This window comes from Pseudomonas sp. T1.Ur, assembly GCF_023516725.1.
Lineage (GTDB): Bacteria > Pseudomonadota > Gammaproteobacteria > Pseudomonadales > Pseudomonadaceae > Aquipseudomonas > Aquipseudomonas alvandae.
The window spans coordinates 1,428,617-1,478,855 of the sequence record NZ_JAMGSN010000001.1 but is presented as its reverse complement, the minus strand read 5'-3'; the positions used below and the strand labels follow the sequence as shown (position 1 = coordinate 1,478,855).

The following is a 50,239-nucleotide window of genomic DNA, read 5'->3' as shown; positions in this document are numbered from 1 at the left end:
TCGATGGCCGCAATCTCCAGCCTCACAGATCGTCGAGGAATGTGTCGATTTCGGCTGGATCACTCATAACCTCTGGGGTGTGAGCGATCTCTTTATCCGCATTACTCTCCAGGATGCTCCAGCGGAGATCCTCGGTCAGCGCATTCAGCGAAGTCAGTTCTTTAAGCAAATTCGCATACGCATCCACAACACCGTCTTCATCACTGAGACGTGTATCGTTGATCGCGCACTGCATTTTTGCCTTGGATTCCGCGTAGGATTTAACCAGGCTGTCTTGCAGCTTTTCCAGAACAGGAACCACGTTCTCTTCTGGAATCAGCTTTGAGGCCTCTCCAGAAGCAATGGATTCTTTGACTCCAAGAAAAGCAGTAGCGGCTGCATTGAGAAGCCGGCAGTGATGGGAGATGGCTTCAATTGTGCCGTCGATATCTCTTAACAGGTCAAGAGTACGAACAGCGCCAACACCCATCAGCTCTGCTGCAAAAAGCGCATCCGCTAAATGGTGATGGTTTGCCGAATTCATCATAAATTCCTTTATTGAAACCCTGGCGAAGGGTTCGCCGGGGCGCGATTATCTCTTCGTTGATGTCCATGTCAACAGAAATCCGCGACACAAAACCATTACTAACGATTTCGTGTCGCTCGTACGGTGACTATAGATCAGACGGCCGCACAAACAACTGGTTCATGAAGCGTATCGGCTATCAATACGATAGGTTGAATTGATTTCAGTCAAATGACTGGGCATTCGGTCGTCCGCCTGCGGCCTACTGCGCCTGTTTGTGCCTGAGAACAAGTCGCGTTCGATCCAGCCATGGCCCGCCGAACACAATGATTTCCGACGGGCGGCCATATAGGTGGTGAAGCAGGAACGGCCCTGGCCCGAAGGTCTCGGCATCCTCGCCGGGCAGTGCCGGGTTGGCGCCAAGGAATATCCCGGCGTGGTTAGGATGAACCGTCCGGCCAACCTCCATCACGACCATGTCGCCGCGCTGTGGCTGGTCGACCCGGTAGAACCCGGCAGCCTCGTAGTTCTCCTCGTACAGGCTGGTGTTGTTCTTGTTCTCCCACCAGCCGTCGGCGCGCTTGAAGGCTTCGAACTCCAGCCCCCACTCGCGCTTGTACCAGTCTGCGCAAACCTGCCAGCAGTCCCAGGCACCGTGGACGAATGGGCGCTTGAGCAGCGGCGTCTCGCCAGTGGGCACCACCGTCCGCAGGTCGCCCTCGGGCCAGCTCAGGATGTGCCAGGGCAACCCGGTCACTTCGCACATCGCCAGATCACGCGGCGAAGGTCGGCTGGTGGCGTCCGGGTGCGAGTGAACGATGCCGATCACCTCGCCCAGGTCTTCAGTCGCTGCGTATTCCTCCGGATCGATACGGAACTCTTCGTTCGGCTCGGTCGCGGTGTTCGTACAGGGGAAGTACTGCTGCTTCCGGCCCAGGGCCAGCAGCAGCCCGCAGCACTCTTTCGGGTACTCGGCCGCCGCGTGCGCCTGGATCGCGCTCAAGATGTGTTTGCGCATGGTCAGCTCCGGGCGATCAGGGAGACAGCGGGAAAGCCACCAAAGGGCAGCGTGTTACCTTCGCCAAAGCGCGGAATGCAGCCCCGGCCCAACGTGGCATCGCATTCGTCGAGCTCTGGGTTATCGGTGACCACCCCATCCTTTGTCACGTAGGGACCGGTGTAGCCGCAGTTGGGCCCCCGATACCCGCCAGTGAGGCACCAATGGCACAGGGTTGTGGCCTGGCGCCCAATGGACTCCCCGCCCACGTCGCCCGGGCTGGCAAGCTCCCAGGTGACCGTCTCCCCGTCCTCGTTCGTCTTCTGGTCGATGTACCAGACCTCGATCGTCTCCTGGGTGGGGTCTGCCGTTGGGTTGCCGCCGGGGAAGTTCACCGCGTCGAGGTAGGTGCCCAGCGTGTGCCGCATGGTCAACTTGAACTCGAGCAAGTCATCGAAGGCCAGGCACAGCGCCGTGATGCGTCCATTGACGTTACCCACCGACAGCGTTGGGCGGACCGCCGTACCGTCGCCGTTGGACTCAATGCCGTCGATCTGCATCGGCCAGGCGCTGTACTCGTTGCCCTGCCAGTAGATCGGCTTGGCTGGCAGTTCATCGGCAGCGGCGCCGGCGGCGATCAGCTCGGCCTCGGTGTGCGGTATCGCGTGCCCGTGGAAGCGCAGGATGTCGGCACCGTAGTCGGAGCCGTCCAATTCAAAGAGCAGCACTTCGCTGCCAGGCTCAAGAACCTGGATGTCACTGATCAGCGGCATGGTTGCCCCTTATGGTTGGAATGCACGTTCGAACGTGGCTGTGAGCTTGAAGACCCCGCCACCTGCCGGGGTTGGAACGGGGTTGACGCAGGTGAACAGGCCAAGCTGACCCAGCGGTGTCGTCCAAAGAAAGGCTTTCGCGCCAGCGTGCCGGTCGAAGAAGTCCATGATCAGCTTCACGCTGGCCTGTTGGCCCGTGTAGCTGATCGGATAGGAGTCTTCCTTGTTGTTCGGCCCGTCGCCGGCGGTTTGCTTGTACCCTTCTCCGAACCTTGAGGTGCGCACCCGATACGTTATCTCGGGCGCGTCCCCATGCTGAGTGGGCCAGGTGAATGTCTCGATAGCCATCAGGCCCTCCCGTTGACGTTGCGAAAGCTGGTACCGCCTGCGCGCCAGGAATCAGCGACAGCCTTTTCCGCCACCGACAGCATTTGCGACTGAAGACTCTTCGATAGGGCTTGCTGGTCGATCTGCATGCCCTCAGAGCTGCGATCCTCAGTAACGACGGTCACAGGTGCGTTGATGCTGATTGATGTACCGGAGCCCCCGGCAGAGAGCGCACGAACGCCAAGCTGACCACCTGCAGTCCGGGTCAGCGGCATGATTGCCTCCTCCCCAGCCTCGCCCATCACGCCAATCCCGCCGCCAGCCATGCCGAATGCTGTCGGCTTGCTGACGACGGAGTTGGTGAAGGCGCCACCATTAGCGAACATCTGCACGCCGCCCGACCAGGCGCCGCCCTTGGCCTGGACGCTGCCCGGGGTGAAGCCTGATAGATCGCCGGAGTACCCTGCCTGGGTAGAGCCAGCAGATGTTGCACCGCCACCGAAATACGAGCCGACAGCAGAGGACGCAAGGCCGAACAGAGCCTCCATCGCGGAGGACGCCGCAGCCCTTGTCGCAATTCGCGCCATATCGGCCAAGATGGACTTGGTGAAATCCCCGAAAGACCCCTTCCCAGTTATTGCGAAGTTGACGATCGAGTCCTCCATGGAGCTGAACGCGTTTGTGAACAGATCCCGCGTCTGGCCGGCAACGTTGCGTGCGCTTTCCAGGTAATTGCTGAAGGCCGAGGTCGCACCCTTGCGCCAGTCGCTTTGCGCTTCCGACATCTGCTCGTAATTGCTGAGCACTGTTTCGCTCAGGTCCTTCTCGCTTTTGTTGATTGCGTCCAGCTTGGCCTGGTACTCCTCGGCGCTCATGTTGCGCGATGCGTCTGCCTTGTCGCGGGCCAGGTCCAGGCGTTGCTGGTTGGCTCGGTCGGCAATGCCGTTCAATTCGCCGTTGATGGCGTTCTCACGGTCACCCCGGCCAACACCATCCGCTGCACGGCTGCCAGCGCGCCGCAGGGCGACGTTCTGCTGGTCCAGGGCATCGGTGTAGCTCTTGATGGCCTGGGCCTGCTTGGCGAGCCTGCCCTGCTCGTTGGTGGCGATGACTTCGAGTTCGCTATCGGCCTCCTTCTGCGCCTTGACCATGTTGGCCTTGGCATCGGCGATCTTCTGGTCCAGCTGAATGCGCTGGGCCGCCGAGGTGCCGGCCTTGCCCTTGGATGCTTCGAGGGCTGCGATCTCCGCCTGGTAGGCAGCCGTGACCTCATCCCGCTCGTTGCCGATCAACGCCTGGCGCTTGAGCAGATAGTCTTCTTGGCTGACCAGTCCGGCCTTCTGCGCCGCCTCCAGCTCCTTCTGCGCGTTTTTGTACTCGTCGAGGATCAGCGAAAGCTGGTTCTTCGAGTCGTTGAACTCAGTCAGGTTTAATGCGCCTGCTGGGCCAGCGGCCTTTTTCTGCGCATCAGTGATCTGCTTATTGACGCCAGCAACAGCGCTCTCGTACTGCTTTTGAAGGTCGGGTGAGTAGGTGTTGTTTGCGATGTTCTTCTGGCGGGCCTTGTCCAGGTCAGCAAGCTTTTTCTCAAGCTTCTGGACCTGTGTTTGCGCAGAATCAGCCTCGCGAGCGATGAGTTGCATGCCGCTGACGGCAGCCTCCTGGCGCTGCTGGTCCTGCTGTTTGGCCTGAGCACGGTTGCGGCGCTCTTGCTCCTCCAGCATCAGCGAGGATATATCGGCATCGATCTGCGTCTTTCCGCGCGCACCGCTACCGCGAGATCCAGAGCCGAGACGCGCGGCGTTTTGCGCTTGCAGCTCCAAGTCAGACAGCTTTTCTTCGTAGGTTTTCTCTCGACCAACATCAAGCGCCGAGTCCCACGCCCACTTGGCAGCTTTGGCGACCTTGTTCCAGGCGCCTTCGATCAGGCCCAAGCGCTGAGTGATTTGATCTCCGCGGGATTGGATGGCGTCGGCGAACGCATCGGTCGCCAGCCTTACGGCGGCTGCCTGCTCGCCCTGCTTCTCCAGGGCGACGATCTGCTCGTAGACCGAAGCCGTGAGGTAGTGATACTGCTCATTGAGTTTGATCGACGCGGCGACAGGCTCCTTGGCGATCGAGGCGAACTGGGCAACCGTCTCCTGCACGGCCTTGCCTGTCGCCTCCTCCATGGTCAGGGCGGCCTTGGTGATCTCCTCGAAGCTATAGGCTGCGATGTTGCCACTGCCCGCCAGTTGAGCGAGAACCGCCGCCGCTGCGCCTGTCGTGCCCACAGTCGAGCTGACTTGTTTTGCCAAAGAGGCAAGGCCGCCAGCCGTGGTCCCGGCGTAATTGCCGGTCAGGATCAGCGATTTGTTGAATTCGTCGGCTTCCTGGCTGCCTTTGAAGTAGGCCAGGCCAAGAGCCGCTGCCGCTGCTGCCGCAAGGGTGAACGGATTGACCAAGCCGAGGATGTAGCCGCCCATGGCTCGCGCCGCCGGCCCAACGCCGCCGAACATGTCCTTGAGCTGGCCGCCCTGCTGGAGTAGAACAGTCAGCGGGTTCTGGCCGCCTTGCAGCGACACAGCGATGTCCGTGAACTGCGCGGGCACGCCGCGCAGCGCAGCGGCTGTCTGTTTGGCGGTGTTCCCGGTGCGAGTCAGCGAGTCGTCAAAGCGGCCAAGGTTAGACCGGGACTGTTCGATCTTGGCCTGGTACTCGCTGAAGGTCGATGCATCGAGCGCGCCGATTTTCTTCTGCTTCGCCAACTTGTTTTCGAGCTCGTCCAGCCGGCCCAGGGCCTTGACGGTCGGGTCGATCTCGCCGAGCAGGTCGCCCAGTTCGTCCTTCTGCTTCTTGATCGAAGCCGTGGCCTTGTCAGCGCCACGGGCAACACCTTCGGCAGCCTTTTCCGCCCGGCCACCCGCCGCGGCGAGTTTGTCGAGGTCGGAGCTCGCCTGCGCAGCATCGGTCGAATCGACCTTGATGCCGAGTTCAGCAATAGAAGTCATGCGGGCTCCGTTATTTCGATTCGCTCATCACGAGCATGGCTTCTGCTTCCATGACGCGGACGTCGTGAAAGGCTTCTGAGAGTTCGCGCCGCTTGATGCCCAGCATGCTGGCGACCGGCGGGAGGGCGCTGTAGTCCAAGCCTGAGGCCCCGCCCATGCCTGTGCGCCACTGCGTCGACATCGCTTCGAAGAGGCGGAAGGCTGACCAGTTGTCCGGCCAGACCTCGCAATCCACGCCGTAGTCCTCAGCCGAAAAGCCAAACGCATCGAATCCTTCGAAGGTTGGCTGATACAGAGCGCGAGCGGCGCTTACGAGTTTCCCAGGCGGGCCGGCTGATAGGCAGTCTGGTAGGCAGCCAAAACCGCTTGCGGGGCGCCTACGCAGGTCGTGCACAGGGCAGTCAGCGATTCATCTGAAAGCTTTTCGTCGAATTCCCACCCATGGACGATGTCCTTGAGCTGGCCGACCTGGATGGCAATCTCTGCCGCCGTGGACTCCTGCCAAGTCAGGCCGTCCTCCTGAACCTGCTTGATGTGCTGCTCACTGGCGCCATTCCACTTGTCGAAGTACTGCGCCAAGGCCAGCCGGTCCAAGTACTTGAACTCGAACTCGACGCTAACCGGGTCGGCGCCAACGCGAGGGATCGCGACCTTCGCCTTGAAGGTCGGGTTCTGGGAAATCTTGATCTTCGCCATGATTCCCCCTTACGCGGCGTAGCGGATGAATTTGGCGACCACTGCGAACACCGCAGTAACGGCCATGACGTTGTTCTTGGTCAGCGACGGCACGTTGTCGAAAGACGCGAACGCGTTGTAGGCGATAACGCCCCCCGACGCGAGGTTGATACGAATTGCGCGCGCAGCCTTGTCGTCGTCAGCCTCCAGCAGCACGGCGTTGTGCGGCAGGCTCGGGTCATCGGCCATGGTCAGCGTGAAGGACAGAGGCGACTTGGAGGTCGGGATCTGGTGCTCGTCGTCTTCTTCGAGAAACGAGTAGGTGACGTTTTGCTGCTCGCCGCCGGACTTGTTGGAGTCAGTGATTTGGGTGATAGGCGTCCAGGTGAGGATCTTGCGAACGGAGCCAATGCCAGCGCCCGGGATGAATCGTGCGACGTTGGTGGTGTTGACCAACTCCAGGACAAACGAATCAGTCAGCACGCTCTTCACGCGAACCACGCGGTTGTTCAGGCGAGCCCAGCCAGAGGTCACCTCGACGTAGTCGCCAGCCAGCAGATCGTGGGCGACGGACGAGACGACGGCTTCTGTGGCATTGGTGATCGCGGTGAAGACGACAGGCGTGTCGTACGAATCAGCGATGCTGACGGTCGAGCCGTTGGGTAGAAAAACGCTCATTGGGTTTTTTCCTCTGTGCAGAAATGACAAAACCCGCTCAATGGCGGGTTCAGGGGTTGCCCAACGGGCGAATTAGGTTGTGGTATCAGCTCGGTACTGGAATGACACGGGCAATGCAAAGGCGGTGTCTTCGGCCAACTCGGGACCAGGCTCAACTGGCGTCATGATCAGGGCTGTGAGGCTGTTGCGAACCAGCCGGTCGTTGAGCGGGTACAGAATCGCAAGCTCATCAGCGATTGTTTCAGCGCCTGACGGACCATCGCCTGTCGGTGTCACGATGGTGATTTGAAACACCCCGGTATAGAGCCGGTGCGCACCGGCCAGGTCGTTACTGTCGGTTCCGGCTGGTATGAGGAACGCTCGCAGGTAGGTCTCGCCGTTGTTCGGGGTGAACGCCACGTTCTGGTAGGCGACGGGCAATGCAGGCGTTCGAGAACCGGCCCAGGCCTTGAGGCGCGCTTCCAGCAGGGAGCGAATGATCTTGTGGCTCATACCTGGTTGTTCCTGATGGCTTCGAGGACTATCTGCAGGAAGCGCGCCTGGGTGATGCGCACCATTCCGCCGGGCGCCTGGTCGGAATGTCCATATTCGAGAGCGATGGCATAGGGAAGGTTGTTCACGATGAAAGCCGTGGTCCCGGCGCGAAACTCAATCGAATCACCCACAAGGCGCGCCGTGGCTTCTGCCCCAGTCGGGTCAACGGTGTCCAGCGTTCCGCCGGCGGGAGCAGCTATACTGAATTGCCAATTACCACGGAACCGCCCCGTATCCACTGGCGACATGCGGATCAGCGAACCGCCAAGCTCGATGATTATTTCCCGCAGACTGGCATCGACAGCGTCTTTTGCTTGCGCAGCGAACTCGGCCAGTTGCAGCTCGAAGCTGCCACTCCTGCCGCCGTAACGCTCCGTCATGTGCGACCCGCGAGCCATGGCTACTTCCTCAGTTGAACGGTCCAAGTGGCGCCGGCCGGGTCCTGGCGGACATTCATCGCGCGCTTGCTGCCGATGAGGTCGCCGATTTCCGGGATAGCCAGGGTTTCGGTTGGCTGGCCCAGCAGCGTGATGAACAGCTCGTTCTGCAAGATGGTGAGCTTTTCGTCGGTGGTCTGGATCAGCGATCCATCAATCTCTTTTGCGAGGTATCGGCCAAGCACCCCGCGACCGGCGTAATTCGTGATGGTCTCGGGCGTCGTGCCTGAGTCCGGGTCGTACTCACCCTGAACCTTGCGCACACCCACGACCGGGCTCACAGCATCGGCCAGGTCAGTATCGAAGGCTTCGGCCAGATCCCTCTGTAGATCGTCGCGCAGTCCCATATCAGCCCCTCACGACTTTGACCTGGCCTGAGCCAAGGTAATGGGACAGCAGCGCCAGGGCGAAAGACTCGCCGGCGGTGATGGTCCGGGATGATTCGGAGACCGACTTGCTACTCGACACGCCGTCAGCGCTCACGGATTTCTCCGTGACGCCCGTTTCCTTCGAACCGTAGATCCTGCCGGCGGCTGCCTCCGTGGCAACGTCGGCGCCGGCCTGGATCACATCATCCGGGATCGGGTCGAACTCTGGCAGGCCGAGATTGGTAAGCCAGGTGTTCGCCATCAGCACCGCGCGCGGCTTCTTGTCTTCGGTGGTCCATGTCGGCCCAAGCAGGGCGTCCACGTCCGCCACGGTGATGTAGGTCGTCACGGGGCTTTACTCCTGCGGCTTGTCGAGCAGTTCGGCGAGGGCTGGGCGCTCGGCGTTATCGTCGAACAGGATGCCTTTCTCGGTCAGCTTCGCCTTGATCTCTTCGATCCGCAGGCCCTTGGATGGCTTGTCACCGCCCGAAGAGCCCTTCTTCATCGGCTCCGGGTGCTTGTAGTCATCCGGCGCGAACTTGGCATCGATGATCTTGTAGCCCTTCTGGCGCAGCTCAGATTTACGCTCAGCGGTGACCGGGTGTTTCTCGTAAATGACTTTCTCGTCCATGGTGGACTCCTGGTAGGTGGATCAGGCGACCCGAAGGCCGCCGTCTCGATTACTGAGCGGCGTCGCCGATGGTGAGCACGCCAGCCGAGGCCTTGATGCTGTTCGCAACCAGGTCCCAGTTGGTGCCGGTTGCCAGCTCGGCGCTGGTTGGCGACTTGCCGCCGTTGGCGGTGTCCCAGGTGTAGCCCTTGAGGCCCAGGCCGAAGGTGTAGTCGGCTTGCATGGTGGTTTCGATGCGCTCCTTGCCGTTGGAGGTCTCGATGTTGGTGATCAGGTCGGAACCGTCCATCACCACCGCAGCACCGTCGGCAAGGCTCAGCACCTTCTGCTTGTTCGGCGTGCCGGCCTCGTACAGAGCCGCGGCGTCGGTGATGATCACCGCCTTGCCGAGGATGTCGACCACCTGCACACCGCTGAAGGTGAACAGCTTTTCGGCGTTCGCCAAGTTCTGGCCCAGCAGCTTGTGGTACATGGCGCCGGTCATGACCTGGGCAACCAGGCGTTGCGAGGCATCACCGAACAGCGCGTGGGCGTTGTTGATGGCGATGTAGCTCACGCCAGCAGTGGCCGAAACATCGTTGGTTGCGGTCGGCTGGTTACCGATCGCAGCCGCCAGGGCAGCGATGGCGGTATTCAGCTGGTCCGACATGATGGCTTCGGACAGGTTGCGGCTGATGACCTCCAGCGCTTCCTCCGGGTTTTTCTGGATCCAGGAGAGCTGGGAAGGCTCCCACAAGATCGGACCGAAACCGCCCGCGATCTTCACGGAGTCGTACTGCTTCTGGGCCAGAGGGGTTGCTGCCTGGTTGCCGTTGGCGGCGTAACGGTCAACACGGCGCTGGGCGCTGTGCAGGCCAGCCCAGAACGACTCTTGCAGGAAGTCGCCGTCAATGCCCTGAGTGGTCAGGCGGATGGCACCTGCCGAAGCAGCGTTGAATTTCTCAACGTCCTGCGCCAGGGTCTCGATGGTGACGCGTTTGAGGTATTCGTTGAATACCTTCATGTTCGAAAGGGCCATTGGGCCTCCTTATTCGCTAGCGGTCAGGCCTTTGATAGCAGCGACTCGATCTTCCTTGCTGCCACCAAAATTGCCCTTGGATTGGTTGTTCGATCCACCGCCATTGGGAGCGCCGCCGCCATTGGCGCCGGAACTCTTCAGGATGTGGTCACGATGGGGGTACTGCGAAACGAGGGTTTCCAGCGCTTCGTTGAAGTCAGCCAGCTCACCCGGGCGCGCACGACTGAAGACTTTCTGGCCTTGGCCGTCATAGGCCACAACCTTGCCGTCCTCGATCTTAAAGTTGCTACCGAATGCGGCTTGAACCATGTCCGCGGGAATCGCCATCTTCTCGGCGATGAACTGCGAGCGTGCGAAGCTGCCACCGATCTTCTCGGAGTACAGTTGCTGCTCGAGGGTCTGCGCCTTGCCGTTGGCTTCATCCAGTTGAGCCTGGAAGGCCTTGCTGATCTCTCCCTTCACCTTCTCGATCTCGCCGGCATCCACCAGCTTCTTGGCGTCGAGGTTGGCGACGGTTTCCAGGGCTTTCTTGGCTGCGGCGGCATCATCGATGCCCTCGAAGGCCTTGGCGACCTTCTCAAATCCATCAGCGCGCTCACGATGAGATTTAGCCTCAGCGTTCAGGCGGGTGATGGTGCTGCGAGTGCCCACCGCATCAAAAGCGACTTCTTTGCCGTCGTCTTCGACATACACGGGCTTGCCATCCTGGATCTCAGCGTATTGCTTGCCATCCACTTCAACAGTCTTCAGTTTCATCTCGTCTCTCTGGGCCATCCGGCCAGTTGGTGAGCCATCCGGCCCTGTCGCGCCCCGTCCATCCGAACCGCAGGCAGAAAAAAGCCCCGGCTGTGGCCAGGGCTGTTAGTTGAGAACTCATTGGTTAGGGTAGGATCCGCAGCTTGGAATCACAGAACCCTTGGAGCATCAGATGGATCTAGGCTCATCCACAACCGCCCGGTGGACAATTGCGATTGGCGTGCTAGGCATATTTGCCAGTATCTGCGCGGCGGGATTGACGTACTACGCCAGCTATCTTTCCACCCGCCAAGTAGCCATTGAGACCTGCATGCAGCGGGTCGATAAGCAGGAAGCAATCATTCGAGAAAAGTCTGAGGCCGTGCTCAGCGCAATTGCATCATTCGGCAGCAAGATCCAGGCGCCGAACAGCGCCGCAGACAACGAGGCTCTATTTCAAAGTCTCGGCCAGGTAGTGGTGGAGACATCCATGCGCCTCGTTGCATATGCTCCGGCAGAGCTGGTAATCCCGACACTCAAGTTGGCAGCTACGGTTCAAATAGGACTCATGGCTGAGACAACCGAAGAGAAGCTTGCATCGATATCCATGGCTCCCACAGCAATGACCGATTGGCCCAAACAGTATTTTGGTCTGATGGATAAATTTGAAAGCCGGAGGAACGATTGCTTCAAGTAGAAGTGCGCCACGAAGTCGAAGCTCTCTGTTTCGTAGCGCGTGATTACTCGAGCCGCTCTCGCAGCTCCTCCAGAGTCAGGAACTTGCCCTTGTCGTTGTAAAAGTCATCGAGCTTGAGCTTGTCCTGCCGCAATAACTTTCCGCGCTCTGGCCCCAGGATCTCGTCCTGGCGTGCCGCTGATTGCCGGCCGAGCCATTCGGCGTATGTCGTTGACTGGGGCACCTGGCCGTCCATGGAGGCGCGCGTGGCGCCATTACTGAAGCCAAGCTTCGATGCGCTCTTGAGGATCGGCAGTTTCGTCGAGCGACAACACCAGTGGATTCGCCCGGGCCCGGCCAGCCAAGGGATCTTGTGCCCGATTGGCAGGTAGGTCCCAAGCGTGTACGGCAGCCGGTCCCTGATGCGGCAGGTGGTCGAGGTGCGCGTATCGAGCGTGCTTATCCACTCAACGTGGCGGATGATGTCGCTGTTCGCCTCGTAGGCTTTGTCGCTGGCGGCCTCAGCCGTGCTTGAGACAGCAGACCGGACAACGGCCTCGATCTCTCGGCGCGACTTCTGAAGAATGCCGTCGGCATATTTCTCCGCCCGGGTGCCCATGATGCTGCGGACGATCTCGGCAGTGGTTCGCCCCTCGACCACGCCAGCACGCACAGCATCGCGAACCGAGGCAGCGCGTGACGCCTCGATGCCGTCCATCCACTCCCTGAGCAAACGGCCCTGGAATGGCCGAGCCTGGGCAATCGCCTTGACCTGGCTGAACCTAGCGGCCGCAATCGGGAAGGCTTCCTGAACAACGGCAGGAATCACCGCCTGGAGCGCGCCTTGCTGGAAGGCGATCTCATAGCCGATCAAGCCGTCGTTTGCCTGGTCCAACGCCTGGCGGATATCCACGAAGGTTGACTGATTCAGGCGCAGGACGACAGACAGGGACGCGTCTACCGAAGCCGCCGACAGATTAGCGCCGAGGTTGTCGAGCGCTGCAACCAGCGCAGCACGCAGCTCGACGTCCTTGCTGTTGAGGATCTTGATGATCGCCACGACCTGGGCATTGCTCAGGTGTTGCAGGTCAACCTCGTGCCCGATCAGCTTGTCGAGTAGCTTCTCGTTGGCGGTTTTCATCACAGGGTTCCGAGTGCGGGGCCTTGGGCATCAATTTTCGCTAGTTCCGTGCCCCATTCGTATTCATCACTGATGACGCCGCGTCGCTGCATCTCTGCGAACAGCGTCTCCTTGGACAGCATCCCGGCATTCGCCATCGCTACGAGCGTCGGCAGCGACACCTCCGGCATGTAGTCCACGTCGAAGTTGCCGCGCATCTCGACCGTGCCGCCATCGGCCAGGCCACGGTAATCGGCCATGAGCTGGAGAAGCTGGGCCAGGCAATCTGCAAAGTGGTTCGCCATCCGCGCCAACGGCGATAGCTCCTGCGCTGCCTCCTCGTCCGCCTGAGTGGCGGTCTTGGTGGGGCTCTTCTCTGGCGTAAGCAGCTTGGCACCGGCCATGCGCATCTCATCGAGCAAGTCTTGCAACGCTTCCCTGCCCGCCTTTACCGCCGCCCCGGTGTGCTCGACGTACTTGAGGTCGCCATTCATGGGCAGGTCGGTCAGTGAGCCAGTCCCAACCTTGAATTCTGGCGGGACTGGCTTGCCCTGGTTGTCGAATGTAGCCTGCACACCGATGCGTACCAGGATCGGCACGCGGATGACGTGAAGGATGTTGTCTTGGTCGCTCTGGCTTTGCCAGTGCTTGACGTTGAGGTGGGCCAGCTCCAGGAGTGGCGGCTTGGCCGTCATGAAGCCGGTCCGTCCGGTGTAAAAGGTCACCAAAGGGATGTATGCCAGGCTGTTGGCTCCCTCGTCATGCAAACCCCATCCGCCTTTTTCCGCCTTGCGGTACGTCCGCCAGGCTCCAGGCTCAAGAACACGGATCTGCTCGACGCACTTCGCGCCAAACTCACCATCCTCCTCCTCGACGATCTCGATATAGCGGAACATCGTGAGCTGTCCGCCCTTGGCCCTCCAGCCCAGCACCTGCTCAGGCTTCACCAGAACGGCATAGGGCCTCACTCCGGCGGCAATCTCTTCCGCCTGGGTGCGCACTCCCTCAGTGCGAGAGTGGTCAATGAGCGCATGACACAGGCCGTGGCTCAACCCTTCGCGGAAGAATTCAACAGCCCATGAGTTGAGGTCGTTGCCGGAGTGGTCGATGTCAGCGGTCATCTCTACGAGTTGCCCTGGCACATCATCGCCGACCTGCAAAGGCTCGGCGAACACCCTGGAGGTCATGTTGCCGACTGTCTCCGAGTAGGCAGGCAGCAACGTAGAGAGGCGCAGGCGCTCCTTGTACGACTCGTCGTCTTCAGCAGGATACTGCGGGAGCAAGCTTTTGCCTGCCGCCCTCATCGCCATAGTTCCGCCCATGAGCGGAGTGATCACGTTCCAGTACTTGCGCATGGCGTCAACGGCCGGCAGCGTGTCACTCGGGTTATTGCTCATGGTTACATTCTCAGAGGCTGGCTGGTGGTCATTTCCACGTTGATTGGATAGCGCTTGGCGATGAAGTAGCCGGCGGCGTCGTTCATGTGGTCGTGACCCTTTTTTGGGTCCTTGTCAGGATCGCCGTGCTTGTCATAGGTTTGCCGCTCCAGGCATAGCGTCAGCTGCGGGCATTGGTCTGTGTTGACCTTCAGTCGTCGCTCGCCGTATGTATTCAGCAACATGGCATTGACGGCGTTCACGCGGTCTTTTACGCCCGGGTTCTGACTGTCCACGATTACCGTGAACCCAGCCTTACGCAGCAGGGATAGGTCGGATTCGCTGGCGTTCTTGCTGCTGGTGTTCTGGCCGCTGGCGTCGGGATAGACCGCAATGCCGTGCCCTGGGAAGCGCGCCTGGATCTTCTCGATCATCTCTGGCGTGTCACGCACCGAATGGAACTCATCCAGAGCAAGCGGCAGTCCTTCACGCACCACGTAGACAACCGCGGCCATCTTCATGACGTTGAAGTCCATGCCGATATGCAGCGCCTCTCCGGGCTTGATGCGCTCGCTTGTCCTGCTCTCGCTGCGACTGAAGGTGTAGTAGACGACGCCAGCGTAGTTCTCAAAGCTGGCCTCGTATTCCTGCCGGAACGTGCGCGGGTCCATCTTGCGGCGCGCCGCGTCAAGCTCTTCAGCCGGGACATTGCCGCCCTGCAGCGAGGTGTAGAGCCAACTCTTGTGATCCGGCTCGCCGCCTGGCTGCCCATCGCGATATGTGTCGAAGCAGTGGTTAAAGCCCTTTGGGGTGCCAATGCGCAAGGCATGGCCTCCCTTGCACTTTCCCACGCCGGGGACGATGTATTCGCAGGTGGAAAGCATCGGGCGAAGGACTTCTTCCCAGGCCGCCCACTTGCAGTCTGCCCATTCGTCCACCAGGACAAAGAACAGGCCGGAGCCGCGCAGGTCGTCGTAATTCTCCAGGCCGACGCAGCGGATCAGGTGCCCGCTCTTCAACGTGATCAGCATGTCCGACTCGTTCGGCTTGCATTCCCGCCACTCACGGGGGATGGCCTGCTTCAAGCGGCGCCAGAAGACCCGACGGGCTTGCTTCTGCGTCGGAGCGGCGTACCAGATCTCATCCTCGACGCTCACGCCCCACTCAGCAGCCAGCCGGGCAGCACGGCGCATCTCTGCCTTGCCGAGGAAGGTCTTGCCGAACCGGCGACCACACACCGCGTCACGGAAGCGTGCATTACGCTGGTAACCCCAGACGTAGATGTTCGCCTGCTTCGGCGTCAGCCTGACCGGAGCTTCATAGGTACGGGGTAACGGGGACATTCTCGTCAGGCTCCAGGGTGTACTCAGCAACGGCGTGCTGCTGGTCCGCTTGTGAGCCCAGAGGTTTTTCAGGTTCGAGGCGACGGCTCACGTAAACGTCGCCCACTTCTTTGGCTGCCTGCTCCAACAACTGGGCAGTTAGTGCCATGTTCTTCATGTTCTCGGCCTTCTCGGCCATGCGCCCCAAGGTGCGAAGCCGGAAGGCGCGGTTGGCGATCGGGATGTCCGTGGTCTCTTCACGGAAACGCTTGCGGGCGGCATGGAACAACTCAGCCCACTTCGCTCCCAGCGCGCGACCCGCGAACTTTGTCGGGTCGTGGGATTCACACTGCTGGCGGGTGATTTCAATCCCGAATTCTGTCTTGACCGATGCAACCACCTGAGATGGCGTATCGAAGCAGGCCAGGGCCTGGACGATGAAGGCTTTGACCTCACTTCGTAGTACTGCCATATGGTTGTCATCCGTCAAAACCTGTCATTGAGTCAGGCCGACTTGAGTAGACAGGTTCCGCAGGCCCTCGCAATGTTCAATTTCCCCACCTCAGCAGGACTGTTTGCAGCGTCCACCAGCGTTTGAACGTCAAGGCTCGCACCGTAGCGGCGGACCACACCGACGAACTCTTCAACGTCGTGTCCGCGCATCTCAAGCTTGGGCAGGCCTTCCTGGGTGAACTTGGGTGCGCCGTACTGATCGGTCGCTTGAGCGATGTGGTACAGCTCATGCTCCACCAGTGCGCAGAAGTCAGCGTCACTGCACTGAGCGCAGTAGTCGGCTGCCAGGGTGATGATGAATGCCGGCACACCGCCGAACCAATCACGCATCTGTTGCTCCATCCGGGCCTTCTGCCAACCCCCTGCACGGAACGCCACCTGCTCGGCCTGGCCCAGGACTGTGCGGCCCTGCTTATTGAAACTCGAGGACGCCCACATGACCCGGATGTCTGCGTCCAGTAGATGGGCATGGTCTTCGTTGTAAATGCTGCCGGTGTCGGCAAGGATCTCGGCTTGGAGCCATTCCCATGCTCCAGGTGCAGGGGTCAGGCGGATACCGAAGTCGGAGAGCTCGGCCAGTGCAACCAGTGACGATGGAGGGTATGGCCTTTCCATGAATCACCTTGAGCTTGAAATAATGGCTGATTGCCGGTATTGGTGAGAATCAACTCAACGCAAGGAAAGCAACATGTCTGATACTGGCCCGAACGAAATCCTGAACGTACCTGCGTACTTCAAATCTGACGCTTCAGGAAAGCGACACTTTGCAGTTGCATCCGCCCTCGACTTGATCGCTAAAAAGGTCACCGCCAATTCGAATACCGTCCTTGAGTTTGAATTGGACAGATTGTCCAGCTACGCGGACAAAATCCAGGCGGCGATTGCAAAGCAGTAGTAGCTCGGAACCCGTCCCACACTCACCTGCGGAACACTCTCAATTTCGCGACACAATTTGCTTATGCGCGAAACGTGTCGCTTGTCGCGCTTTACTGGCTTACCCGGTCGACGGCCTCGATAGCCTTGTCCGCTGCCTGGGTGGCGGTCGTCGCTGCTTTGGTTGCCTTTTCGGCTGCCGTGCTGGTCTTGCGGGTCAGCTCGTCTAAGCGCTTGTCGCGCTCTGCCATAGCTGTGGCGTAGGCGCTGCGGATGTCTTCGACCTGTTTGGACTGGCTCTCAGCGAGCGACCAGTAGCAGGCCTGATACCCGAGCACCGCACCACCACCGACCAGGACAATCGCAATTGCCCAGACCTCAGCCCGGCGCCACCAGCGGCGAGCGATGAATTCCATTGCGCATCTGTCCATCAGACGACTCCTCCCAGCTTTGTGCGCAGGCGGTTGATCTCATCGCTCTGCAATGTCACCCGCTCCGTAAGCTGGGCAACTTGGCTGGTCAGCGCTTCGATCTTCCCTTCCATGCGGCCAACAGCCGCTGCTAGGTCGTTCCGCTCTTTCGCGAACTGATCGGCGCGGGCTTCAGCTTCCTTTCGGGCGGTACGCTCAGAGTCGAGCAGTTCATTTAGGCGGCGGACGGTGCCAATGTCGGCGTTATCCATGGCTCGGTCAGCGGCATCCTTGGACAGGAACTTGCGCAGCCACAGAAGGCCGCCCAGCACGACGGTGGCACTACCGCCAAGCCAGGTAGCCGTGCCTGGGCCGAGGTCGGTAGGGTCCATCGCTACTCCAGAAGAAAATGGCCTGCGTAGGCCTGGGCATTGCCCGAGAATAAATAACACACAAGTGTTGTATTAACACAAAAGTGTTGTAGAATGGACACATCCAAACAACGAGGCGAGGTGATGAAGTTCAGCGAATTCAGGCGATGGTTGAAGGCCCAAGGGGTGACCTTCGAAGCCGGCAAAGGAAGCCACTTCAAAGTCACCGCCCCAAACGGCAACAGGACAACCTTCGCGGACCACGGATCCAAGGAAATGCCGGAACCGACCCGCAAGGCGATCATTAAACAACTGGGGCTCTGATGAGCCCCTTCACCACATCTGAATGCTGAGCGATCACCTCCAAGGAGTGACCATGTACGACTATGCAATCCGCTTCGAACAGGACGGTAGCGCTCCAGGCGTTGCCGTGTTCTGCCGTGACCTGCCAGAGCTCAACAGCTATGGGGATGACAGGGAGCACGCTATCCGTGAGGCCCTGGACGGGATTGAAAGCGCCCTCTCCATCTACGTGGACGAGCGTCGAGCTATTCCGCCAGCTTCTTCCCCACAGGAAGGCGAGCACGTCGTTCATCTACCAGCGGTGACCGTGGCGAAGATCGCGCTGTGGAACTCTATGATGGAGCGGGATATGCGCAAGGCTGATCTGTGCCGCCTGCTCGGTGTGCACCAGGCCCAGGGCGATCGCCTTGTGGATTTCCTGCACACATCGAAGATGGAGCAACTGGAAGCTGCTCTATATGCGCTGAACGTCAAGCTTCGATTGACTCAAGAGACGATCGTTGACCCGCTCGATATCTGGATAAACCTCCCAGAATCGCGAATTTCTGCCCGGTTTGCAGTACGACAGCTTGTCGAAGCCTTTGGCGAAGATCGTGAATTGGTGGTCGGTAAATCCAATGCCAACAAAGATGAAATCAAGGATTACAGCGTCGACTTCATCTTGCGTGATTTTGCACACCCTGCCAGTCGCAACACTCGACAAGCTACCGTTCCGGTCATAGATGCCCTTGTAGCAACTGGTGTATTTCGTCGATCCCGAATGGTCGACCCAGCAACAGCGCGAGAGGTCGATAGCCTAGCGCTCATCTAAGCGCGTGCCGATTGTCTGTGTCTGCACCAGCCCATGCAATTGAATCGGCTCCAACAGAACTCCCAGCTCGGGGCAATGGGTTTGGTGGAGCCGAAAAAGAAAAGGCCCCGATCATGTCGAGGCCCTGAATAGGTGCGCAGTGTTTCCCGCTGTCTGCCGAAGGCCTTTGCAACGTCGACGCCCCAGTGCATCGATCTCGCCGCTCAAGTCTCGCGCCACCCTGGAAGTCAGGTGTGAACAGGGTGCGCGGGCTGCCGGTGTTATTTCCGTACGCCGTACTGTCCGGCTAATCGGCGTCCAAGTCGTCCCGAGGGCTGTCCTGGCTGCAGGTAAATCGCGGCCAATAAAAAACCCGGCGCAGTGGCCGGGCTTCTTTGGATCACTCCTCGATACGCGCAGGAATGACAGGATGGGTGAATAATGCGACATGGCGACATGCCATTGCAAGCCCTTTTGAGGGACTATTTCATGCCGCCTCGTTTTCCAGCACTCCGGCTACCTCAAGCATGCGCTGCGCATCCATCAATGCCTCGTCCACCAAGCCCTCTAAAGCATCCTTGATTGCCTTGTTCCAGCGCTGGTATGTCCGCTCCGTGAGACCCTGGCTGTCCCAGTTGGTCATGTCATAGTTTGACGCGGCAAGGACGATCATTTCCCCAGGGCGAGCCTCGGCGACAGACCTTGCATGACGGTTGGCGCGCTCGACTGCTTCCTCGGCTGCCCTGTTGCGCCAATCCCACTTCCCACTCGAGTCCTGGATATTCTCCGGCGCAGCGGCTTGGCGTGCCTGGCGCTGGATACCCTTCACCTGTTGCGGAACTGCCCAGACTAGGACAGCTTGCTGGGTGAACCGCTGGGGCGCAGGGCTCTTGATCGCACTGACGAGCCTACCGATCGAGTCCACTTTCCGCCCCTTATGGGTGCTGTACTTGGCGACCAGGGCGTTCCACTGCCGCGGGGTCAGTTGAGCATGGAGCAACTTGTGGACGATGCAGTCGGCCAGCAGGGTGGCGTCCTTGCCGGATATCTCGCCCTTGAGCTTGCTGGTCTGTACCTTCGGCTCGAAGTCGCAGCCGCCGGCGGAGTTGATAGTCTCAGCGGCCAGGGCCCGGACCACTGCGGAAATCACGTTGCGATAGATCATGCTGCAGCCCTCTTCAGTTCGCGGGTCTTGGCCCGGTATTCGGCGGTCATCGCCTTCAGTTGCTCGATGGTGTACTTCTTGGCCTCATGAGGGCCTTCCAGCCACTCGACAGCCTCGGCGCCGATGCGCTTCACCAGCTCAATGCGGTAGTTCACGATGTCGCCGGACTTGTGGTTGTTGCACGGGGCGCACTGGCGCCAGACGTTGAGCGGTTCGAACCTGAGTTCTGGGTTGCCGCCGACGGTCCGGTAGTGCCCTGCGTGCCATTGGCCGTTGTGATGCCTTCCGCAGCTCACACACGGCAGGCCGATATCCCTCTCTCGGATCCAGGCATTGAATGCGGTCTGGGCGTCCTTCAGGTGCTGGGCGCGTGACTTGATCTTCTCCTTGCGCAGCTTGATCTCCCGGCGCCCTACCTCATCCAGCGCCTTTCTGGCCTTCTCCTGATTCGCCTCGCTCCTCGTGGCGTCGGAAATCGCGCAGGTCAAGCTGCAAACAGCCTGACCCAGCCGCTGTGGGACGAATGGGGCCCCGCACTCTGCGACTCTGCACTTCTTGGCGCGGCGTTGTTTAGCGGCGAGCATCAGTAGCGACCTCCCCACTTGTCCTGCTCCGTCCAGCGAATGCCATGCTCGGCGCCGAAGGCGTGCATCAGCTCGAACAGATCGCTGAACCACTTCTGGGATTGCTTGCGGGTAGATACGCCCAGGACGACATAGCCGCCGTCGATGCCGGGCACCACATCCTGCTTCTGGAGGGCAGAGCTGAAGACGTGCTTCCAGTCCTCATCGCTGAGCTTCTTGCCGTACCACTCGACCTGGCTGGAGACGTCCTTGAGCATTGCCCACATTTTGCGATTGCAAATGTCCGGACGCTTCTCGTCGCGGATGATCACCACCTTGGGTTTGGTTAGGTCGATTGCGTGCAGGACGCCGGCCAGGCGGTTCACGTCGCGCTGGTCGCGGATGGTGTATTCGGGATTCATGAGAGCACCGCACTGCTTAACGGGCTCTTCGCCCGCGCAACAAGAGCCCGCCATTGCTCCGCATCTCCGCGCAGCGCCTCGATCTCGGCCAGCAGCTCCAACGCCACTTCCTCAAGCGTCTTCTCGCCCAGGAACTCTTGCAGCGCCTCGGTGTTGCGCTTCCAGCCTGCACAGTCGGCATGGAAGGACGCGGCTTCCGCCCACAGCAGCTTCTGGAGTTTGCGTTTGTCGATGGTCATGGCATCAGCTCTTTTGGAACGCTCACGACCATGCCGAGCTTGTCGGCGACGATGGCGCGGCAGATCGCAACCAGCGGCTCGTCAGCGGTGAGCCAGTCGGTAGGCGCGTTCGGGCGATGCGGGTGAGCTACCCAACCGCCGAGAGCCGGGCCGAAACCGATTTTGATTTTCGTGATCAGCGGGCCGCACTGGCTCCAGTCCGTAGATGGGCAGAATTTTCCGGTTGTTGCCTTGCAGGGAAAGCCGCCTGGGAAGATCCAAGCCTGATCAAGCGGGCCATTTTCAGAGAATCGATATTCACCACGGTAGGCGCCGATGGCTTGGGAGACAGCCCAGTCCAACGCATCACCAGACAGCTCCCACGTACCAACTTCAACAAATTCATTCATGGTCAGAAACCCTCCTTGCCGCGCTGAGATTCCCAGTCGAACGGGACCACGATCATTCCGCCCTCGCGCAGGCGGTCGACGCAGCGGTCACCCATGGTGGTCGGCAACTGGCTGGCTTCGAGGTTGGAGATCACCACCGTCGGGCGCTCCTGCTCGTACCGGCCATTGATGATTGCGAACAGGGTCGTCAGCTCGAAGTCGCTCGGCTGCTCCTTGCTCACGCCTACCTCGTCCAGCACCAGCAGATCGGGATCGATCAGGCTGGACAGAATCTCGGCCTCGCTTCGTTCGCTGTGCTTGTCATACGTGGAGCGGATCGCCTGAAGGATTGCGCCGACAGTGCGGTACACGGCCGTGCGCGACGTGTTGTGCAGCAGCTCGTTGGCCATGCCAGCGCCGAGGTGCGTTTTCCCGGTACCGGGCTTCCCGATCAGCACCATGCAGCGACCGGTCTTCAGGATCTCGTCAAAGATCTGCACGTAGTGCTGGCAGAACCGGAGAGCTTTGCGCTGGCCGTCGTTCTCGGCCTGGTAATTGCCCAAGGTGCGAGTAGCGAATCGTTTCGGGATCAACGCATCGCCCAGCTTTCGAGCGAGGGACATGCGTAGCTCCATCGCCTTGTTGGCCTTCTCGGCCGCGTCGGCTTTCTCGCGGGAGATACGAGTGCACTCAGGGCAGTTGCTTTTCAGCTCCCGACCCAGCACAGGAAAGACCCGCTGCTCGTAGGCGCCGTGGGTTTCGCACTCTGCAGGCTGGATGCGAGTACCCGGCGGCAGTTCTGGAGTTGCTTGGACTGGCTCAGAGCGCATAGCTGCCGTCCTCCCGCATTTTCAGGCCAGACGTGTAATCGCGATCGGCGAAGCCGGTGTGGCGAGATGGCGCCTCACGCTTCACGAACGGACGGACGTTGCTGGCCCGGATCTTGTCGTCCTTGACCCACTTCACCAGCAAGGAAACCCATTTGGATTGGGTTTGCAGCAGACCGGTTGTTTCGTGGTGAGCAGTGAACGGGGCCACGGCGTCCTTGGTGAACAGGTCAGTCGAAACGCCGAAGTGGACGCAGTAGGTCTTCAGCAGATTGGCGTCAGGCATCCAATCCAGCGTCATCTCGACAGGCGCCTTTGGATCAACGGGTGGCTCGCCATCTTTCAGGGGAAGGTCTTCTAGATCATCGAAGCCTTCGAAGCTTGAGCCCGGAATTTCTTCGCCCGCGTTGTGAGAGTGGTGTTGATCCCTTCCATTCCCTTCTACATCTACATCCCTTCCGGGGTCGAGGTCTCGACGATCATTCGACGACTCTTCGACGACTTCTACGCTACCACTCGACGACCGCTCGACGACTTCTTCCTGATTGATCGACTTATCTTCTCGGGCAGGCTCTTCGTCCTCGACGATCAGTTGCGGAGGCTTCGGGTACTTGAAGGTGCGCTTTTCAATCTTCTGGTGCTTCCAGCCGTTGACGTGGAGGTACTGCTTTCCGGCTACGGAATAGCTGCGGGTCAGACCAGAGCCTTCAAGCTCGCCCAGTAATTCGCTGACCAACTCAGTAGTGATGTCGTCGCCTGGAAATACCAGGGCCTTGATCGTGCGAGGGGTCAGCGGGTGGTTGCCGCCGTCATCGCAGAAGTTCCAGAGTCCAATGAACAGCAGTCGAGCGAGCGGGCGACTTTCCATCACCTGCTCGCTTGACCAGAATTCGGGTTTGATCGTACGAATGCGGGCCATTACTTGGCTCCTTTGCCGACAAGGCCGGCCAGTTCAAGGAAGCGATCCACGTACCAGTGCGGGGCGGTCTCTCGGGGGTTATTGGGACTGGTCAGGTTCTTGCCATAACGAAGGCCTTTATCAGTCACCGACCAGAACGGAACCATTTCGCCCTTGGAGTTCTTGCGCTGGAGCTGCTTGAGGAAGCCATGGGCAGCCAGGGCAGTGTTGAAGGCCGCAGGCGCGCAACGGATGCCGCTGTCCTTCAGCATGGCTGTGGCGGACTTCGTAGGCATCGATGAGCCGCCCGTTGCATCGGGCGCGGCGTCGATTGCGTAGCCGGGGAGGAACTTGGAGTCCAGACCATTGTTGGCGGCGATCTTGGCGAGCATCATCATCTTGCTCGACGGTGCTGGCTTGAGTAGGCGATCGAAGCATTCCAAGATGGCGAGCTCGCCGACAATCTTGGAGTTGTTCGGGCCTTGAATTGAAAAATTTCCGGCCTTGCGAATGCTCGGCAGTACCTGGCCCACAACCCATTCTTCGAACCTTTCGGCGGCGGGCAGCTTGGACTTCATCACCAATCGGTAAAGGTCACGCTCCGGGATGATGGTCATGAAACCACCACCCTGTTTCGGGGTAGTGGTCGCGGCCTTGCAGTGACGGGCCACGGCGTTCTCCGGCTTGGAGTACCCAAGTGCGTCAGCGACATCACGGGCGATAAACCAAGGGTCGCCGAGCTTGTCGGTGATGACCCGGATCGCGGCGCCGTCGAAGTCAAACGGAATAACTGAAGAATTTCGCGACACGTTTTCAGATCCGGCGAAACGTGTCGCGACATTGGCCTGGGTATTGATATGTGGCTGGGTTTGCATATAATCGGCCTCACAAGTTTGTTGCTGTTGAAAGAGCCGGGATCGCACCCCGGCTTTTTTGTGTCTGGGATTTAGTGAATCTTTGATCTGACCGATGCAGCCTGATCGGCCATCGAAACCGCATGGGCGGCTAGTGAGCGGCAGAAAGATTCGAAGGACTCGGCGTAGCCCTTGTCTTTGTGGTCGAACACGCCATCAGCGAAAACCTTCCCGCCCAGTCCGGCGACGTGACCAAAGCTTGTCGAAATGCCGGCGAATACCTGCAGCGCGTCGTCAATACCCGCGCCTACCTGCTTCACGGCGAGAAGGCCGTATCTGCTCGACAGCTCAATCAATGCGCGATCGCGCCAGGGCTGATCAAGGGCGGAAACCCATGACTCTTCAATCCACGAAGGGATCTCGATGCGCTCGCCGCTGTCGTCCAGCCAGCGCTCTACACGCTTACTCCATGCCTTGTAGGCACGGCCATAGGCCTGCATGTCTGCGGTTTTGGTCATTTCGTGCAGATCAGGGAACCCCTTCTCTTTGCAGCGCCCCGGCGCACGATCAAAGAGCTGGTGATTCAACTGCTCTGCAAAGCCGTCCTGGCTCATGCTCGTACGAGCGATCATGTCTCGCGCAATAGCGACCAAGACCACATCGCGTGTTTCGTGTCGCAAGTTCGACGTTTCCATGGGGGCCGCTCTCTTCTAATCTGGCTTCAATGATTCGGTGGAAAGGATGTTCAGTTAGCTGGCGAGCCTTTGGGCCTGGCCAGGGAAGGGCTTGATCTCTTCGGCCTTGTAGGAGCCGTCGCCGAGATCAATCACATAAACCTCGCGATCAGCCCTAAGCGCCTTGCTAATTCCGCCCTGGGTAAGCCCAAGCGCGGCGGCAGCCTTGATCTGCCCGACCTTTGTCACGAACTCTTTCAGGGGTGTGCGTTGCATACGGGGTTCTCCTGCGCGATGCATGCGCAAGTATTACTTGCGGTCTTTATTAAGTCAATATTGGCGGTCTTAGAATGTTAATACCTGAAGTAATACAGTTGCCTGATGAAAACGACTGAAAAAAACCTGACCAAAAAACGCGAGCTTTCCGAGGTTGAGAAGGCCGAGTGCGCTGCGCTTAACGCGATTTACAAGGCGAAGAAAAAGGAACTGGGAATCAGCCAGGAGAAGATCGCCATTGAAGGACTCAAGGCGAATAGTCAAAGCGCAGCCAGCCACTATTTGACTGGCAGAAACGCGTTGAACATCGAGGCGGCGGCTGTCTTCGCTCGCTACCTTCAAGTCCCGGTGTCGGACTTCAGTGCGCGCTTGGCAAAAGAAATCGATCGCCTTTCTGAGGATTCGAATTCAAACGTGGGGGAAGTGAGACAACCAAAGCAGTCTTTCCGCTACCCAGTTATCAGTTGGGTTGCCGCCGGCGCTTGGTCTGAAGCTATCGAGCCCTACCCGGCTGGATTTTCAGATCGATACGAGTTTTCCGAATACGACTCGAAGGGCCCAGCGTTCTGGCTTGAAGTCAAGGGCGACTCAATGACCTCGCAGGTTGGCACCAGCATCGCCCAAGGCTCACTGATCCTCGTCGATACAGAGGTCGAAGCTGCGCCGGGCAAGCTGGTCGTAGCCAAGCTGCCCGACAGCAATGAGGCAACCTTCAAAAAGCTTGTCAGTGATGGCGGAAAGCTGTTCCTGAAGCCGCTGAATCCCGGGTATCCCACGGAAGTATTTGATGAGAACTGCCGGATCGTGGGCGTCGTGGTGCAGGCAACACAGAAGTTTCATTACTAACTTGATCAATCCCAAATCCTATCCAGCACATGCCCTTCCCAGCATGCCAATGGTGGCCGTACGCCACGGATGGTAAAGTGCGTACTCAATTTCGGGGGTTATCCAATGAAAGGATTTGGAACGCTTGCACTGATCATTGGCATCTGCTGGCTGGTGTTCGCGTTGAGCATGGACGTATCTGTCGCTACAGGCGCCGGCGGCAGAGTGAACAACCTGGGGCTCATGGCTGACCGCCAGATCCACACTATTGTTGGTGGGATGATCGCGCTTGCAGGCTTGCTAATGGTTCTGCTTGGAGGCAAGACCTCGGCAGCGCAAACAGCAGCGCAATTCGACACGCGGCCCTGCCCGCTTTGTGCAGAGCCCATTAAAAACGCAGCAATCAAATGCAGACATTGCGGCGCCGACGTTTCTCCATCTCGCTCCGGACAAGCTCCTTTGGCGCACGGCTGGGCTGTGCAGATAGAGTGCGAGCCCTGGCAGCATGCAGAAGCAACCAAGGCCATCAAGCGTATCGGACTACCGCTGACTAAAGGCACCCCAAAACTCCTAATTGCTGGCCCGTTCCCCTCTGAATCCGAGGCAGCTAGTGCACGCGAAAGTCTGATATCCCACTGCGATCTGCATGGAGAGCTATTTCTGATCGAGCCAGCCACCTAAACATCCAGCGATGACGAAGCCCGCCAAGTGCGGGCTTTTTTGTGCCAAATCAAGACTGAAATCTAATCGCCACACACGACCTTGCCAAAATATGCCAGGATCAATACTGTATATACATACAGCTAAAACAAGGAGCGCAATATGCAGCAGATCGCAGCCGTCAAACTGCAACCAAAGAATTCCTACGAACTTGTGGGGCGGCGAATCCAGCGCCTCATCGCCTCGCCTGCCGTTCAAAAGACCCAGGCCGTCGTCGTATCCAGACGTGAGGATGAAAGCTCGGAGGCCTGGCACCAAGTCCTTCAGGAAATTGAAGAAACCAGCGGCGTTCGAATAGAACGATTGGAGGACGGAACCGTCAGGATCGGCTGGCGCGAATACTGCGAAGCCTGAGCCACCCCACCCCATCCCCGAGCCCGCCACCGAGCGGGCTTTTTATTGCCCGCGATAATTTTTATTACCTGCGGTCTTGACGATTAATATTATCGCTAGTAATGTTTGTTCCAAGCCAAGCAGCACCGGCCCAGCAGCGAAAGCTGCGCCGCTCTTTAACAACCCGCGCCATAAACGATTACCCGGCTCACGCTGGGAGGTCAGCCCCGGCCACACCTGTGGGGCGAGATGAAGTCAGGTGAACAAAACCGCACTTGCCTCTACCGGCGACCGGCGATCCGACAGGCCCGAAAGCCTGCCCACGCGCAGCCCACTGCGACGGCGGACGAGGTGTTGACCGAACTGAGTGAATGACCTGGTAAGCGGGTGCGGAGAAACACGGAATTTTTCACTGATGCACCTGGTGACGGGTGCATTGGGAAAACAACCGGGAGGTGCGCGATGAGTACTTCAGTTTTTGAAGTGAGTGATGAGGTAGTGAACGAGGCGGCGGCATCTTGCGCCCGGCGTCTCGCCAAGTGGTTCGGCGGCATCGACGAGGCGATTGCAGCGCTTGAAGCTGATCCTACCGGCCTGGCCGATATCGCACTGCGCGACCATGTCAAAGAACGTCGCCAGATGACGGTCAAGGCGCACATGAATATTCAGGCCTTCAGCCGGGAAGTTCTTGAAAAGGTCTCTGAAGAGAGAGCAAGACGATGAACAAGGTCATTCACATCACCCTGCGCGGAGAGTTGCAGGTATTTGCGGATAACGACCTGGGCGCCTGCATCCGCGAGGCAAACAGGCTCAACGCTGAGCGTGGATTCACCAGTGGCGTGCGCGTAGTTGAGCTGGAAGATGGCCATCGAATGACGGCGGCTGACTGCAAGGCTGCCGCATGAAGCTCTACTGCGAAGGGCACAGTGTCAGCAAGGGCTGGGCCATCTCTAGGTCCTGGAGTGATGCGGAATGCAGCTCACTCCCCAGCGCACAGGAAGATGAGATGAGGCCCGTTCGGTTTGTCAGGTCGCGAGACCGGGCACTAAAACTGGTTGAGCGCTGGAACCATCGATTCGCCACTCACTGATTACCGAACAACCAGCGCCACGACAGCCTGTCGTTAACTGCCCGATCCTCTCTACGAGAGCGCATCGGGGTGTGATCTGAATGCGCATGCTGAAGCGCCAAGGCCCGGTTGGATTCAGGCTCACGACCCGAAGCGGCAACTCCAACAAGCCGGAGATCAGCGCCGGCCAGATCACACCCCGATGCGGACGAAACTGCGGCCTATAACCGCCCACCTGCATCAAATCGCAAGAATCGGTTGTTATCGAGCGCTGGCGAACTGGAGACGGCCGTGGAACTCGGCGCTGGAGACGTAACCAGCAACGCAGATGAAGCGCAGTAAGCGTCAACTACATATCGTTGCCAGGATACGGAAGCGGTGCATGTTGAAAGCCCGCGAGGTCATAACGCCTGGAAAGGGGACGGTTCGCCAGCCCCTGACATCTGCATCACCCCCCCCCAACCGGAGATCACCATGCTCCTACTGTTCCTGATCGGCGCAGCGCTCAGCCATGCGCGGCCAGAACCGCCAACTGATGACGGCCTGCCAACCGGTCCATTGCGCTTCCATCGTGAGCGCTGGCGATGTACTGAGGGTCAGCGTTCGTTCTGGCGCACGCTGCCCCGATCCAAATCCTCAAGCTGACGCTGCATCATTCGAAAAGGCCTTTCTGTCCAGTTGGGCCTTTTCACTTCTCGCTCCCACAGGCGATCCGCTCTATTCCGGGCCCTGGCGAACGAAAGCACGCAGTAACCACCCTTCTCGCTCCCACAGACAACCGACCAATCCCGCATGCACATGACACCGCGCCCAACGGCAACCAGCGGAAGGATCGTGTGCAGCCGGAATTTGTTGGATCAACCGATGAGGAAACCAGCATGTGTACCTGCAAACAAGATACCGAGGCTCGGCTGCTTGAGGCTTTGCCCGCCGAACTCCCGGACGGCTTCAAGGGCTTGAGTGCTCGGCTGACCGGCTACGCAATGATGTTTGGCGGCCAGAGGGCGCAGTTCAAGCAGGTCATGCCAATCGAAGTCACGTTTCAGGCCCCGACCAAGGCTGGCGTGATGAAGGACAAGAAAAGGTCGATGAGCATGATCGCTAACTACTGCATGTTCTGCGGCGAAAAGTACGACAAGGACGAGCCGGCAGTTGTCGCCGCCTAACCGGATCAACCAGATGGAGAGAGTCATGGCCGAGCAACGAGCGCCGTATCCACGGTCGGCAGACAACGCTGATCAGATGAACCTGCCCGAGGGCAAGACCTGCGGCGACTGTGTGCATTGCCGCCGCTGCACCGCGATGTTCGGCCATATCCCGGCGGATGAGTCGTGCGACTGGAGCCCTTCGCGCTTTCGTGAGGCCGTTCCCGCCACCGCCTAACCCCAAACACTGGAGGTCGCCATGAGTGATTGGATGAAGTGCTCGGAACGGCTGCCCGATCTGCCGGAGGGCGGCGGCAAGCACCACGTCATCGCCTACACACCCGCCAGGGCAGCACAGCGGTTCGCCAATGGTTCGCGCTTCCTCTACTGGAACGGCATCGACTGGCGCTACCCGGACGGCTCTCGTTTCGAGCATCGCGTGACGCACTGGCAACCCTTCATCACCCCGCCCACCGACTGACCCGCCACCCTGGAGGCAACCATGAACGCCGCACTGAAGATTTGTCAGGCCATGCACGACGCGCAGTTGCCTCCGATTGTGAGCGAGAGTCCTCGGGAGGTTGCTCGGGCTGAGTGGCTGTATAACGCGGTCGAGCAACTGGTTCGTTTCCGCACTGATGTGAAGTTCCAGCGCCGGATGCGTCAGCCGCAGGGTGTGACGGTGGCTCAGTTCGCCTTGGCGGTGGATGAGCATGTGAACAACCGGCTGGCGAACTGTGAGGTTAGCACTCCGGCCTTGGGCTGGCTGCTGCTGTCAGCGGATGGCCGGGCCGACAAGAACGCCGTGGCCGAACTTCTCGGCCCCAGCGACCACCCCTTCGGCAAGCTCGGCGAAATCGCGCAGGCCCTGCTTGGGCCCTTGGCCGATGACGCTGTGATCGCCCAGGCAGAGGACAACGAATTGTGAGCCCTCACATCCTCATCGACGAGGCACTGGACAGCCTGGATCACCCAGAAAGCCCGCCAGGCGCCGGAAAAGTCGTGCTGCAAATGATCACCAAAATGATGGAAGGCGGCGCCATCAGCGTTGAAGAGTTCAACCACTACTGCAAGCGCCTCCTGAAAATCACCAGGCAGCGCAAGGAGGCGTCATGAGCACTGCACCAGTAAAAACCCTGATCGACGAACAGATAGACGACATCGAGCGCCGCATCGCCATCCTCGGCTTCGGCCTGCCCTTCAATGAGGTGATCGGCCGCAAGCGCGAGGATCTGGTGAAGGATCTGAACATGCCTCTGTCGGTGACGATGAAAGGCGGGCGGATCGCTGTGAGAGCTCGGTCATGAAAGCCATCACTTGGATCCTCGCCTCAGCCCTGCTCATTACCATGCTGGCCTACACCGTGGTACAGGAGCGCTCCAGGGCCTGCTCGGTCACTCAGATATCACAGGTGTTGCAATGACCGAACGCCAACGCCTACGCCGCATATACACCTGGCGCGGCTCAGCCATTGTTCTTCTTCTCTGCACTGCCTGGATGCTCGCAAGCGCCTACGCAGACCGCATCACCTCCTAACTCAAACCTTCAAGCGCTGCGCACGTCGCGGCAGGGATTCCGTATGTCCGCACAACAGCAAGTCATCACCATTGACGACATCAGCGAAGAGAACGCCCCGGCCATCTACGTCGCTGGCGGCCTGTTGCCATTCTATGAAAAGGTGCAGGCCGAGGTCAGCAGCGAAGTTCCTGACCTCAAAACGGCGAAAGGCCGGGCCCGCATCGCCAGCCTGGCAGCAACCGTCAGCAAGTCGAAGACGGCCGTTGAAAAGCCGGGCCGCGATTACCTGAAGCGCCTGAAGGAAATGCCGAAGGTTGTCGAGGCCGAGTTGCGCGAGTTTGTGAACAAGATGGATGCCCTGCGTGACGCCACTCGCCAGCCGCTGACGGAGTGGGAAGAGGCCGAGGCTGCCAAGAAACGAGAGATCGAAGCCTGGGTTGGCAAGCTGCGCCTCGACCCGCAGATCATCAGCGCTGCCGACTCCGAATACTTGAAGATCAGCATCGGAGCCTTTGAGGGCATCGTGATCGACGGCGAGTGGCTGGGCGAGTACGAAGCCGAGGCGCTTCGATTGAAGGCGGATACCTTGGCAACGCTGCGGGCTGCACTGGAAAAGCGCGAACAGTACGAAGCCGAGCAGGCCGAGCTGGCTCAGCGCCGCGCCGAAGACGAGGCCCGCGAGAAGAAAGAGCGCGAAGACCGTATCGCCCGTGAAGCCGCCGAACGCGCCACCCGCGAAGCAGAGGAAAAGGCTCAACGTGAGCGTGATGCCACCGCCCAACGCGAACGAGACGAGAAGGCAGCCGCCGAGAAGCGGGAGAACGACCTGAAGCTGGCCGCCGCTGAATCCGAACGCAAAGCAGAGCAGGCCAAACGGGAAAAGATCGAAGCCGACCAAAAGGCCGAGCGTGACCGTGTGCAAGCGATCGAGGACCAGAAGCAAGCGGTCGAGAACGCCCGCCTCGACGAAATCGCCCGGCAGAAAGCCGCGGCGGACGAAATCATTCGCCAACAGGAAGCCCGTGAGGCAGACCTGGAGCACAAGAAATCAGTCAACCGCGCCGCCCTAGAAGCATTCGTCGCCGGCGGCATGACCGAGGAATGCGCCAAGCAGGCAATCACCCTGATCGCCCAGCGCAAGATCCCCTCAATCTCTATCTCATACTGAGGTTTCCATGAGTACTGACATCATCATGCCGGAAGAGCGGCACCAGCCCCTTGCACCCAACCAGCAGGGCCAAGAGATCAGCATGCTGTCCACAATCAGCAGGCTCGCCCTCGACCCCCGCTGCGATATGGACAAGCTGGAGCGACTGATCTCGCTTCAGGATCGAATGGAAGCGAAGAGCGCGCTGGAGGCATTCAACGCCGCTTTTGCAGAGATGCAGTGCGAAATGCCTTCTGTAGAGAAGCGCACCGAGAACACGCACACGAAGAAGATGTACGCCGACCTCGACGACATCAACTACGCGGTGCGTCCCGTAATGGCTAAGTTCGGCTTTGGCGTGTCCTTCAAGATCGTGAACCAGGCCAATGGCGTGAGCATCACCGGAATCTTGATGCACAAGTCCGGGCACCGAGAAGAAACGACGATGATCCTGCCGCTTGATACTGGCGCGGGACGCAGTGCTGTTCAGTCGGTTGGCTCGACCACCACCTATGGCAAGCGCTACGTCATGTGCGCCCTGCTGAACATCACCAGCGGCGACGACAACGACAATGACGGGTATGTAGAGCCAGTTGATCAACTGGTGACGCCTGCCCAAGCGAGGCAGATTCAGGCTCTGCTGGATAAATGCAGCGAGGCTGTCCACGCCAACTTTGAAAAAATGTACGGCGATCCCGGACAGATTGCCAAGTCCGCGTTCGATGGCGTCGTGGCAGGTCTGAACAACTCAATCTCAAGAGCAGCCAAGGCCGCTCAGCAAGCGGGGTAATGGCCATGCAAATCATCACAGAAGTTCAGCAGGGCTCGCAGGAATGGCTGGATCTTCGCCTTGGCATTGTCACTTGCTCCGAGCTGGAATGCCTGCTGGTCAACGGGAAAGGCGAAGCCGGCTTTGGCGCCGGCGCCTTCACCTACATGAACACGCTCATCGGCGAGCGCATCACCGGCGAGGCTGCCGACCCTTTCCAGGGAAACCGGCACACGGAGCGAGGCCATGAACTGGAAGGTGTTGCCCGTAAGCTGTATGAGCAGCGCGAGGAGGTCGAAACCAAGCAGGTGGCGATCATCCTCAACCACGGTGCCGGCTACTCACCCGACTCGCTTGTCGGGCCGAATGGGCTGACGGAAATAAAAACCAAACTGCCGAAGTTTCAGGTCGAGGTAATCCTCTCCGGCGAAATCCCAAAAGAACACGTCGCTCAATGCCAGGGCGGCCTGTGGATCTCCGAGCGCGAGTGGATCGACTTCGTCTGTTACTGGCCGGGAATGCCGCTGTTCATCAAGCGCGCCTACCGCGACGAAGCAATGATCCGCAAGCTCTCGGAGCGGGTGAAAACCTTCTACGAAATCCTCGATGACCGCATGAACCAAGTACTGGGGATCGCAGCATGATCAGCAATCACCTAAGTCTGGTCGAGCATCATCGACCAAAGGCGGACGCCATATCCGAGCAAATCGCCCAGTTCCTGGCGGCCGGGGGCCAGGTCAACGAACTGCCAAGCCCGCCGCGCAACCCCATCCCACCGCCCCGCTCAACTCGGATAGACCCTGAAACGGTCCTCAAGCGCAAACCCAGGCCGCTGTCGCTGGCCGAGCGCCGCGCCCTACGCAAGATGGCGGAATCGCTATGAAGTCGAAACGCAAACCCAATAACGGCTTTGCCCGGGCCGAGCGCAGTTGCCGGGCGCTGCTGCGCACCAATCACGTCGCAGTGGTGAACATCGACCCCAGCGGCAGTCAGGTCATGGTGAACTGGAAGAGTTGCCGCCAGATCCGCAGCGTGGCGGTTGCCAATGCCATCTTCGACTTCTCCTATCACTGGACGATCTACATCGCCGCCATGTGTCGAGACGAGCGCGGCGCCGAGTACATCAAGTCGGTAGAGATCTCGCCGGAGGGTATCTACAAGGTCGAGCGCCTGACCGACGCCATCGAGCATTACTACCTGGAGCTGCGCAACAGCGCGAACCCCAACCATCTGGTGGCATCAGGCTGGATCGCCATTCCGGATGAGGTTTCGATGGATGAGGCCCAGGCGGCGAAGCTGTTCTACGCCGCCGGCGCCTGGCACCAGGTGAAGGTAGCAGCGTGAGACGTTTCCGCACCCAACAACGCAAACGACAGACCTGGCTGGCACTGCCGGCCAGTGGAATAACGGAGACCTGCCATGGCTGCAGCTCAGAAAGACCGGTCAGCAAAGACTGCGGCGAAGCGAAAGAGCCGCGGCGAAGAGGAGTTGCGGCTGCACACGCTGGCCGGCACCCGCCAGGCCCTGGCCGACCTGATGGCCTGGAACGGTATTGAGGAACAGGGCGAGGCCATGACGCTGATGATTCACCATCTGCACGGACTGGGCCCGGCTGGATCTGCTCAGTTCCTTTCGGCACCGCGACACGAATACGTGATCCCTGAAAACGTGTCGGCAAAATTGACCCTGGCGTATCAGCGCGAATCCCTTCGCATCTGCCGTGATGAGGACAGTCCATGACCGCCCAACCCGGCAGCCCCAACGACTTGTGGCAGCGCCTGGGCTACACCATCGAGCGCGGCCCACGCAAATCGCGAACGATACGCCGGCCTGACGGCTCTGTCGTCGAGATCGACAAATCCCGCGACCACTACGCCGGAGAACTTGAGGCGGCCTGCCTTGAGCTGTCCAGGAAGATGTCCACCGGGCAGCAGCTCGACATATTCGCATAACCCCTACCCCACGCTGCGCATCCGGTCCACGGAGGGCGGCGCCTGACTGGAGATAACCCATGAGCACCTACCTTTACAAAACGACAGCTCCCGCCGTTGTGGCCGCGGTCATTGCCTGGGACGCCAAGCGCGCTGCTTGGAATACACAACGGGCCAAGCTGGGCGAAGTTTTCGGCGGCGAGACATCACCTATGCGCTCGGGAAGTCGCAGCTACGTCGGCGGCGTCAAACTCAGTGCAAGTCGTGACCTGGATGTCCACTGGTGCCGGCCCGATCAATACGGCTACCGCGCGCTCCGATCAAGCGCCAAGCCAGCCAAGGGAACATCGAAAGAGGACCGCGCCGCGCAAGTCGCCGAACATGAGCGACTGAGCGTGCTGTGGAAGGAGCATTGCCCGACCAGCATTGATCAGGATGAGGCATGGGAAGCGATCGGCCTTAACCCAGGCTCGCTATGGCTTGGCGGTGGGGTATTTTTTGAGCTGGATGGGACGGTCTATCTGAACTTGAGCGTTCGCCTTGAGGATGGAGTGGAACGGATTGAGGGCGCCACCGAGATACTCGGCAGCGAGTTTGAAACAGCGCGCCAGACGGTCCTGGGACAGCGCAAAGCTGCATGAATTATTCCGGGAAGACCTCCGTAGTCGGAAGCACGCCAGCGACAGCCTGGCAGTTCAAATCGGCACAGATAATCATGCTGATCGCCTGGGTTGTCCTTGCAACGTAGCGGTTGTACACCGCTGCGAATTCAATACCCCCGCATTTAGGGCAGGTTGGCTTGAATTCGTCGTCGCGCATTTCTTCGATACCCATCTTGCTCTCCTTGATCCGGCCTCATGCCGGACCATCAACCAATAGCCCACAAACTCGAATCACGCCAACCGGCGAGGATCCTCTATGTCCGCACAACAGAAATTGCCTCAGTTCATCCATGGCCAGCCGAGCATGGGCCTGCCGTTCGAAAAGGAACTGGTGGTTGACCTGTTCGCCGGCGGTGGCGGAGCCAGCACCGGCATCGCCCGGGCATACCGGGAGCCGGACGTGGCCGTGAACCACAACCCCATCGCCCTGGCTGTGCACCGCGCCAACCACCCAAAGACAGCGCACTATGTGGCCGACGTGTTCGAAGTTGATCCGCGCGAAGCCACTGGCGGGCAGCCAGTCGCGATCATCTGGGCATCGCCAGACTGCCGCCATCACAGCAAGGCCAAGGGCGGCGCGCCTCGCGATCGCGGTGTGCGTGGGTTGGCTTGGGTAGTGATTCGCTGGTTGTTCGTCACGAAATCCCGTCTTCTTTTCCTCGAAAACGTTGAAGAGTTCTGCGACTGGGGCCCAATCGACGATGAAGGCCAGCCGATCAAGTCTGAGCGCGGCCGCACCTTCAAGGCGTTCATTGCTGCGATCAGTTCCGGCCTGCCTGCTGATCATCCTGACATGCCGGAAATCATCGAGGCGATCGGAGAGTTCGTGCCGATGGAAGCCCTAGTGCGCGGGCTGGGCTACAACGCCGAGTGGCGGGAGCGGATCGCGGCGAACGCCGGCACTCCAACCATCCGCAAGCGCCTTTATCTGGTGGCCCGAAGCGACGGCAAGCCGATCGTTTGGCCGGCGCCTAAGCGTCACAAACGGCCCGCGGCGAAACAATTGCCATGGCGCTCCGCCGCCGAATGCATCGACTGGAACAACCTCGGGCGCACGATCTTCCGAGACAAACCGATGGCCGAGAACACCATGCGCCGAGTGGCCAAGGGCTGCTGGCGGCATGTGCTGACCAGTGCGAAGCCTTTCATCGTGCCAATGCGCGGCACCTCATCGGCGCACACCAGCACACACGGTACCGACGAAGCGCTTTCCACGATCAGCGCGGGCGGCACCCACCACGCGCTGGTACAGCCGGTGGCAGCTCCATTCCTGACTGAATGCGCCAACGGATCAGCACAGCGCAACTTCGACGTGCAGGAGCCGCTGCGCACGCAGGTTGCCCAAGTCAAAGGCGGCCACTTCGCGATGGCAGCAGCACACATGACCGCCTTCGGGCAGAACGCAGTGGGCAGCTCACCGGATGAGCCAACGCAAACAGTTCTGGCCGGCGCCGCGCGCCACGGAGTTGTCTCAGCGTTCTTCGAGCAGGCTAATGGCGGCTTTTACAAGGGCGACGGGCGCTCAGCTCACGATCCGATATCCACCATTTGCCAATCCGGGGCCAACCAGCGGCTCGTAAGCGCCTACCTGGTGAAGTACTACGGCAGCGAGAAGGATGGAATTTCACTGACAGAGCCAATGCATACCCTGCCGACGAAGGATCGGGTTGCGTTGGTTGAGGTGACCCAAGTGCCGAACACGTTGACTCCCGAGCAATTGAGGGGGGTCCAGCGCTGCGCAGCATTCATGCACAAGTATTTGCCGGAGCACTTCAAGGACCCCGCTGACATGGTGATGGTCGGCGGCTACGTGCTGGTGGACATCACGCTTCGCATGCTGCAACCGCCGGAACTGAAGGCGGCCCAGGGCTTCGACAAGGACTACATCATCGATCGCGGGCTGTTCGTTGACCCGGTCACCGGTACCGAGGAATGGCGCGACATCAAGAAGGTCGACCAGGTGCGGCTCATCGGCAACAGCGTCTGTCCCGACGAAGCCGAAGCCCTGGTCGCTGCCAACGCCGCCGACATCATCGAGCTTTATCAGCGCCTCGCCGCATAACTCCCCCACTCCACCGCCCGGGCATGCCCCGGCAAGGACATAGCCATGCCCGCAGAAAAGAAATCCCTCGGCCAGCTCCGCCAGGAACGACTCGATGCCGCCAACGCTTTCATCCAGGTCATTGCCCGCTGCGGCCGGCGTTTTTTCCGCAACAAAGGCGCGGGCCATGACGCCTACCTGTCGATGAACGCCCGCGGAACAATTGTCTGGCTTCACGACGACTACACCAGCGCCCGGGTCAACGTCGCCAAAGAGGGTGAATGGGATGGCTTCTCGCACGGCGGCACGCTGAAGAGCCTGGTCGGGTCGATCGGCAGATTCGTCCTCGATGACTCGAAGATGCGCTACGGGTACTTCCAGCCAAAGATGGACAACGGCTTCGAAAACCCATGGGGATACGGTGATGACATCCTGATTGTTCGCGATGAAGGCGTTCGCCTTGGGCTGATTCGCAAGCCAGCCGAAGCCCAGGAGGCCGCATGAAGCGCATCTACCTCAGCGGTCCCATGACCAACATGCTGGACCTGAACTTCCCGCTGTTCCATTCCACGGCCGCCACCCTGCGCGCCGCCGGGCACAGCGTCATCAACCCCGCCGAGCTCAACCCGGACCCGGTCACCTGGAGCGAATGCATGCGCCGCGACATCAAGGCCCTGATGGAATGCGACACCGTGGCCACCCTGCCCGGCTGGCAGGATTCCCGCGGCGCCAGCCTCGAAGTGCACATCGGCAAGGAACTCGGCATGCGGCTCGTGAATGCCCATGATCTGGTATCGATGGAGATTGCAGGATGAGCAGTAAGTGGAAGCTGGTGCCGGTTGAGCCTACGCAATCGATTCTTGACGCGATGACGACCGAGCGGAAGAAAGGGAATGGGGTGTTGCAGATGTGGTTCGAGGCCATGGCCGCCGCCCCTGCACCGCCTGAATCGGATGCAAAGTCGGTGTGCGATCACGAATGGACTGACGACGGCGAGTTCTTGCTGGTCTGTACCAAATGCGGAACCCAAGAAAACCACGATCCGAAATGGCGCGACATGGAGAGCGCACCGAAGGATGGAACGCTGCTTCGCCTGCTGGTCAGCTTCGATGAGCATTCGACCGAAGATGCTGACGAAGCTCCGACGATTGGCGCGAACAACTTCGACAACGATGGCGAGGATGCCTGGCGTTTCGCGGGGTGGTGCTGGACTCACGACCACTTCACGCAGGGCGTCGGCACACCCGTCGGATGGCTGCCGATGATCGATGCCAGCGCCAGCACTGAGCTCGACCGGGTCACCGCCGAGCGTGACGCCCTGCAGCTGCGCCTCACAGTGCAGGATCAGCGGGTTGATGAGCTGGAGGAAGAGGTTGGGCGCCTGAATCGCGTGAAGCTATCACTCAAGGGTTTGGCAGAAAGCCGTGCTGACAATTGTTCGGTCTATAGGGAGCACTTGAACGAGGCACTGTCACTGGCCGAGAAGGTCCGGGACTCAAGCCTCGGCATGCAGCGGAAATCCCTGAATGATCTGATCGTTTACCTATACCGGCACAGCGCCGCCGCCCTCAAACCAACCGCCGAGGCTGAAAGCCATGACCAATAAAACAATCACCCTGTCGCGGGAGCTGGTCGAGCGCGCCGTGATGCGCCCCGGCAAGGAATCGTTGGCAGTGAACAACGCGGACATCATCGCCCGTGGCCGGGCGCAGGCCGAGATCCGAGAATTACTCGCTGACCCTGTGCCGCCTGCTGGCGGGGATGGCTTCGACTTGGCCCTCAAGGTGCGCGAAGCGCTGGACCGCAAGGCCTGCCCAGATGCTTGGATGCGTATCGCGGTAGAGACCAGTCGCCCACTGTTTGATGAGCTGATAGGAAACGTCACCCGGCTACAGGCTGAGGTGGAACGGCTGAGCAAAGATTTTTCAAGCTGGAAAGAAGCGGCTGCTGGCATACGCAAAGCGCAAAGCGAAGAGGTAACAAAGGCCGTTGGTCGAACAGTTGACCTGCAGGGCCAGTGCGCCGACCTGCAATCCGAACTGACCAGCGCAAACGCTGACAAAGAGGCCTATGCACAGAACGCCATCGACCTACGGGCTGAGGTGGAACGGCTGAAATCCACCTGCCAAGGTTTCGTAAACCTGCACGCGCAGAAGCAAGCCGAACTGACCAAGGCGCGGGAGTTGTTGGTAAAAGGAGGCAGCCTGATCGAACGAATGGCGCAGACTATCGGTGCAACTGATGAATCCGGCGACTTTGAAGATGAGATCGAAGCGGCTGAGGAACTTGCCGGAGAAATGATCGTTGTGGGTGAGCAATCCGCGCCAGCCGACAAGGGGCGGGGCCAGCCGGTGGCGTGGCGATTCAGGGTTTCAGACTCTAGCGATTGGTTCGCTACGACCAAAGCATCGGTGGCAGAAATGTTTCACAACAGCTCTGACGGCGGACAGGCTCAGCCACTCTACGCCGAGCAGCCCGCGCCGGTAGCGGTGGTGAAACCATGAAACACGCCCTGCGACGAAAGCTTGAGGCCTGGCTGATCCTGATGGCAGCGGGAATCCTGATGGGTCGCAACGTCCATCGCTCCCCCGTGACATCCCGCCGCGACAACAACGACATGTGGGCCATGGCCGAAAGGCTCGAAGCCATCGCCAAGCGCGTCAGCAAGAACTACCCGTAACCCTCCCCCTTCAAAGTCAGCCGCTATAGCGGCAAGGAAAAGTGTTGCCGATGAAAGCCCTATCCATTCGCCAGCCCTGGTCATGGCTGATCATCCACGGCGGCAAGGACATCGAGAACCGCTCCTGGCACACGAAGCTGCGCGGTCGATTCCTGGTACACGCCGCCAAGGGCATGACCCAAAAGGAATACGCAGATGCCTGCAATTTCTGCCACAGCCAAGGACTGAATCAGCCGCCGTGTTTCGATGAGCTGAAGCAGTACTGGTGCGGCGGCATCATCGGCTCGGCTGAGCTGGGCGACAGCCTAGATTCCAGCGATTCGCCCTGGTACATGGGGCAAAAGGCCTTCCTGCTGCGCGATCCGAAACCGCTGCCATTTACCCCGCTCAAGGGCCGGCTCGGCTTCTTTGATGTACCTGACGAACTGGTGACGCCATGACCGACAACGCCGAACTGAAGCGGCTGGCCATAGCTGCGCCAGCCGGGCCCTGGTATCAGCATGGCGGAATCAAGCAGGTCGTCGACCGCGACTGTGAGGCCGTATGCGAAACCTTCGAGGAGGATGGCGACTGCCCTACAGCGCGCTTCATTGCCGCCGCCAACCCCGCCGTAGTACTGGCCCTGCTGGACGATCTCGACGAAGCCCGCAACGGCATGAAGTACGCCTGCGGGCTGCGACTGAAAAAAGAGATCGATCGACTCCGGGACGAGAACGAGGAGCTTCGCGCCCAGATTGGGAGAGCGCAAATAGTTGAACTTGCGAATTTCGACTGGGATGCCGAGCTGACCGCGCTGCGCAAGAATGCTGAGCGCTACGAGGTCCTGCGCCAGGCCGACTTGGACACCATCCATAACGGCGGCCTGTTCGCCGGGCTCACTCCCGAAAACGTCGTGGTAAACGGCGGCGAGCTTGACGTGCTTGTCGACGCGGTTATCGCCTCACGCAAGGAGCCACAGCCATGATCCTCCCCATGCTCTACATGGCCCACCTGATATATCGGGGGACGAGGCCATGACGTGCATCCGGATCGAGCACGGATTCATCTGCATGTCGCCGCTGCACAAGCTCCGTTTATCCGATGGGAGCCGCGTTTTCATGGTCTGGCACAACTATCTCGGCCCGACCTTTTACCGTGATCGCGAAGAGTGCCGAGAGATAGAGGATTGGTTCGACAACCCACTGATCTGCAATGCGCTCGACTGGTTCTGTAAACGCGGCCACCGCTCCTAACCCCAATCCACCTACAGCCTGCCGGTGAACGGCGGGCGGCAGCACTTCAGCAGAAAGAGTGCCGCAAAACGGTGAGCGCCAACGCCGTACCGAAAGCAAGCAACGCCGTCACCACAAACACCGACTGCAAAATCCTGTTTAACCACCGCAACGCTTCTCGCATGAATCACGCCTCATTGATTGGTTGAGCCCTTATTAAACACGGCGTTTAACCAGCAATCGCCTGTGACCTCCCGCGAAAAAGCTGTTTAAGAAATTTCCCACTCAATTAAACGAAAATGCCCACCGATAAACAGCGGGCGAGGAATTCCTACATGTTCGATTTCCTGAAAAAGCGCTTCCGCCGCAAGCCCGCCGATAAAGTCGTCGCACCAAGTCCGGCCAGCCGATCGGCCAGCAGCTTCTCCGCTTCGGCGTCCCAGTCGGCAAGAAACGATCCGTCATCGGATCTGCTCAACCCACTCAATCCTCTCAGCCCGTTGAGCCCCTTCAACCCGTTGAACCAGGTCGATACCTACGAGCCAGCTCGGTCGACCAGTCATTGCGATACCAGCAGTTATTCCAGCTACGACGGCGGTAGCAGTTACTCATCGAGTGACAGCTGCAGCTCGTCCAGTTCGAGCGACAGCGGCTCCCGCTCCAGCAGCGACTGACCCCCTCACCACCTTCTGCCGCCACGCGCGGCATGGAGCACCATCATGGCAAAGGTCATTGCACAAATGACGATCAAGCTCCCCCGGCTTATGGAGGTGAGCGAATACAGGAAGCTGCGCTACGTCGGGGGAAAGCCGAGCGTTCAGCAGCTGAAGAAATGGATTGAGGAAGGCGAGGTGGCAGGAGAAGTGAAAGGCGGGATGTATTTTGTGGACGTCCAGGCCGCAGTGATGGGCTCTACTGACCCGCTGCTGGCCCAAATGATGGAGATCGGCTGATGGCTGCCCGGCCGCGCACACTGAAAAACAGGAAGTTACCGCCGAACCTCTACCCCAACGGGAAGTATTGGCGGTACCGCAACCCAATCACCGGCCTGATGACGAGCATCAACCGCCCCATAGAGGAGGCAATAAAACTAGCCCGGGCGGCGAATTTGAAACTGGCGGCGCTCGTTGTGGACGATGGCGCACTGCTCACCCTGCTGACGGGCGACCGCCTGCCGACTGTCAGCAACCTGCTCCAGCGCTTCCACGATGAATGGCTGGTGGATAAGGGATACGCCGCTCGCACCTTGGAAGAGATCAAATTCAAGATCGAGCGCTACCGGCAGGACCTTGGCGATAGGCTGATCGGGCAGATGGACGTGCTGGCGATGGCCGAGTATCTGGACCAGTTCAGCAACAACGCCTACACCAAGCACCGGGGGCTGTGGGTGCAGATATTCGCGTTTGCCGTGGCCAAGGGCCTGGCCGAGCGAAATAATGCCGAGCTAACTCTGGTGAAGAAAGAGGCGGAGAAGAAGCGGCAGCGGCACACACTAGAGGGGTTGAAGTCGATCATCGACGCAGCGACAACGCCACCTTGGCTGAAGCGAGCAATTCGCCTGGCACTGACCAGTCTCCAGCGCCGCGAGGATATCGTGACCTGGTTGAAGTCGGCGGTCGACATGGACAAGAACACGCTGACCGTGTCGCCGGGCAAGACACAGGGCTACGACAATCCGGTTCACCTGAAGATCACCATGGGTGCAGCGCTGCGTGAAGTCGTCGGCGAGTGCCTGCGCTCGCCGCTGGTCTCGCCCTACCTGATCCATTACAAGCCGAAGGCGCGGCGTCGGGAACAGATCGAAGCGAAGGATCACTGGACGTCGGTAACGCCGGATTATCTGACCAAGGAGTTCAGCAAGGCGCGGGACGCGGCGCACGCTTATGACCATGTGCCCGCCGGTGAGCGCCCCACTTTTCACGAAATCCGCGCTTTAGGAGCGTGGCTCTACGAGCAGCAGAACTTCCCGCAGGAATACATCCAGGCGCTGTTGGGCCACGCGGACGAGAAGATGACCAAGCACTATCAGGAGGGACACGGCGACAAGACGATCGACTATGTTGAGGTGAGCGCCGAACTGGCGTTCTGAGGTGGGAGTTTTGCAAAAGTTTTGCAAAAGTTTTGAAAATCGCAGCCAACAAAAAAGGGCCCACCTTTCGGTGAGCCCTTCTAGACCGCCCAGCAGAGCGGATTTTGTTTGGTAGGCGCGATTGGACTCGAACCAACGACCCCCACCATGTCAAGGTGGTGCTCTAACCAACTGAGCTACGTGCCTGCTGTGAGGCGGCATTCTACGGAATTCCGGAGGGGTGTCAACACCTTTTTTCACCTAACCCTATGAATATGCAAAATATTTAATTTCACAGATACAACGAAGATTTAGGGGTGGCTGGCGGCGGATTTTTATCTCGGGTAGGATCGCCGCATTCGTAAAAAATATAAAACAGAGGTTCCAGAATGACGAACACATCCTACCCAGCGTCGTATTACGCCGCATCGGCCAATCCGGCGCCGTCGCGCCCTGCCCTGCAGGATGAGGTCGAAACCGATGTGTGCGTGATCGGTGCGGGCTATACGGGGTTGTCTTCCGCGCTGTTTTTGCTGGAGCACGGTTTCAAGGTCACGATCGTTGAGGCAGCCAAGGTTGGGTTTGGTGCTTCGGGTCGCAACGGTGGGCAGATCGTCAACAGCTACAGCCGCGACATCGATGTGATCGAACGCAGCGTCGGTCCGCAGCAGGCGCAGTTGCTCGGCAACATGGCGTTCGAGGGTGGGCGGATCATTCGTGAGCGGGTGGCGAAGTATCAGATTCAGTGCGACCTGAAAGATGGCGGTGTGTTCGCCGCCCTCACCGCCAAACAGATGGGTCATCTGGAGTCGCAGAAGCGTTTATGGGAGCGTTTCGGTCATACGCAGCTGGAGCTGCTGGATCAGCGGCGTATTCGCGAGGTGGTGGCGTGCGAGGAGTACGTCGGCGGCATGCTGGACATGAGCGGCGGGCATATTCATCCGCTCAACCTGGCGTTGGGCGAAGCGGCGGCCGTGGAGTCGCTGGGCGGAGTGATCTACGAGCAATCGCCGGCGGTGCGCATCGAGCGTGGCGCCAGCCCGGTTGTGCATACGCCGCAGGGCAAGGTCAGGGCCAAGTTCATTATCGTGGCGGGCAATGCTTACCTGGGCAATCTGGTGCCGGAACTGGCGGCCAAGTCGATGCCTTGCGGTACCCAGGTGATCGCCACCGAGCCCTTGGGGGAAGAGTTGGCTCATCGCCTGTTGCCGCAGGATTATTGCGTCGAAGACTGCAACTACCTGCTCGATTACTACCGACTGACAGGCGACAAGCGCCTGATCTTCGGTGGCGGCGTGGTGTATGGCGCGAGGGATCCGGCGAACATCGAGGCGATCATTCGGCCGAAGATGCTCAAGGCCTTCCCGCAACTCAAGGATGTAAAGATCGACTACGCCTGGACCGGCAATTTCCTGCTGACGTTGTCGCGTCTTCCGCAGGTCGGGCGACTGGGGGATAACATTTATTATTCCCAGGGCTGCAGCGGCCATGGCGTGACGTATACGCACCTGGCGGGCAAGGTGCTGGCCGAGGCGCTGCGTGGGCAGGCTGAGCGTTTTGATGCGTTTGCGGACCTGCCGCACTACCCCTTCCCCGGTGGTCAATTGTTGCGTACGCCGTTTGCGGCGATGGGGGCTTGGTATTACGGGTTGAGGGACAAGCTTGGGTTCTGAGATTCGCGATCCGTCACCCGCTGCCGGTTAACCCTGTTATCGATCCTCGCGGGTATGCCACAGACGCAACAGGTAAACAGTGGAATCTATTATTTCGTAACGCATCTCATAGTGGCCGATTTGAATTCGGCGGACATCCCGTGGCTCGAACTCTTCAAGGCGCTCACCAATACGCGGATTGGTCAACAACGTGATCGTTGCAGCGGTGAGCTGCTGCACCGTTCGTGCTGCAGCAGGCTGATTCACTGCCGCCAGAAACTCGTAAAGCCGTGAGATATCAGAGAGCGCCTTGCTTGCCCACTTCAACTCCATCAGCGTGGTACCGGCAGCGGAGTGTCGGTGCTGAGGCTATCAGCCCAGGCTTGGACAGCTTGGTGGTCAATCACCCGACCAGCGTCAACATCAGCCAGGGCCTCATGAGTCAAGCGACTACGCTCTTCTTCCTGATCTATCCAAGCCGCCAGTGCCTGTTTAACGATCCAGTTTTTGGAGCGCTCCAGACGCTCTGCCATCAAATCAACTTTTTGGGCCAGGTGCTCAGGGACGTGGGCCGTGACAGATCGGGTTTTGGCGGTGGTAGTCATGTCGGGATTACTCCAAATCGTTACTGCTTCTTGAGTTCAGGTCGCCTGATTCTACGCAGTTCTTCGGCGATTCGATTTAAAGTTAATCATACTGAATAAGAATGCATCGTCAAACGTGCCATCAGAATTGGCAAGGGGCGCATGAGGGGAGATAGAAAAAAACCAAGCCACAAAAACAAAAAACCCCGGTCTTTCGACCAGGGTCTTTGCTATCGACTAGAAGGAGCTTTGTAGCTTTCTTCTTAGCTTCAAGGCGTTCAGTGGGCCTCGAAGCAGATATGGCGCAGCGGACGGGACTCGAACCCGCGACCCCCGGCGTGACAGGCCGGTATTCTAACCGACTGAACTACCGCTGCGTATCGCTATGGACTTGCGTCCAGTTAACTCGTCTGATCAAAGCCTTTCGGCCTGGATCTCGAACCAGGCGAACCTGCTTCGGAAAATATGGCGCAGCGGACGGGACTCGAACCCGCGACCCCCGGCGTGACAGGCCGGTATTCTAACCGACTGAACTACCGCTGCGCGTCGGTGGAGGCTTTTGACAGCTTCCATCTTGCTTTCGCAAGACTCTCAAGAAACATGGTGGGTGATGACGGGATCGAACCGCCGACATTCTGCTTGTAAGGCAGACGCTCTCCCGGCTGAGCTAATCACCCTTTGCTGCGTTGAGGCCGCGAAATTTACGCAGGTACCGAAGCTAAGTCAATAGCAGCGTTGGATTTTTTTCAAAAACAGTTTCAAGCGGCAAGCGCCAAGCTACAAGTAAAAGCACCGGACCCGCACCACGCTGCTTGCAGCTTAAAACTTGCCGCTTGCAGCTGCCCCTCACTCATAAATCATTTTCTTGGTCATGCCGCCGTCCACCACGAACTCCTGCCCGGTCACAAAACCGGCGTTGCGCGACAACAACCACGCCACCATCGCCGCCACGTCCTCCACCGTGCCTACCCTGCCCGCCGGATGCTGGGCGTGATCGGCGTCGGTGAGCGGCTGCGCACGACGTTGTGAGGGGTCTCGCGCGTCGATCCAGCCAGGACTCACGGCATTGACCCGGATCTCCGGCCCGAGGCTGATCGCCAGGGCGTGAGTCAGGGCCAGCAGGCCGCCCTTGCTTGCCGCATAGGCCTCGGTGTCCGGCTCCGACTGCGCGGCGCGGGTCGAGGCCAAATTGACGATGGCGCCGTTGTGGGCCCGCAGGTACGGCGCGCAGTGCTTGGCCAGCAACATCGGCCCACCCAGGTTCACCGCCAGGACTCGATTCCAATGAGCCAGGTCCAGGCTTTCCAAGGTGATGTTGTGCGGATCGGCGATGGCCGCGTTGCACACCAGCGCGTCGAGCCTTCCGAACTGCCCGAGTACTTCGGCGATGCCGGTGGCCACCTGCGCCTCATCCGCCACGTCCATGGCGATGAACCAGGCGTTGTCACCCAGGGTTTTCGCCACCTTGGAACCGCGCTCGCGGTCCAGGTCGGTCAGCACCACCTGCCAACCTTCACAGATCAGCCAGGCGGCAATACCGAGGCCGATGCCCCGCGCGGCGCCCGTAACCAATGCAACCCGGCCATGAGTACCGCTCGGCGGCGTAGCCAGCTCGATCACAAGGCCGCCAACCCGCGAGCCAGGTCGGCTTGCAAATCCGCCACATCTTCGAGGCCGACCGCCACGCGGATCAGGCTGTCACGAATACCCGCCGACTCACGCTCCTGCGGCGACAGGCGACCGTGGGACGTGGTGCTCGGATGGGTAATGGTGGTCTTGCTGTCACCCAGGTTGGCGGTGATGGAAATCAATCGGGTCGCGTCGATGAAGCGCCAGGCGCCTTCCTTGCCGCCCTTGACTTCGAAGCTCACCACCGCGCCGAAACCGCGTTGCTGACGCAAGGCCAGTTCATGTTGCGGATGACTCTTGAGGCCGGCGTAATGCACTTTCTCGATGCCGTCCTGCTGCTCCAGCCACTCGGCCAGGGCCTGGGCGTTGGCGCAATGGGCCTTCATGCGCAAGCCGAGGGTTTCCAGGCCCTTGAGGAAGACCCAGGCGTTGAACGGACTGAGGGTCGGCCCGGCGGTGCGCAGGAAGCCCACGACCTCTTTCATCTGTTCGCCACGACCGGCGACGACACCGCCCATGCAACGGCCCTGGCCATCGATGAACTTGGTCGCCGAATGCACCACCACGTCCGCGCCCAGCTTCAGCGGTTGTTGCAGCGCCGGCGTGCAGAAGCAGTTATCGACCACCAGCATCGCGCCCTTGGCATGGGCGATTTCCGCCAGCGCGGCGATGTCCACCAGCTCGGCCAGGGGGTTGGAAGGTGACTCGACGAAGAGCAGCCTGGTATTGGCCTTGATGGCAGCATCCCAAGCGGAAAGGTCCGCCAGGGGCACGTAATCGACTTCCACGCCGAAACGCTTGAAATACTTTTCAAACAGGCTGATGGTCGAGCCGAAGACGCTGCGCGACACCAGCACGTGGTCGCCGGCACTGCAAAAACTCATCACTACAGCCATGATCGCGGCCATGCCAGTGGCAGTGGCAACCGCTTGCTCGGCACCTTCCAGGGCGGCGATACGCTCCTCGAAAGCCCGCACGGTGGGGTTGGTATAACGCGAATAGACGTTGCCCGGCACTTCACCGGCAAAGCGCGCAGCCGCATCGGCAGCGGTGCGGAACACGTAGCTGGAGGTGAAGAACATCGGATCGCCATGTTCGGCTTCCGGCGTACGGTGCTGGCCCGCGCGAACCGCCAGGGTATCGAACGCTACGCCTTCAAGGTCGCTGTCCAGCCGACCGGCATCCCAATCCTGACTCATGCTGCCACTCCTTTATTCGGTTGAACGCAAACCGGCCCCTCAGGGCCGGTTGGGTGTCACTTAGTTGTTGTACAGATCGATGATCGCGCTGACCGCCTGAGTCTTGGCCTTGGACGCGTCGTTACGCGCGTTCTCGATCCGGTTCAGGTAGGCCTCGTCGATGTCGCCGGTGACGTACTTGCCGTCGAATACCGCGCAATCGAACTGCTCGATCTTGATCTTGCCGCCACCCACCGCTTCGATGAGGTCCGGCAGGTCCTGGTAGATCAGCCAGTCGGCGCCGATCAGGTCGGCCACTTCCTGGGTCGTGCGGTTATGAGCGATCAGCTCATGGGCACTCGGCATGTCGATGCCGTAGACGTTCGGGTAGCGCACGGCCGGGGCCGCCGAGCAGAAATAGACATTCTTGGCGCCAGCTTCGCGGGCCATCTGGATGATCTGCTTGCAAGTGGTGCCGCGCACGATGGAATCGTCCACCAGCATCACGTTCTTGCCGCGGAATTCCAGCTCGATGGCATTGAGTTTCTGGCGTACGGATTTCTTCCGTGCGGCCTGGCCCGGCATGATGAAGGTACGGCCGATGTAGCGGTTCTTCACGAAGCCTTCGCGGAACTTCACACCCAGGTGGTTCGCCAGTTCCAGGGCCGCGGTGCGACTGGTGTCCGGGATCGGGATGACCACGTCGATGTCATGGTCCGGACGCTCGCGCAGGATCTTGTCGGCCAGTTTCTCGCCCATGCGCAGGCGCGCCTTGTAGACCGAGATACCGTCGATGATCGAGTCCGGGCGCGCCAGGTAGACGTGTTCGAAGATGCACGGGGTCAGGCTCGGGTTGGTCGCGCACTGGCGGGTGTACAGCTTGCCGTCTTCAGTGATGTAGACCGCTTCGCCCGGGGCCAGGTCGCGAATCAGGGTGAAACCGAGCACGTCCAGGGACACGCTCTCGGAGGCGATCATGTACTCGACGCCTTCGTCGGTGTGACGCTGGCCGAACACGATCGGACGAATACCGTGCGGGTCGCGGAAGCCGACGATGCCGTAGCCGGTGATCATCGCTACCACGGAATAACCACCCACGCAACGGTTGTGCACGTCGGTCACGGCGGCGAACACGTCTTCTTCAGTCGGCTGCAGCTTGCCGCGCTGGGCCAGCTCGTGGGCGAAGACGTTGAGCATCACTTCCGAGTCGGAACTGGTATTGACGTGGCGCAAGTCAGATTCGTAGATCTCCTTGGCCAGCTGCTCGACATTGGTCAGGTTGCCGTTGTGCGCCAAGGTGATGCCGTACGGCGAGTTGACGTAGAACGGCTGGGCTTCGGCCGAAGTCGAGCTGCCCGCTGTCGGGTAGCGCACATGGCCGATGCCCATGTGGCCGACCAGGCGTTGCATGTGACGCTGGTGGAACACGTCACGCACCAGGCCGTTGTCCTTGCGCAGGAATAACCGGCCGTCATGGCTGGTCACGATACCGGCAGCGTCCTGGCCGCGGTGCTGGAGCACGGTTAGCGCGTCATACAGCGCCTGATTGACGTTCGACTTACCGACGATACCGACGATGCCACACATGCGACGCAACCCCTACTTAATGGATCTGAACTGAACAACACTCACTGCGGCGTTTTGGCCGTCGGCAAGAGATGTTCCTTGAACGGTATTTCAGCGGGTACGCTGATACCGCTGGCAAGCCACTGACTGCTCCAACCCAGGATCAGGTTCTTGGACCAGTCTGCGACCAATAGAAATTGTGGCACGAGCCGGGACTCCTGCCACCACGTATCCTGCTGTACCGGCCCCAGGCTCAACAGCCCGACGGCGACGACCACCAGCAACGCGCCACGCGCCGCGCCGAAGGCCATGCCCAGGAACCGGTCCGTCCCGGAAAGCCCGGTGACGCGAATCAGTTCGCCGATCAGATAATTGATCATTGCGCCCACCAGCAAGGTGGCGATAAACAAGATGGCACAGCCCGCGATCACGCGGGCCGACGGTGTTTCGATGTATCCGGCGAGGTACTGGGACAGCGAGCCACCAAACATCCAGGCTACGACTCCCGCAATGATCCAGGTCAGCAGCGAGAGCGCTTCCTTGACGAAGCCGCGACTCAGACTGATCAAAGCGGAGATGGCGACGATTGCAACGATCGCCCAGTCAACCCAGGTAAATGGCACGGTGCAGCCTACAGACGGATAAGGCGGCGCATTTTAGCAGAGCGCAGGGCTGTCGGTAAGCTGCGTGATTCAAATCAGCCAAATGGCGGTCAACCGCGCTCCGGCTGGAAGCGCACCACGAAGCCCTTGAGGTTCTGCTGGCGATTGAGCAGGTCGCGAAGGCGGTCGGCCTCGGCACGC

General features: G+C 59.8%; 76 protein-coding genes and 4 tRNA genes (1 of these 80 only partly in view). 36 read left to right on the top strand and 44 right to left on the bottom strand.

Translation table 11 applies throughout. From position 1 onward, the window contains the following. Nucleotides 1–22 precede the first annotated feature (22 nt). The 15 genes from M8Q45_RS06830 to M8Q45_RS06760 form a co-directional block, all read right to left on the bottom strand. Nucleotides 23–523, bottom strand: a complete 501-nt coding sequence (locus M8Q45_RS06830) for a hypothetical protein (protein ID WP_249874053.1) — start codon at nt 521–523, stop codon at nt 23–25. Between the two features lie 244 nt (nt 524–767). Then, nucleotides 768–1,523: a C40 family peptidase gene (locus tag M8Q45_RS06825; protein WP_249874052.1), complete on the bottom strand. Its 756-nt coding sequence runs from the start codon at nt 1,521–1,523 to the stop codon at nt 768–770. 2 nt (nt 1,524–1,525) lie between these two features. Then, the gene (locus M8Q45_RS06820; protein ID WP_249874051.1) at nt 1,526–2,275 is read right to left on the bottom strand and encodes a phage minor tail protein L; all 750 of its coding nucleotides are present in this window, start codon (nt 2,273–2,275) and stop codon (nt 1,526–1,528) included. Nucleotides 2,276–2,284: 9 nt separating this feature from the next. Continuing rightward, the gene (locus tag M8Q45_RS06815) at nt 2,285–2,623 is read right to left on the bottom strand and encodes a phage tail protein (RefSeq protein ID WP_249874050.1); all 339 of its coding nucleotides are present in this window, start codon (nt 2,621–2,623) and stop codon (nt 2,285–2,287) included. Next, nucleotides 2,623–5,592: a phage tail tape measure protein gene (locus M8Q45_RS06810; RefSeq protein ID WP_249874049.1), complete on the bottom strand. Its 2,970-nt coding sequence runs from the start codon at nt 5,590–5,592 to the stop codon at nt 2,623–2,625. The genes M8Q45_RS06815 and M8Q45_RS06810 overlap by 1 nt, the downstream gene beginning before the upstream one ends. A 10-nt stretch (nt 5,593–5,602) precedes the next feature. After that, nucleotides 5,603–5,887, bottom strand: a complete 285-nt coding sequence (locus tag M8Q45_RS06805; protein WP_283939131.1) for a DUF1799 domain-containing protein — start codon at nt 5,885–5,887, stop codon at nt 5,603–5,605. A 14-nt stretch (nt 5,888–5,901) separates the two neighbouring features. Further along, nucleotides 5,902–6,288 (bottom strand): phage tail assembly chaperone, encoded by a 387-nt coding sequence (locus tag M8Q45_RS06800; protein ID WP_249874047.1) that lies wholly within the window; start codon nt 6,286–6,288, stop codon nt 5,902–5,904. Nucleotides 6,289–6,297: 9 nt separating this feature from the next. Further along, nucleotides 6,298–6,945, bottom strand: coding sequence for a phage tail protein (locus M8Q45_RS06795; RefSeq protein ID WP_249874046.1), 648 nt, complete (start codon nt 6,943–6,945; stop codon nt 6,298–6,300). 72 nt (nt 6,946–7,017) lie between these two features. Further along, the gene (locus M8Q45_RS06790) at nt 7,018–7,437 is read right to left on the bottom strand and encodes a phage tail terminator-like protein (RefSeq protein WP_249874045.1); all 420 of its coding nucleotides are present in this window, start codon (nt 7,435–7,437) and stop codon (nt 7,018–7,020) included. Continuing rightward, the gene (locus M8Q45_RS06785) at nt 7,434–7,859 is read right to left on the bottom strand and encodes an HK97 gp10 family phage protein (RefSeq protein WP_249877276.1); all 426 of its coding nucleotides are present in this window, start codon (nt 7,857–7,859) and stop codon (nt 7,434–7,436) included. The genes M8Q45_RS06790 and M8Q45_RS06785 overlap by 4 nt, the downstream gene beginning before the upstream one ends. 20 nt (nt 7,860–7,879) lie before the next feature. Further along, nucleotides 7,880–8,263, bottom strand: coding sequence for a hypothetical protein (locus M8Q45_RS06780; RefSeq protein WP_249874044.1), 384 nt, complete (start codon nt 8,261–8,263; stop codon nt 7,880–7,882). Between the two features lies 1 nt (nt 8,264). Beyond that, nucleotides 8,265–8,633, bottom strand: coding sequence for a hypothetical protein (locus M8Q45_RS06775; protein WP_249874043.1), 369 nt, complete (start codon nt 8,631–8,633; stop codon nt 8,265–8,267). Between the two features lie 6 nt (nt 8,634–8,639). Continuing rightward, entirely contained in the window at nt 8,640–8,915 is a 276-nt protein-coding gene (locus tag M8Q45_RS06770) for a hypothetical protein (protein WP_249874042.1), read from the bottom strand. Between the two features lie 49 nt (nt 8,916–8,964). After that, nucleotides 8,965–9,933 (bottom strand): major capsid protein, encoded by a 969-nt coding sequence (locus M8Q45_RS06765; protein WP_249874041.1) that lies wholly within the window; start codon nt 9,931–9,933, stop codon nt 8,965–8,967. 9 nt (nt 9,934–9,942) lie between these two features. Further along, nucleotides 9,943–10,689, bottom strand: coding sequence for a DUF6651 domain-containing protein (locus tag M8Q45_RS06760; protein ID WP_249874040.1), 747 nt, complete (start codon nt 10,687–10,689; stop codon nt 9,943–9,945). Nucleotides 10,690–10,861: 172 nt separating this feature from the next. On the opposite strand from M8Q45_RS06760, the gene M8Q45_RS06755 reads away from it, so the two are divergent. Continuing rightward, nucleotides 10,862–11,365: a hypothetical protein gene (locus tag M8Q45_RS06755; RefSeq protein ID WP_249874039.1), complete on the top strand. Its 504-nt coding sequence runs from the start codon at nt 10,862–10,864 to the stop codon at nt 11,363–11,365. 43 nt (nt 11,366–11,408) lie between these two features. Here the strand turns inward: M8Q45_RS06755 and M8Q45_RS06750 are convergent, their stop codons facing one another. Genes M8Q45_RS06750 through M8Q45_RS06730 form a run of 5 tightly spaced genes read right to left on the bottom strand, consistent with a single transcriptional unit; the run spans nt 11,409 to nt 16,290 of the window. Beyond that, nucleotides 11,409–12,485, bottom strand: a complete 1,077-nt coding sequence (locus M8Q45_RS06750) for a putative phage head morphogenesis protein (protein ID WP_249874038.1) — start codon at nt 12,483–12,485, stop codon at nt 11,409–11,411. Further along, a complete protein-coding gene (locus M8Q45_RS06745; protein WP_249874037.1) occupies nt 12,485–13,861 on the bottom strand; it encodes a DUF4055 domain-containing protein in 1,377 nt (458 codons plus the stop codon). Before M8Q45_RS06745 ends, M8Q45_RS06750 begins: the two co-directional genes overlap by 1 nt. Before the next feature lie 2 nt (nt 13,862–13,863). Continuing rightward, nucleotides 13,864–15,183: a phage terminase large subunit family protein gene (locus tag M8Q45_RS06740; protein WP_249874036.1), complete on the bottom strand. Its 1,320-nt coding sequence runs from the start codon at nt 15,181–15,183 to the stop codon at nt 13,864–13,866. Continuing rightward, nucleotides 15,158–15,634: a DUF2280 domain-containing protein gene (locus M8Q45_RS06735; protein ID WP_249874035.1), complete on the bottom strand. Its 477-nt coding sequence runs from the start codon at nt 15,632–15,634 to the stop codon at nt 15,158–15,160. The genes M8Q45_RS06740 and M8Q45_RS06735 overlap by 26 nt, the downstream gene beginning before the upstream one ends. Nucleotides 15,635–15,666: 32 nt before the next feature. Next, the gene (locus M8Q45_RS06730; protein WP_249874034.1) at nt 15,667–16,290 is read right to left on the bottom strand and encodes a putative metallopeptidase; all 624 of its coding nucleotides are present in this window, start codon (nt 16,288–16,290) and stop codon (nt 15,667–15,669) included. 73 nt (nt 16,291–16,363) lie between these two features. Between M8Q45_RS06730 and M8Q45_RS06725 the strand changes: the two genes are divergently transcribed. Beyond that, the gene (locus M8Q45_RS06725; protein ID WP_249874033.1) at nt 16,364–16,570 is read left to right on the top strand and encodes a hypothetical protein; all 207 of its coding nucleotides are present in this window, start codon (nt 16,364–16,366) and stop codon (nt 16,568–16,570) included. A 91-nt stretch (nt 16,571–16,661) separates the two neighbouring features. Here the strand turns inward: M8Q45_RS06725 and M8Q45_RS06720 are convergent, their stop codons facing one another. Next, nucleotides 16,662–16,979, bottom strand: a complete 318-nt coding sequence (locus tag M8Q45_RS06720; protein ID WP_249874032.1) for a hypothetical protein — start codon at nt 16,977–16,979, stop codon at nt 16,662–16,664. Then, on the bottom strand, nt 16,979–17,350 hold the full coding sequence (locus M8Q45_RS06715) for an EMAP trimerization domain-containing protein (RefSeq protein ID WP_072410762.1): 372 nt from the start codon (nt 17,348–17,350) through the stop codon (nt 16,979–16,981). Before M8Q45_RS06715 ends, M8Q45_RS06720 begins: the two co-directional genes overlap by 1 nt. Before the next feature lie 123 nt (nt 17,351–17,473). On the opposite strand from M8Q45_RS06715, the gene M8Q45_RS06710 reads away from it, so the two are divergent. Beyond that, nucleotides 17,474–17,653, top strand: a complete 180-nt coding sequence (locus tag M8Q45_RS06710) for a type II toxin-antitoxin system HicA family toxin (protein WP_038413159.1) — start codon at nt 17,474–17,476, stop codon at nt 17,651–17,653. 52 nt (nt 17,654–17,705) lie between these two features. Beyond that, entirely contained in the window at nt 17,706–18,443 is a 738-nt protein-coding gene (locus M8Q45_RS28535; protein ID WP_502940228.1) for a type II toxin-antitoxin system HicB family antitoxin, read from the top strand. Nucleotides 18,444–18,909: 466 nt separating this feature from the next. Here the strand turns inward: M8Q45_RS28535 and M8Q45_RS06700 are convergent, their stop codons facing one another. The 10 genes from M8Q45_RS06700 to M8Q45_RS06655 form a co-directional block, all read right to left on the bottom strand. Then, nucleotides 18,910–19,587 carry a hypothetical protein gene (locus tag M8Q45_RS06700; protein WP_249874031.1) on the bottom strand — a complete coding sequence of 226 codons (678 nt, stop codon included), beginning with the start codon at nt 19,585–19,587 and terminating at the stop codon, nt 18,910–18,912. Further along, nucleotides 19,584–20,171, bottom strand: coding sequence for a recombination protein NinG (locus M8Q45_RS06695; protein WP_249874030.1), 588 nt, complete (start codon nt 20,169–20,171; stop codon nt 19,584–19,586). Before M8Q45_RS06695 ends, M8Q45_RS06700 begins: the two co-directional genes overlap by 4 nt. Further along, the gene (locus M8Q45_RS06690) at nt 20,171–20,572 is read right to left on the bottom strand and encodes a recombination protein NinB (protein ID WP_249874029.1); all 402 of its coding nucleotides are present in this window, start codon (nt 20,570–20,572) and stop codon (nt 20,171–20,173) included. The genes M8Q45_RS06695 and M8Q45_RS06690 overlap by 1 nt, the downstream gene beginning before the upstream one ends. Further along, entirely contained in the window at nt 20,569–20,811 is a 243-nt protein-coding gene (locus M8Q45_RS06685) for a hypothetical protein (RefSeq protein ID WP_249874028.1), read from the bottom strand. The genes M8Q45_RS06690 and M8Q45_RS06685 overlap by 4 nt, the downstream gene beginning before the upstream one ends. Beyond that, nucleotides 20,808–21,200: a phage protein NinX family protein gene (locus M8Q45_RS06680; protein ID WP_249874027.1), complete on the bottom strand. Its 393-nt coding sequence runs from the start codon at nt 21,198–21,200 to the stop codon at nt 20,808–20,810. The genes M8Q45_RS06685 and M8Q45_RS06680 overlap by 4 nt, the downstream gene beginning before the upstream one ends. 2 nt (nt 21,201–21,202) lie before the next feature. After that, nucleotides 21,203–22,009, bottom strand: coding sequence for an ATP-binding protein (locus M8Q45_RS06675; protein WP_249874026.1), 807 nt, complete (start codon nt 22,007–22,009; stop codon nt 21,203–21,205). Further along, nucleotides 21,999–22,925, bottom strand: coding sequence for a DnaT-like ssDNA-binding domain-containing protein (locus M8Q45_RS06670; RefSeq protein ID WP_249874025.1), 927 nt, complete (start codon nt 22,923–22,925; stop codon nt 21,999–22,001). The genes M8Q45_RS06675 and M8Q45_RS06670 overlap by 11 nt, the downstream gene beginning before the upstream one ends. Beyond that, on the bottom strand, nt 22,925–23,779 hold the full coding sequence (locus M8Q45_RS06665; protein ID WP_249874024.1) for a BRO-N domain-containing protein: 855 nt from the start codon (nt 23,777–23,779) through the stop codon (nt 22,925–22,927). Before M8Q45_RS06665 ends, M8Q45_RS06670 begins: the two co-directional genes overlap by 1 nt. Nucleotides 23,780–23,850: 71 nt before the next feature. After that, a complete protein-coding gene (locus M8Q45_RS06660; protein ID WP_249874023.1) occupies nt 23,851–24,453 on the bottom strand; it encodes a DUF8585 domain-containing protein in 603 nt (200 codons plus the stop codon). Between the two features lie 54 nt (nt 24,454–24,507). Then, a complete protein-coding gene (locus M8Q45_RS06655; RefSeq protein ID WP_249874022.1) occupies nt 24,508–24,708 on the bottom strand; it encodes a Cro/CI family transcriptional regulator in 201 nt (66 codons plus the stop codon). Between the two features lie 105 nt (nt 24,709–24,813). Here M8Q45_RS06655 and M8Q45_RS06650 point away from each other — a divergent pair, with 105 nt between their 5' ends. The 19 genes from M8Q45_RS06650 (at nt 24,814) to M8Q45_RS06560 (ending at nt 34,806) form a co-directional block, all read left to right on the top strand. Further along, nucleotides 24,814–25,554 carry a LexA family transcriptional regulator gene (locus tag M8Q45_RS06650; RefSeq protein WP_249874021.1) on the top strand — a complete coding sequence of 247 codons (741 nt, stop codon included), beginning with the start codon at nt 24,814–24,816 and terminating at the stop codon, nt 25,552–25,554. Between the two features lie 105 nt (nt 25,555–25,659). After that, on the top strand, nt 25,660–26,214 hold the full coding sequence (locus M8Q45_RS06645; protein WP_249874020.1) for a hypothetical protein: 555 nt from the start codon (nt 25,660–25,662) through the stop codon (nt 26,212–26,214). 141 nt (nt 26,215–26,355) lie between these two features. Then, the gene (locus M8Q45_RS06640) at nt 26,356–26,607 is read left to right on the top strand and encodes a DUF1654 domain-containing protein (RefSeq protein ID WP_249874019.1); all 252 of its coding nucleotides are present in this window, start codon (nt 26,356–26,358) and stop codon (nt 26,605–26,607) included. Between the two features lie 441 nt (nt 26,608–27,048). After that, nucleotides 27,049–27,309: a hypothetical protein gene (locus M8Q45_RS06635; RefSeq protein WP_249874018.1), complete on the top strand. Its 261-nt coding sequence runs from the start codon at nt 27,049–27,051 to the stop codon at nt 27,307–27,309. Next, a complete protein-coding gene (locus M8Q45_RS06630) occupies nt 27,306–27,491 on the top strand; it encodes a hypothetical protein (protein WP_249874017.1) in 186 nt (61 codons plus the stop codon). Before M8Q45_RS06635 ends, M8Q45_RS06630 begins: the two co-directional genes overlap by 4 nt. A gap of 1,000 nt (nt 27,492–28,491) precedes the next feature. Then, nucleotides 28,492–28,821: a hypothetical protein gene (locus tag M8Q45_RS06625; protein ID WP_249874016.1), complete on the top strand. Its 330-nt coding sequence runs from the start codon at nt 28,492–28,494 to the stop codon at nt 28,819–28,821. 25 nt (nt 28,822–28,846) lie between these two features. Then, a complete protein-coding gene (locus M8Q45_RS06620) occupies nt 28,847–29,038 on the top strand; it encodes a hypothetical protein (protein WP_249874015.1) in 192 nt (63 codons plus the stop codon). A 21-nt stretch (nt 29,039–29,059) separates the two neighbouring features. Beyond that, the gene (locus M8Q45_RS06615) at nt 29,060–29,281 is read left to right on the top strand and encodes a DUF551 domain-containing protein (RefSeq protein WP_116641750.1); all 222 of its coding nucleotides are present in this window, start codon (nt 29,060–29,062) and stop codon (nt 29,279–29,281) included. 21 nt (nt 29,282–29,302) lie between these two features. Continuing rightward, on the top strand, nt 29,303–29,728 hold the full coding sequence (locus M8Q45_RS06610; RefSeq protein ID WP_249874014.1) for a hypothetical protein: 426 nt from the start codon (nt 29,303–29,305) through the stop codon (nt 29,726–29,728). Beyond that, on the top strand, nt 29,725–29,916 hold the full coding sequence (locus M8Q45_RS06605; protein ID WP_249874013.1) for a hypothetical protein: 192 nt from the start codon (nt 29,725–29,727) through the stop codon (nt 29,914–29,916). The genes M8Q45_RS06610 and M8Q45_RS06605 overlap by 4 nt, the downstream gene beginning before the upstream one ends. Further along, nucleotides 29,913–30,107: a hypothetical protein gene (locus tag M8Q45_RS06600; RefSeq protein WP_249874012.1), complete on the top strand. Its 195-nt coding sequence runs from the start codon at nt 29,913–29,915 to the stop codon at nt 30,105–30,107. The genes M8Q45_RS06605 and M8Q45_RS06600 overlap by 4 nt, the downstream gene beginning before the upstream one ends. 272 nt (nt 30,108–30,379) lie before the next feature. Further along, nucleotides 30,380–31,486: a hypothetical protein gene (locus M8Q45_RS06595; protein WP_249874011.1), complete on the top strand. Its 1,107-nt coding sequence runs from the start codon at nt 30,380–30,382 to the stop codon at nt 31,484–31,486. A gap of 7 nt (nt 31,487–31,493) precedes the next feature. Then, nucleotides 31,494–32,255, top strand: coding sequence for an ERF family protein (locus M8Q45_RS06590; RefSeq protein ID WP_249874010.1), 762 nt, complete (start codon nt 31,494–31,496; stop codon nt 32,253–32,255). A gap of 5 nt (nt 32,256–32,260) precedes the next feature. Beyond that, a complete protein-coding gene (locus M8Q45_RS06585; protein WP_249877275.1) occupies nt 32,261–32,878 on the top strand; it encodes a lambda exonuclease family protein in 618 nt (205 codons plus the stop codon). Then, entirely contained in the window at nt 32,875–33,117 is a 243-nt protein-coding gene (locus M8Q45_RS06580) for a hypothetical protein (protein ID WP_249874009.1), read from the top strand. Before M8Q45_RS06585 ends, M8Q45_RS06580 begins: the two co-directional genes overlap by 4 nt. After that, nucleotides 33,114–33,578, top strand: a complete 465-nt coding sequence (locus M8Q45_RS06575) for a hypothetical protein (RefSeq protein ID WP_249874008.1) — start codon at nt 33,114–33,116, stop codon at nt 33,576–33,578. The genes M8Q45_RS06580 and M8Q45_RS06575 overlap by 4 nt, the downstream gene beginning before the upstream one ends. Before the next feature lie 75 nt (nt 33,579–33,653). Further along, nucleotides 33,654–33,974, top strand: coding sequence for a hypothetical protein (locus tag M8Q45_RS06570; protein ID WP_249874007.1), 321 nt, complete (start codon nt 33,654–33,656; stop codon nt 33,972–33,974). Beyond that, nucleotides 33,971–34,186 carry a hypothetical protein gene (locus M8Q45_RS06565; RefSeq protein WP_249874006.1) on the top strand — a complete coding sequence of 72 codons (216 nt, stop codon included), beginning with the start codon at nt 33,971–33,973 and terminating at the stop codon, nt 34,184–34,186. Before M8Q45_RS06570 ends, M8Q45_RS06565 begins: the two co-directional genes overlap by 4 nt. 59 nt (nt 34,187–34,245) lie before the next feature. Continuing rightward, nucleotides 34,246–34,806 (top strand): Mu-Gp12 family protein, encoded by a 561-nt coding sequence (locus M8Q45_RS06560; protein WP_186642898.1) that lies wholly within the window; start codon nt 34,246–34,248, stop codon nt 34,804–34,806. Between the two features lies 1 nt (nt 34,807). On the opposite strand, the gene M8Q45_RS06555 is transcribed toward M8Q45_RS06560, so the two are convergent. After that, nucleotides 34,808–34,999 (bottom strand): hypothetical protein, encoded by a 192-nt coding sequence (locus M8Q45_RS06555; RefSeq protein ID WP_249874005.1) that lies wholly within the window; start codon nt 34,997–34,999, stop codon nt 34,808–34,810. Between the two features lie 84 nt (nt 35,000–35,083). Here M8Q45_RS06555 and M8Q45_RS06550 point away from each other — a divergent pair, with 84 nt between their 5' ends. The 12 genes from M8Q45_RS06550 to M8Q45_RS06495 all read left to right on the top strand — a co-directional run bounded on the left by M8Q45_RS06550 (nt 35,084) and on the right by M8Q45_RS06495 (nt 42,848). Beyond that, nucleotides 35,084–36,889: a DNA cytosine methyltransferase gene (locus M8Q45_RS06550; RefSeq protein ID WP_249874004.1), complete on the top strand. Its 1,806-nt coding sequence runs from the start codon at nt 35,084–35,086 to the stop codon at nt 36,887–36,889. Between the two features lie 45 nt (nt 36,890–36,934). Next, nucleotides 36,935–37,372, top strand: a complete 438-nt coding sequence (locus M8Q45_RS06545; protein WP_249874003.1) for a YoqU family phage-derived protein — start codon at nt 36,935–36,937, stop codon at nt 37,370–37,372. After that, on the top strand, nt 37,369–37,683 hold the full coding sequence (locus M8Q45_RS06540; protein WP_249874002.1) for a DUF4406 domain-containing protein: 315 nt from the start codon (nt 37,369–37,371) through the stop codon (nt 37,681–37,683). Before M8Q45_RS06545 ends, M8Q45_RS06540 begins: the two co-directional genes overlap by 4 nt. Beyond that, complete coding sequence (locus tag M8Q45_RS06535; protein ID WP_249874001.1) at nt 37,680–38,474, top strand: hypothetical protein; 795 nt, start codon at nt 37,680–37,682, stop codon at nt 38,472–38,474. Before M8Q45_RS06540 ends, M8Q45_RS06535 begins: the two co-directional genes overlap by 4 nt. Then, a complete protein-coding gene (locus M8Q45_RS06530) occupies nt 38,464–39,372 on the top strand; it encodes a hypothetical protein (protein ID WP_249874000.1) in 909 nt (302 codons plus the stop codon). Before M8Q45_RS06535 ends, M8Q45_RS06530 begins: the two co-directional genes overlap by 11 nt. Further along, the gene (locus M8Q45_RS06525; protein ID WP_249873999.1) at nt 39,369–39,548 is read left to right on the top strand and encodes a hypothetical protein; all 180 of its coding nucleotides are present in this window, start codon (nt 39,369–39,371) and stop codon (nt 39,546–39,548) included. The genes M8Q45_RS06530 and M8Q45_RS06525 overlap by 4 nt, the downstream gene beginning before the upstream one ends. Before the next feature lie 50 nt (nt 39,549–39,598). Beyond that, entirely contained in the window at nt 39,599–39,988 is a 390-nt protein-coding gene (locus M8Q45_RS06520) for an ASCH domain-containing protein (RefSeq protein WP_249873998.1), read from the top strand. Beyond that, nucleotides 39,985–40,512, top strand: a complete 528-nt coding sequence (locus M8Q45_RS06515; protein WP_249873997.1) for an ead/Ea22-like family protein — start codon at nt 39,985–39,987, stop codon at nt 40,510–40,512. The genes M8Q45_RS06520 and M8Q45_RS06515 overlap by 4 nt, the downstream gene beginning before the upstream one ends. 85 nt (nt 40,513–40,597) lie before the next feature. Then, on the top strand, nt 40,598–40,780 hold the full coding sequence (locus M8Q45_RS06510; protein ID WP_249873996.1) for a hypothetical protein: 183 nt from the start codon (nt 40,598–40,600) through the stop codon (nt 40,778–40,780). Between the two features lie 314 nt (nt 40,781–41,094). Continuing rightward, nucleotides 41,095–41,433 (top strand): hypothetical protein, encoded by a 339-nt coding sequence (locus M8Q45_RS06505; RefSeq protein WP_249873995.1) that lies wholly within the window; start codon nt 41,095–41,097, stop codon nt 41,431–41,433. A gap of 45 nt (nt 41,434–41,478) precedes the next feature. Continuing rightward, the gene (locus tag M8Q45_RS06500; protein ID WP_055135598.1) at nt 41,479–41,712 is read left to right on the top strand and encodes a hypothetical protein; all 234 of its coding nucleotides are present in this window, start codon (nt 41,479–41,481) and stop codon (nt 41,710–41,712) included. Further along, nucleotides 41,712–42,848 carry a tyrosine-type recombinase/integrase gene (locus M8Q45_RS06495; protein ID WP_249873994.1) on the top strand — a complete coding sequence of 379 codons (1,137 nt, stop codon included), beginning with the start codon at nt 41,712–41,714 and terminating at the stop codon, nt 42,846–42,848. The genes M8Q45_RS06500 and M8Q45_RS06495 overlap by 1 nt, the downstream gene beginning before the upstream one ends. 109 nt (nt 42,849–42,957) lie before the next feature. Here the strand turns inward: M8Q45_RS06495 and M8Q45_RS06490 are convergent. Beyond that, nucleotides 42,958–43,034: transfer RNA gene (locus M8Q45_RS06490), tRNA-Val, on the bottom strand. A 182-nt stretch (nt 43,035–43,216) separates the two neighbouring features. Here M8Q45_RS06490 and M8Q45_RS06485 point away from each other — a divergent pair. Next, nucleotides 43,217–44,500, top strand: a complete 1,284-nt coding sequence (locus tag M8Q45_RS06485; RefSeq protein WP_249873993.1) for an NAD(P)/FAD-dependent oxidoreductase — start codon at nt 43,217–43,219, stop codon at nt 44,498–44,500. Nucleotides 44,501–44,536: 36 nt separating this feature from the next. Here the strand turns inward: M8Q45_RS06485 and M8Q45_RS06480 are convergent, their stop codons facing one another. From M8Q45_RS06480 to M8Q45_RS06435, 10 genes are all read right to left on the bottom strand, one after another. Then, the gene (locus tag M8Q45_RS06480; RefSeq protein ID WP_249873992.1) at nt 44,537–44,812 is read right to left on the bottom strand and encodes a type II toxin-antitoxin system RelE/ParE family toxin; all 276 of its coding nucleotides are present in this window, start codon (nt 44,810–44,812) and stop codon (nt 44,537–44,539) included. Further along, nucleotides 44,812–45,084 (bottom strand): CopG family ribbon-helix-helix protein, encoded by a 273-nt coding sequence (locus M8Q45_RS06475; protein WP_249873991.1) that lies wholly within the window; start codon nt 45,082–45,084, stop codon nt 44,812–44,814. Before M8Q45_RS06475 ends, M8Q45_RS06480 begins: the two co-directional genes overlap by 1 nt. A 279-nt stretch (nt 45,085–45,363) precedes the next feature. Then, a tRNA-Asp gene (locus tag M8Q45_RS06470) sits at nt 45,364–45,440 on the bottom strand. Between the two features lie 89 nt (nt 45,441–45,529). Continuing rightward, a tRNA-Asp gene (locus M8Q45_RS06465) sits at nt 45,530–45,606 on the bottom strand. 58 nt (nt 45,607–45,664) lie between these two features. Further along, a tRNA-Val gene (locus M8Q45_RS06460) sits at nt 45,665–45,740 on the bottom strand. A gap of 169 nt (nt 45,741–45,909) precedes the next feature. Then, nucleotides 45,910–46,683: an SDR family oxidoreductase gene (locus M8Q45_RS06455; RefSeq protein ID WP_249873990.1), complete on the bottom strand. Its 774-nt coding sequence runs from the start codon at nt 46,681–46,683 to the stop codon at nt 45,910–45,912. Further along, nucleotides 46,680–47,891 carry an O-succinylhomoserine sulfhydrylase gene (locus M8Q45_RS06450; RefSeq protein ID WP_249873989.1) on the bottom strand — a complete coding sequence of 404 codons (1,212 nt, stop codon included), beginning with the start codon at nt 47,889–47,891 and terminating at the stop codon, nt 46,680–46,682. The genes M8Q45_RS06455 and M8Q45_RS06450 overlap by 4 nt, the downstream gene beginning before the upstream one ends. 60 nt (nt 47,892–47,951) lie before the next feature. Next, nucleotides 47,952–49,457, bottom strand: a complete 1,506-nt coding sequence (purF, locus tag M8Q45_RS06445; RefSeq protein ID WP_030142021.1) for an amidophosphoribosyltransferase — start codon at nt 49,455–49,457, stop codon at nt 47,952–47,954. 41 nt (nt 49,458–49,498) lie between these two features. After that, on the bottom strand, nt 49,499–50,059 hold the full coding sequence (locus tag M8Q45_RS06440; protein WP_030142022.1) for a CvpA family protein: 561 nt from the start codon (nt 50,057–50,059) through the stop codon (nt 49,499–49,501). A gap of 89 nt (nt 50,060–50,148) precedes the next feature. After that, nucleotides 50,149–50,239: the 3' end of an SPOR domain-containing protein gene (locus tag M8Q45_RS06435; protein WP_249873988.1), read on the bottom strand. Its footprint extends 572 nt past the window's final position; 91 of the gene's 663 nt are visible here — the last part of the coding sequence; the start codon falls outside the window, past its right edge — the gene reads right to left on this strand; the stop codon is at nt 50,149–50,151.

What these genes read in the sequence shown, in the direction of transcription:
- M8Q45_RS06830 (WP_249874053.1), bottom strand. Translation starts at nt 523, where the DNA reads ATGAATTCGGCAAACCATCACCATTTAGCGGATGCGCTTTTTGCAGCA.
- M8Q45_RS06825 (WP_249874052.1), bottom strand. Translation starts at nt 1,523, where the DNA reads ATGCGCAAACACATCTTGAGCGCGATCCAGGCGCACGCGGCGGCCGAG.
- M8Q45_RS06820 (WP_249874051.1), bottom strand. Translation starts at nt 2,275, where the DNA reads ATGCCGCTGATCAGTGACATCCAGGTTCTTGAGCCTGGCAGCGAAGTG.
- M8Q45_RS06815 (WP_249874050.1), bottom strand. Translation starts at nt 2,623, where the DNA reads ATGGCTATCGAGACATTCACCTGGCCCACTCAGCATGGGGACGCGCCC.
- M8Q45_RS06810 (WP_249874049.1), bottom strand. Translation starts at nt 5,592, where the DNA reads ATGACTTCTATTGCTGAACTCGGCATCAAGGTCGATTCGACCGATGCT.
- M8Q45_RS06800 (WP_249874047.1), bottom strand. Translation starts at nt 6,288, where the DNA reads ATGGCGAAGATCAAGATTTCCCAGAACCCGACCTTCAAGGCGAAGGTC.
- M8Q45_RS06795 (WP_249874046.1), bottom strand. Translation starts at nt 6,945, where the DNA reads ATGAGCGTTTTTCTACCCAACGGCTCGACCGTCAGCATCGCTGATTCG.
- M8Q45_RS06790 (WP_249874045.1), bottom strand. Translation starts at nt 7,437, where the DNA reads ATGAGCCACAAGATCATTCGCTCCCTGCTGGAAGCGCGCCTCAAGGCC.
- M8Q45_RS06785 (WP_249877276.1), bottom strand. Translation starts at nt 7,859, where the DNA reads ATGACGGAGCGTTACGGCGGCAGGAGTGGCAGCTTCGAGCTGCAACTG.
- M8Q45_RS06780 (WP_249874044.1), bottom strand. Translation starts at nt 8,263, where the DNA reads ATGGGACTGCGCGACGATCTACAGAGGGATCTGGCCGAAGCCTTCGAT.
- M8Q45_RS06770 (WP_249874042.1), bottom strand. Translation starts at nt 8,915, where the DNA reads ATGGACGAGAAAGTCATTTACGAGAAACACCCGGTCACCGCTGAGCGT.
- M8Q45_RS06765 (WP_249874041.1), bottom strand. Translation starts at nt 9,933, where the DNA reads ATGGCCCTTTCGAACATGAAGGTATTCAACGAATACCTCAAACGCGTC.
- M8Q45_RS06760 (WP_249874040.1), bottom strand. Translation starts at nt 10,689, where the DNA reads ATGAAACTGAAGACTGTTGAAGTGGATGGCAAGCAATACGCTGAGATC.
- M8Q45_RS06755 (WP_249874039.1), top strand. Translation starts at nt 10,862, where the DNA reads ATGGATCTAGGCTCATCCACAACCGCCCGGTGGACAATTGCGATTGGC.
- M8Q45_RS06750 (WP_249874038.1), bottom strand. Translation starts at nt 12,485, where the DNA reads ATGAAAACCGCCAACGAGAAGCTACTCGACAAGCTGATCGGGCACGAG.
- M8Q45_RS06745 (WP_249874037.1), bottom strand. Translation starts at nt 13,861, where the DNA reads ATGAGCAATAACCCGAGTGACACGCTGCCGGCCGTTGACGCCATGCGC.
- M8Q45_RS06740 (WP_249874036.1), bottom strand. Translation starts at nt 15,183, where the DNA reads ATGTCCCCGTTACCCCGTACCTATGAAGCTCCGGTCAGGCTGACGCCG.
- M8Q45_RS06735 (WP_249874035.1), bottom strand. Translation starts at nt 15,634, where the DNA reads ATGGCAGTACTACGAAGTGAGGTCAAAGCCTTCATCGTCCAGGCCCTG.
- M8Q45_RS06730 (WP_249874034.1), bottom strand. Translation starts at nt 16,290, where the DNA reads ATGGAAAGGCCATACCCTCCATCGTCACTGGTTGCACTGGCCGAGCTC.
- M8Q45_RS06725 (WP_249874033.1), top strand. Translation starts at nt 16,364, where the DNA reads ATGTCTGATACTGGCCCGAACGAAATCCTGAACGTACCTGCGTACTTC.
- M8Q45_RS06720 (WP_249874032.1), bottom strand. Translation starts at nt 16,979, where the DNA reads ATGGACAGATGCGCAATGGAATTCATCGCTCGCCGCTGGTGGCGCCGG.
- M8Q45_RS06715 (WP_072410762.1), bottom strand. Translation starts at nt 17,350, where the DNA reads ATGGACCCTACCGACCTCGGCCCAGGCACGGCTACCTGGCTTGGCGGT.
- M8Q45_RS06710 (WP_038413159.1), top strand. Translation starts at nt 17,474, where the DNA reads ATGAAGTTCAGCGAATTCAGGCGATGGTTGAAGGCCCAAGGGGTGACC.
- M8Q45_RS28535 (WP_502940228.1), top strand. Translation starts at nt 17,706, where the DNA reads ATGTACGACTATGCAATCCGCTTCGAACAGGACGGTAGCGCTCCAGGC.
- M8Q45_RS06700 (WP_249874031.1), bottom strand. Translation starts at nt 19,587, where the DNA reads ATGATCTATCGCAACGTGATTTCCGCAGTGGTCCGGGCCCTGGCCGCT.
- M8Q45_RS06695 (WP_249874030.1), bottom strand. Translation starts at nt 20,171, where the DNA reads ATGCTCGCCGCTAAACAACGCCGCGCCAAGAAGTGCAGAGTCGCAGAG.
- M8Q45_RS06690 (WP_249874029.1), bottom strand. Translation starts at nt 20,572, where the DNA reads ATGAATCCCGAATACACCATCCGCGACCAGCGCGACGTGAACCGCCTG.
- M8Q45_RS06685 (WP_249874028.1), bottom strand. Translation starts at nt 20,811, where the DNA reads ATGACCATCGACAAACGCAAACTCCAGAAGCTGCTGTGGGCGGAAGCC.
- M8Q45_RS06680 (WP_249874027.1), bottom strand. Translation starts at nt 21,200, where the DNA reads ATGAATGAATTTGTTGAAGTTGGTACGTGGGAGCTGTCTGGTGATGCG.
- M8Q45_RS06675 (WP_249874026.1), bottom strand. Translation starts at nt 22,009, where the DNA reads ATGCGCTCTGAGCCAGTCCAAGCAACTCCAGAACTGCCGCCGGGTACT.
- M8Q45_RS06670 (WP_249874025.1), bottom strand. Translation starts at nt 22,925, where the DNA reads ATGGCCCGCATTCGTACGATCAAACCCGAATTCTGGTCAAGCGAGCAG.
- M8Q45_RS06665 (WP_249874024.1), bottom strand. Translation starts at nt 23,779, where the DNA reads ATGCAAACCCAGCCACATATCAATACCCAGGCCAATGTCGCGACACGT.
- M8Q45_RS06660 (WP_249874023.1), bottom strand. Translation starts at nt 24,453, where the DNA reads ATGGAAACGTCGAACTTGCGACACGAAACACGCGATGTGGTCTTGGTC.
- M8Q45_RS06655 (WP_249874022.1), bottom strand. Translation starts at nt 24,708, where the DNA reads ATGCAACGCACACCCCTGAAAGAGTTCGTGACAAAGGTCGGGCAGATC.
- M8Q45_RS06650 (WP_249874021.1), top strand. Translation starts at nt 24,814, where the DNA reads ATGAAAACGACTGAAAAAAACCTGACCAAAAAACGCGAGCTTTCCGAG.
- M8Q45_RS06645 (WP_249874020.1), top strand. Translation starts at nt 25,660, where the DNA reads ATGAAAGGATTTGGAACGCTTGCACTGATCATTGGCATCTGCTGGCTG.
- M8Q45_RS06640 (WP_249874019.1), top strand. Translation starts at nt 26,356, where the DNA reads ATGCAGCAGATCGCAGCCGTCAAACTGCAACCAAAGAATTCCTACGAA.
- M8Q45_RS06635 (WP_249874018.1), top strand. Translation starts at nt 27,049, where the DNA reads ATGAGTACTTCAGTTTTTGAAGTGAGTGATGAGGTAGTGAACGAGGCG.
- M8Q45_RS06630 (WP_249874017.1), top strand. Translation starts at nt 27,306, where the DNA reads ATGAACAAGGTCATTCACATCACCCTGCGCGGAGAGTTGCAGGTATTT.
- M8Q45_RS06620 (WP_249874015.1), top strand. Translation starts at nt 28,847, where the DNA reads ATGGCCGAGCAACGAGCGCCGTATCCACGGTCGGCAGACAACGCTGAT.
- M8Q45_RS06615 (WP_116641750.1), top strand. Translation starts at nt 29,060, where the DNA reads ATGAGTGATTGGATGAAGTGCTCGGAACGGCTGCCCGATCTGCCGGAG.
- M8Q45_RS06610 (WP_249874014.1), top strand. Translation starts at nt 29,303, where the DNA reads ATGAACGCCGCACTGAAGATTTGTCAGGCCATGCACGACGCGCAGTTG.
- M8Q45_RS06600 (WP_249874012.1), top strand. Translation starts at nt 29,913, where the DNA reads ATGAGCACTGCACCAGTAAAAACCCTGATCGACGAACAGATAGACGAC.
- M8Q45_RS06595 (WP_249874011.1), top strand. Translation starts at nt 30,380, where the DNA reads ATGTCCGCACAACAGCAAGTCATCACCATTGACGACATCAGCGAAGAG.
- M8Q45_RS06590 (WP_249874010.1), top strand. Translation starts at nt 31,494, where the DNA reads ATGAGTACTGACATCATCATGCCGGAAGAGCGGCACCAGCCCCTTGCA.
- M8Q45_RS06585 (WP_249877275.1), top strand. Translation starts at nt 32,261, where the DNA reads ATGCAAATCATCACAGAAGTTCAGCAGGGCTCGCAGGAATGGCTGGAT.
- M8Q45_RS06580 (WP_249874009.1), top strand. Translation starts at nt 32,875, where the DNA reads ATGATCAGCAATCACCTAAGTCTGGTCGAGCATCATCGACCAAAGGCG.
- M8Q45_RS06575 (WP_249874008.1), top strand. Translation starts at nt 33,114, where the DNA reads ATGAAGTCGAAACGCAAACCCAATAACGGCTTTGCCCGGGCCGAGCGC.
- M8Q45_RS06570 (WP_249874007.1), top strand. Translation starts at nt 33,654, where the DNA reads ATGGCTGCAGCTCAGAAAGACCGGTCAGCAAAGACTGCGGCGAAGCGA.
- M8Q45_RS06565 (WP_249874006.1), top strand. Translation starts at nt 33,971, where the DNA reads ATGACCGCCCAACCCGGCAGCCCCAACGACTTGTGGCAGCGCCTGGGC.
- M8Q45_RS06560 (WP_186642898.1), top strand. Translation starts at nt 34,246, where the DNA reads ATGAGCACCTACCTTTACAAAACGACAGCTCCCGCCGTTGTGGCCGCG.
- M8Q45_RS06555 (WP_249874005.1), bottom strand. Translation starts at nt 34,999, where the DNA reads ATGGGTATCGAAGAAATGCGCGACGACGAATTCAAGCCAACCTGCCCT.
- M8Q45_RS06550 (WP_249874004.1), top strand. Translation starts at nt 35,084, where the DNA reads ATGTCCGCACAACAGAAATTGCCTCAGTTCATCCATGGCCAGCCGAGC.
- M8Q45_RS06545 (WP_249874003.1), top strand. Translation starts at nt 36,935, where the DNA reads ATGCCCGCAGAAAAGAAATCCCTCGGCCAGCTCCGCCAGGAACGACTC.
- M8Q45_RS06540 (WP_249874002.1), top strand. Translation starts at nt 37,369, where the DNA reads ATGAAGCGCATCTACCTCAGCGGTCCCATGACCAACATGCTGGACCTG.
- M8Q45_RS06535 (WP_249874001.1), top strand. Translation starts at nt 37,680, where the DNA reads ATGAGCAGTAAGTGGAAGCTGGTGCCGGTTGAGCCTACGCAATCGATT.
- M8Q45_RS06530 (WP_249874000.1), top strand. Translation starts at nt 38,464, where the DNA reads ATGACCAATAAAACAATCACCCTGTCGCGGGAGCTGGTCGAGCGCGCC.
- M8Q45_RS06525 (WP_249873999.1), top strand. Translation starts at nt 39,369, where the DNA reads ATGAAACACGCCCTGCGACGAAAGCTTGAGGCCTGGCTGATCCTGATG.
- M8Q45_RS06520 (WP_249873998.1), top strand. Translation starts at nt 39,599, where the DNA reads ATGAAAGCCCTATCCATTCGCCAGCCCTGGTCATGGCTGATCATCCAC.
- M8Q45_RS06515 (WP_249873997.1), top strand. Translation starts at nt 39,985, where the DNA reads ATGACCGACAACGCCGAACTGAAGCGGCTGGCCATAGCTGCGCCAGCC.
- M8Q45_RS06510 (WP_249873996.1), top strand. Translation starts at nt 40,598, where the DNA reads ATGTCGCCGCTGCACAAGCTCCGTTTATCCGATGGGAGCCGCGTTTTC.
- M8Q45_RS06505 (WP_249873995.1), top strand. Translation starts at nt 41,095, where the DNA reads ATGTTCGATTTCCTGAAAAAGCGCTTCCGCCGCAAGCCCGCCGATAAA.
- M8Q45_RS06500 (WP_055135598.1), top strand. Translation starts at nt 41,479, where the DNA reads ATGGCAAAGGTCATTGCACAAATGACGATCAAGCTCCCCCGGCTTATG.
- M8Q45_RS06495 (WP_249873994.1), top strand. Translation starts at nt 41,712, where the DNA reads ATGGCTGCCCGGCCGCGCACACTGAAAAACAGGAAGTTACCGCCGAAC.
- M8Q45_RS06485 (WP_249873993.1), top strand. Translation starts at nt 43,217, where the DNA reads ATGACGAACACATCCTACCCAGCGTCGTATTACGCCGCATCGGCCAAT.
- M8Q45_RS06480 (WP_249873992.1), bottom strand. Translation starts at nt 44,812, where the DNA reads ATGGAGTTGAAGTGGGCAAGCAAGGCGCTCTCTGATATCTCACGGCTT.
- M8Q45_RS06475 (WP_249873991.1), bottom strand. Translation starts at nt 45,084, where the DNA reads ATGACTACCACCGCCAAAACCCGATCTGTCACGGCCCACGTCCCTGAG.
- M8Q45_RS06450 (WP_249873989.1), bottom strand. Translation starts at nt 47,891, where the DNA reads ATGAGTCAGGATTGGGATGCCGGTCGGCTGGACAGCGACCTTGAAGGC.
- purF (WP_030142021.1), bottom strand. Translation starts at nt 49,457, where the DNA reads ATGTGTGGCATCGTCGGTATCGTCGGTAAGTCGAACGTCAATCAGGCG.